At 67.4% G+C, this 56501-nt stretch carries 53 protein-coding genes, 1 tRNA gene, 1 pseudogene and 1 CRISPR repeat array (1 of these 56 running past the window's edge); of the genes and pseudogenes, 28 read left to right on the forward strand and 27 right to left on the reverse strand.

Annotated features, from left to right (window positions below):
* Positions 1-176 precede the first annotated feature (176 nt).
* Together EXE51_RS14460 and EXE51_RS14465 are read left to right on the forward strand one after the other, a co-directional pair.
* A complete protein-coding gene (locus EXE51_RS14460; RefSeq protein WP_137692917.1) occupies positions 177-872 on the forward strand; it encodes a hypothetical protein in 696 nt (231 codons plus the stop codon).
* A gap of 205 nt (positions 873-1077) precedes the next feature.
* Positions 1078-1768, forward strand: a pseudogene (locus EXE51_RS14465) (Cdc6/Cdc18 family protein); the annotation flags it as partial.
* 59 nt (positions 1769-1827) lie between these two features.
* On the opposite strand, the gene EXE51_RS14470 reads toward EXE51_RS14465, so the two are convergent.
* From EXE51_RS14470 to EXE51_RS14490, 5 genes are all read right to left on the reverse strand, one after another.
* The gene (locus EXE51_RS14470; RefSeq protein WP_137692918.1) at positions 1828-2625 is read right to left on the reverse strand and encodes an alpha/beta fold hydrolase; all 798 of its coding nucleotides are present in this window, start codon (positions 2623-2625) and stop codon (positions 1828-1830) included.
* Positions 2626-3104: 479 nt separating this feature from the next.
* Complete coding sequence (locus EXE51_RS14475) at positions 3105-5291, reverse strand: type B DNA-directed DNA polymerase (protein ID WP_137692919.1); 2187 nt, start codon at positions 5289-5291, stop codon at positions 3105-3107.
* A gap of 3 nt (positions 5292-5294) precedes the next feature.
* On the reverse strand, positions 5295-5552 hold the full coding sequence (locus EXE51_RS14480) for a hypothetical protein (RefSeq protein ID WP_137692920.1): 258 nt from the start codon (positions 5550-5552) through the stop codon (positions 5295-5297).
* Positions 5552-6250 carry a hypothetical protein gene (locus EXE51_RS14485; protein WP_137692921.1) on the reverse strand — a complete coding sequence of 233 codons (699 nt, stop codon included), beginning with the start codon at positions 6248-6250 and terminating at the stop codon, positions 5552-5554. Before EXE51_RS14485 ends, EXE51_RS14480 begins: the two co-directional genes overlap by 1 nt.
* Before the next feature lie 286 nt (positions 6251-6536).
* Complete coding sequence (locus EXE51_RS14490; protein ID WP_199234064.1) at positions 6537-7997, reverse strand: hypothetical protein; 1461 nt, start codon at positions 7995-7997, stop codon at positions 6537-6539.
* Positions 7998-8537: 540 nt separating this feature from the next.
* On the opposite strand from EXE51_RS14490, the gene EXE51_RS14495 reads away from it, so the two are divergent.
* Together EXE51_RS14495 and EXE51_RS14500 are read left to right on the forward strand one after the other, a co-directional pair.
* Positions 8538-8930: a hypothetical protein gene (locus EXE51_RS14495; protein ID WP_137692923.1), complete on the forward strand. Its 393-nt coding sequence runs from the start codon at positions 8538-8540 to the stop codon at positions 8928-8930.
* A 67-nt stretch (positions 8931-8997) separates the two neighbouring features.
* Entirely contained in the window at positions 8998-9612 is a 615-nt protein-coding gene (locus EXE51_RS14500) for a hypothetical protein (protein ID WP_137692924.1), read from the forward strand.
* A 542-nt stretch (positions 9613-10154) separates the two neighbouring features.
* Here the strand turns inward: EXE51_RS14500 and EXE51_RS14505 are convergent.
* On the reverse strand, positions 10155-10697 hold the full coding sequence (locus EXE51_RS14505) for a type IV pilin (RefSeq protein ID WP_137692925.1): 543 nt from the start codon (positions 10695-10697) through the stop codon (positions 10155-10157).
* Positions 10698-11570: 873 nt separating this feature from the next.
* A CRISPR array of direct repeats spans positions 11571-13308; the repeat unit is 30 nt; unit sequence GCTTCAAACCCACAAGGGTTCGTCTGAAAC.
* Between the two features lie 147 nt (positions 13309-13455).
* Here EXE51_RS14505 and EXE51_RS14510 point away from each other — a divergent pair.
* The 4 genes from EXE51_RS14510 (at position 13456) to EXE51_RS14525 (ending at position 17750) form a co-directional block, all read left to right on the forward strand.
* Complete coding sequence (locus EXE51_RS14510; protein WP_137692926.1) at positions 13456-14241, forward strand: site-specific integrase; 786 nt, start codon at positions 13456-13458, stop codon at positions 14239-14241.
* Between the two features lie 200 nt (positions 14242-14441).
* A complete protein-coding gene (locus EXE51_RS14515; protein WP_137692927.1) occupies positions 14442-15899 on the forward strand; it encodes a lamin tail domain-containing protein in 1458 nt (485 codons plus the stop codon).
* Entirely contained in the window at positions 15896-16192 is a 297-nt protein-coding gene (locus EXE51_RS14520) for a DUF3006 domain-containing protein (RefSeq protein WP_049930723.1), read from the forward strand. Before EXE51_RS14515 ends, EXE51_RS14520 begins: the two co-directional genes overlap by 4 nt.
* Before the next feature lie 55 nt (positions 16193-16247).
* A complete protein-coding gene (locus EXE51_RS14525; RefSeq protein WP_137692928.1) occupies positions 16248-17750 on the forward strand; it encodes a replication factor C large subunit in 1503 nt (500 codons plus the stop codon).
* A 19-nt stretch (positions 17751-17769) separates the two neighbouring features.
* On the opposite strand, the gene EXE51_RS14530 is transcribed toward EXE51_RS14525, so the two are convergent.
* Positions 17770-18924, reverse strand: coding sequence for a HAMP domain-containing sensor histidine kinase (locus EXE51_RS14530; protein ID WP_137692929.1), 1155 nt, complete (start codon positions 18922-18924; stop codon positions 17770-17772).
* Positions 18925-19070: 146 nt separating this feature from the next.
* On the opposite strand from EXE51_RS14530, the gene EXE51_RS14535 reads away from it, so the two are divergent.
* Entirely contained in the window at positions 19071-20141 is a 1071-nt protein-coding gene (locus tag EXE51_RS14535) for a zinc-dependent alcohol dehydrogenase family protein (protein WP_137692930.1), read from the forward strand.
* Between the two features lie 7 nt (positions 20142-20148).
* On the opposite strand, the gene EXE51_RS14540 is transcribed toward EXE51_RS14535, so the two are convergent.
* The 5 genes from EXE51_RS14540 to EXE51_RS14560 all read right to left on the reverse strand — a co-directional run bounded on the left by EXE51_RS14540 (position 20149) and on the right by EXE51_RS14560 (position 24227).
* Complete coding sequence (locus tag EXE51_RS14540; RefSeq protein WP_086215741.1) at positions 20149-20877, reverse strand: amino acid ABC transporter ATP-binding protein; 729 nt, start codon at positions 20875-20877, stop codon at positions 20149-20151.
* Entirely contained in the window at positions 20874-21710 is an 837-nt protein-coding gene (locus tag EXE51_RS14545; RefSeq protein WP_049930713.1) for an amino acid ABC transporter permease, read from the reverse strand. The genes EXE51_RS14540 and EXE51_RS14545 overlap by 4 nt, the downstream gene beginning before the upstream one ends.
* A 79-nt stretch (positions 21711-21789) precedes the next feature.
* On the reverse strand, positions 21790-22611 hold the full coding sequence (locus EXE51_RS14550) for a basic amino acid ABC transporter substrate-binding protein (RefSeq protein WP_049930712.1): 822 nt from the start codon (positions 22609-22611) through the stop codon (positions 21790-21792).
* Between the two features lie 139 nt (positions 22612-22750).
* Entirely contained in the window at positions 22751-23647 is an 897-nt protein-coding gene (locus EXE51_RS14555) for a COX15/CtaA family protein (protein ID WP_255509923.1), read from the reverse strand.
* A 124-nt stretch (positions 23648-23771) separates the two neighbouring features.
* Entirely contained in the window at positions 23772-24227 is a 456-nt protein-coding gene (locus EXE51_RS14560) for a DUF5814 domain-containing protein (RefSeq protein ID WP_049930709.1), read from the reverse strand.
* 141 nt (positions 24228-24368) lie between these two features.
* Here EXE51_RS14560 and EXE51_RS14565 point away from each other — a divergent pair.
* A tRNA-His gene (locus tag EXE51_RS14565) sits at positions 24369-24441 on the forward strand.
* Between the two features lie 175 nt (positions 24442-24616).
* Here the strand turns inward: EXE51_RS14565 and EXE51_RS14570 are convergent.
* On the reverse strand, positions 24617-25357 hold the full coding sequence (locus EXE51_RS14570) for an MBL fold metallo-hydrolase (protein WP_137692931.1): 741 nt from the start codon (positions 25355-25357) through the stop codon (positions 24617-24619).
* Positions 25358-25978: 621 nt separating this feature from the next.
* Between EXE51_RS14570 and asd the strand changes: the two genes are divergently transcribed.
* From asd to EXE51_RS14585, 3 genes are all read left to right on the forward strand, one after another.
* Positions 25979-27025, forward strand: a complete 1047-nt coding sequence (gene asd, locus EXE51_RS14575; protein ID WP_094494324.1) for an aspartate-semialdehyde dehydrogenase — start codon at positions 25979-25981, stop codon at positions 27023-27025.
* 57 nt (positions 27026-27082) lie between these two features.
* Positions 27083-27295, forward strand: coding sequence for a hypothetical protein (locus EXE51_RS14580; protein WP_049931540.1), 213 nt, complete (start codon positions 27083-27085; stop codon positions 27293-27295).
* Positions 27296-27394: 99 nt separating this feature from the next.
* On the forward strand, positions 27395-28021 hold the full coding sequence (locus EXE51_RS14585; protein ID WP_137692932.1) for a class I SAM-dependent methyltransferase: 627 nt from the start codon (positions 27395-27397) through the stop codon (positions 28019-28021).
* Positions 28022-28036: 15 nt separating this feature from the next.
* On the opposite strand, the gene EXE51_RS14590 is transcribed toward EXE51_RS14585, so the two are convergent.
* Entirely contained in the window at positions 28037-30022 is a 1986-nt protein-coding gene (locus EXE51_RS14590; protein ID WP_089308111.1) for a 3-hydroxyacyl-CoA dehydrogenase/enoyl-CoA hydratase family protein, read from the reverse strand.
* Positions 30023-30391: 369 nt separating this feature from the next.
* Between EXE51_RS14590 and EXE51_RS14595 the strand changes: the two genes are divergently transcribed.
* Positions 30392-30946, forward strand: coding sequence for a DNA-3-methyladenine glycosylase (locus EXE51_RS14595; protein ID WP_049931703.1), 555 nt, complete (start codon positions 30392-30394; stop codon positions 30944-30946).
* A gap of 31 nt (positions 30947-30977) precedes the next feature.
* Here the strand turns inward: EXE51_RS14595 and EXE51_RS14600 are convergent, their stop codons facing one another.
* Both EXE51_RS14600 and EXE51_RS14605 read right to left on the reverse strand, forming a co-directional pair.
* Positions 30978-31430 carry a hypothetical protein gene (locus tag EXE51_RS14600; RefSeq protein ID WP_049931543.1) on the reverse strand — a complete coding sequence of 151 codons (453 nt, stop codon included), beginning with the start codon at positions 31428-31430 and terminating at the stop codon, positions 30978-30980.
* A gap of 78 nt (positions 31431-31508) precedes the next feature.
* Positions 31509-32864 (reverse strand): RimK/LysX family protein, encoded by a 1356-nt coding sequence (locus EXE51_RS14605; protein ID WP_199234065.1) that lies wholly within the window; start codon positions 32862-32864, stop codon positions 31509-31511.
* A gap of 110 nt (positions 32865-32974) precedes the next feature.
* Between EXE51_RS14605 and EXE51_RS14610 the strand changes: the two genes are divergently transcribed.
* The gene (locus tag EXE51_RS14610; RefSeq protein WP_086215751.1) at positions 32975-34018 is read left to right on the forward strand and encodes a succinylglutamate desuccinylase/aspartoacylase family protein; all 1044 of its coding nucleotides are present in this window, start codon (positions 32975-32977) and stop codon (positions 34016-34018) included.
* 71 nt (positions 34019-34089) lie between these two features.
* Here the strand turns inward: EXE51_RS14610 and EXE51_RS14615 are convergent, their stop codons facing one another.
* Positions 34090-34605 carry a hypothetical protein gene (locus EXE51_RS14615; RefSeq protein ID WP_049931545.1) on the reverse strand — a complete coding sequence of 172 codons (516 nt, stop codon included), beginning with the start codon at positions 34603-34605 and terminating at the stop codon, positions 34090-34092.
* 97 nt (positions 34606-34702) lie between these two features.
* Positions 34703-36604 (reverse strand): site-2 protease family protein, encoded by a 1902-nt coding sequence (locus EXE51_RS14620; protein ID WP_049931546.1) that lies wholly within the window; start codon positions 36602-36604, stop codon positions 34703-34705.
* 132 nt (positions 36605-36736) lie between these two features.
* Here EXE51_RS14620 and EXE51_RS14625 point away from each other — a divergent pair, with 132 nt between their 5' ends.
* Both EXE51_RS14625 and EXE51_RS14630 read left to right on the forward strand, forming a co-directional pair.
* Entirely contained in the window at positions 36737-37222 is a 486-nt protein-coding gene (locus tag EXE51_RS14625) for a DoxX family membrane protein (RefSeq protein WP_086219695.1), read from the forward strand.
* Positions 37223-37288: 66 nt separating this feature from the next.
* On the forward strand, positions 37289-37528 hold the full coding sequence (locus EXE51_RS14630; RefSeq protein ID WP_049931548.1) for a hypothetical protein: 240 nt from the start codon (positions 37289-37291) through the stop codon (positions 37526-37528).
* Between the two features lie 77 nt (positions 37529-37605).
* On the opposite strand, the gene EXE51_RS14635 is transcribed toward EXE51_RS14630, so the two are convergent.
* From EXE51_RS14635 to EXE51_RS14645, 3 genes are all read right to left on the reverse strand, one after another.
* Positions 37606-39288 (reverse strand): methyl-accepting chemotaxis protein, encoded by a 1683-nt coding sequence (locus tag EXE51_RS14635; protein ID WP_049931706.1) that lies wholly within the window; start codon positions 39286-39288, stop codon positions 37606-37608.
* A gap of 240 nt (positions 39289-39528) precedes the next feature.
* Entirely contained in the window at positions 39529-40512 is a 984-nt protein-coding gene (locus tag EXE51_RS14640) for a 5,10-methylenetetrahydromethanopterin reductase (RefSeq protein ID WP_137692933.1), read from the reverse strand.
* A 2-nt stretch (positions 40513-40514) separates the two neighbouring features.
* The gene (locus EXE51_RS14645; RefSeq protein WP_049931550.1) at positions 40515-41270 is read right to left on the reverse strand and encodes a coenzyme F420-0:L-glutamate ligase; all 756 of its coding nucleotides are present in this window, start codon (positions 41268-41270) and stop codon (positions 40515-40517) included.
* A 448-nt stretch (positions 41271-41718) separates the two neighbouring features.
* Here EXE51_RS14645 and EXE51_RS14650 point away from each other — a divergent pair, with 448 nt between their 5' ends.
* Both EXE51_RS14650 and EXE51_RS14655 read left to right on the forward strand, forming a co-directional pair.
* Positions 41719-42222, forward strand: a complete 504-nt coding sequence (locus EXE51_RS14650; protein ID WP_094553724.1) for a DUF367 family protein — start codon at positions 41719-41721, stop codon at positions 42220-42222.
* Between the two features lie 97 nt (positions 42223-42319).
* Entirely contained in the window at positions 42320-42793 is a 474-nt protein-coding gene (locus EXE51_RS14655; RefSeq protein ID WP_086216983.1) for a redoxin domain-containing protein, read from the forward strand.
* Between the two features lie 97 nt (positions 42794-42890).
* On the opposite strand, the gene EXE51_RS14660 is transcribed toward EXE51_RS14655, so the two are convergent.
* Positions 42891-43250, reverse strand: coding sequence for a DUF5518 domain-containing protein (locus EXE51_RS14660; protein ID WP_137692934.1), 360 nt, complete (start codon positions 43248-43250; stop codon positions 42891-42893).
* Between the two features lie 139 nt (positions 43251-43389).
* Between EXE51_RS14660 and EXE51_RS14665 the strand changes: the two genes are divergently transcribed.
* The 4 genes from EXE51_RS14665 (at position 43390) to EXE51_RS17805 (ending at position 47597) form a co-directional block, all read left to right on the forward strand.
* Positions 43390-45837: a cation-translocating P-type ATPase gene (locus EXE51_RS14665; protein ID WP_137692935.1), complete on the forward strand. Its 2448-nt coding sequence runs from the start codon at positions 43390-43392 to the stop codon at positions 45835-45837.
* A gap of 63 nt (positions 45838-45900) precedes the next feature.
* The gene (locus tag EXE51_RS14670) at positions 45901-46878 is read left to right on the forward strand and encodes a hypothetical protein (RefSeq protein ID WP_137692936.1); all 978 of its coding nucleotides are present in this window, start codon (positions 45901-45903) and stop codon (positions 46876-46878) included.
* 91 nt (positions 46879-46969) lie between these two features.
* Positions 46970-47269 carry a hypothetical protein gene (locus EXE51_RS14675; protein ID WP_049931556.1) on the forward strand — a complete coding sequence of 100 codons (300 nt, stop codon included), beginning with the start codon at positions 46970-46972 and terminating at the stop codon, positions 47267-47269.
* 151 nt (positions 47270-47420) lie between these two features.
* Entirely contained in the window at positions 47421-47597 is a 177-nt protein-coding gene (locus tag EXE51_RS17805) for a hypothetical protein (RefSeq protein ID WP_199234066.1), read from the forward strand.
* A 46-nt stretch (positions 47598-47643) separates the two neighbouring features.
* Here EXE51_RS17805 and EXE51_RS14680 read toward each other — a convergent pair whose 3' ends face one another.
* Positions 47644-48711 (reverse strand): type II glyceraldehyde-3-phosphate dehydrogenase, encoded by a 1068-nt coding sequence (locus EXE51_RS14680; protein WP_049931557.1) that lies wholly within the window; start codon positions 48709-48711, stop codon positions 47644-47646.
* Positions 48712-48895: 184 nt separating this feature from the next.
* Between EXE51_RS14680 and EXE51_RS14685 the strand changes: the two genes are divergently transcribed.
* Positions 48896-49846 (forward strand): aminopeptidase, encoded by a 951-nt coding sequence (locus tag EXE51_RS14685; RefSeq protein WP_049931558.1) that lies wholly within the window; start codon positions 48896-48898, stop codon positions 49844-49846.
* 386 nt (positions 49847-50232) lie between these two features.
* Here EXE51_RS14685 and EXE51_RS14690 read toward each other — a convergent pair whose 3' ends face one another.
* Positions 50233-51123, reverse strand: a complete 891-nt coding sequence (locus EXE51_RS14690) for a hypothetical protein (protein WP_137692937.1) — start codon at positions 51121-51123, stop codon at positions 50233-50235.
* A gap of 117 nt (positions 51124-51240) precedes the next feature.
* Between EXE51_RS14690 and EXE51_RS14695 the strand changes: the two genes are divergently transcribed.
* The 3 genes from EXE51_RS14695 (at position 51241) to EXE51_RS14700 (ending at position 53825) form a co-directional block, all read left to right on the forward strand.
* Complete coding sequence (locus EXE51_RS14695) at positions 51241-52224, forward strand: nucleoside recognition protein (RefSeq protein WP_049931560.1); 984 nt, start codon at positions 51241-51243, stop codon at positions 52222-52224.
* 58 nt (positions 52225-52282) lie between these two features.
* Positions 52283-52447: a hypothetical protein gene (locus EXE51_RS17810; RefSeq protein WP_167373072.1), complete on the forward strand. Its 165-nt coding sequence runs from the start codon at positions 52283-52285 to the stop codon at positions 52445-52447.
* A gap of 136 nt (positions 52448-52583) precedes the next feature.
* Entirely contained in the window at positions 52584-53825 is a 1242-nt protein-coding gene (locus tag EXE51_RS14700) for a CaiB/BaiF CoA-transferase family protein (RefSeq protein WP_137692938.1), read from the forward strand.
* An 88-nt stretch (positions 53826-53913) separates the two neighbouring features.
* Here EXE51_RS14700 and aceA read toward each other — a convergent pair whose 3' ends face one another.
* The 3 genes from aceA to EXE51_RS14715 are packed head-to-tail and all read right to left on the reverse strand — an operon-like array spanning position 53914 to position 55497.
* A complete protein-coding gene (aceA, locus tag EXE51_RS14705) occupies positions 53914-54951 on the reverse strand; it encodes an isocitrate lyase (RefSeq protein WP_086216767.1) in 1038 nt (345 codons plus the stop codon).
* Positions 54952-54955: 4 nt separating this feature from the next.
* On the reverse strand, positions 54956-55168 hold the full coding sequence (locus EXE51_RS14710) for a hypothetical protein (RefSeq protein ID WP_049931563.1): 213 nt from the start codon (positions 55166-55168) through the stop codon (positions 54956-54958).
* The gene (locus EXE51_RS14715) at positions 55165-55497 is read right to left on the reverse strand and encodes a hypothetical protein (RefSeq protein WP_049931564.1); all 333 of its coding nucleotides are present in this window, start codon (positions 55495-55497) and stop codon (positions 55165-55167) included. The genes EXE51_RS14710 and EXE51_RS14715 overlap by 4 nt, the downstream gene beginning before the upstream one ends.
* A 352-nt stretch (positions 55498-55849) precedes the next feature.
* Here EXE51_RS14715 and thiL point away from each other — a divergent pair, with 352 nt between their 5' ends.
* On the forward strand, positions 55850-56501 hold the 5' portion of the coding sequence (gene thiL / locus EXE51_RS14720) for a thiamine-phosphate kinase (RefSeq protein ID WP_137692939.1). The gene runs 260 nt beyond the window's last position; only the first 652 of its 912 coding nucleotides appear in the window; it begins with the start codon at positions 55850-55852; its stop codon lies off the right edge, out of view.

The raw sequence follows: 56501 nt of genomic DNA on the forward strand, positions 1-56501 counted from the left end.
CCCAGCGCGGAGTTCGATCTCGCTCCACAAACGACAAGTCGATCCACGCGGTACGTTCGCTGAGGCGGTCGAAATCTGTCATAGACACTCAGAACTCGTCCGCCTCATCCTCTAACTTAACGCGACCATATCGGGAACGCATAAGGTTAAGTATCTCTATAGGATTGTCTGATAGGATGAATAAGAAGCGTCGAGTTAGGGCTATCACTATTTCGGCATTAATAGTTCTGTCAGTGATAATTGCCCCCGTAGCAGCACTGACTGATACACATACTGTGGCCGCTCAGGAGAACAACACCACGGCGACACAAACCTCCGATGAGAATAATACGACGGCGACGCAGTCTTCCGAGGAGTGTGTTCCTGACGGAAATGACCCTGCTCTAACACAGTCTAGGCTCTATGCTCCGGAGAAAGTGCTAGAAGGGGGAGAGCCCGGCCAGGTCGCAGGTGGCTTTCAGACAGACGCAACTGCGAACTGTCCCGTTCAGGTTTCTATTACCATGCAGGTCCCGAGCGGAATGCGTATCAGCGGATCGTCCGATATTATGAGTGGGGGCGCCGGAATTGTGAGTGCGGAGTTCACGGTAGACCCCGGTGAGGTCCGGAGCATCCGCGCGTCCGTTTTCAGCGAGGATACGGGTAGTCGAACCGTGACGGCCGATATACAATACTGGCCTGTTGGACATCAGGACATGGCAAAGCAGATTGACGGGATCTCTATGACGTTCGATGTGAGAGAGCCTGTAACAGAAGACAGCGACGATAATAGTGGGTCTGGGATTGGCGGTATTGATTCGACTACAGCACTTGTCGGAGCGATTCTACTCCTCCTGCTCGTTTCAATTGTTGGTCTAGTGGCTCGAAACTAATGGTGCTACCTCAGACTTAGAGAGCTGCCCCTTCTTTCAGTTCCATTCGACAGGGTGGACTCCGTAAGACCCCATCCGGAACCATCCGGAACACCCCGAGTTCACATTATATACCTCAGCAAGAGTCCTCGGTGATGTGATCAGCAACGGATCTGTCTTCGAAGACGACCACCCCCCCGATCCGATTGTCGGCCGGAACAGCCACATGAACGAGGTCACCGACGCCCTCGCGCCGATCGAAGACGGCCAGCGCGCGGAGAACTGCTTCCTCTTCGGTCCCTCCGGCGCCAGGAAGACGACCGTCGCGAGGGCCGCCGTTCGTGAACTCCGCCGCGAGGGCCGCCGTTCGCGAGCTCCGCCGCGAGGTCCTCGATGTCCCGTACGCCTACGTGAACTGCTGGCGAGACTACACCAGAAACGCGGTGCTCGAACGACTCTCCCACAACCTCGTCGGGACGACCGTCCCGCGCTCCGCGTCGACGTCGACGCAACTCGATCGCGTCCATCGCGACTTCAACGACCCGGGCGTCGTCATCCTCGACGAGGTCGACCAGCTGCGCGAGACCGAGCTGCTCTACGACCTCCACGAGTTCCGCGGGCTCTCGTGGGTCGGCATCGCGAACGACGAGGTCGACCTGCTCGCGGACCTCGACGAGCGCGTTCGCTCTCGCGTTTCAGTCGGTTACCGCGTCACGTTCGACCGCTACGGCGAGGACACGATCGCGGAGATCGTCCGGCTCCGGGCTCGCGCCGGACTCGGACCCGGCGCCGCCAGCGACGAGGTCTGCGAGACGGTCGCGCGGCTCGCCGACGGCGACGCACGCATGGGGATCACGACGCTCCGGGCCGCGGCGCGGAAGGCGAGCAGCGAGGGGCTGTCGAACATCCCGGGTAGATCGGCCCTTATGTGATGCTCCGAAGCCCACTGCCCGATGGGAGATTCTTGACGCTCCGCTCAAATTCGTCGGAGGAACGTCTGTAGTTCCGCGTATGCTGCGTCATACTTGTCTTGGAACACGTAGTGTCCAGCGTCCGGGACGTGGACCAATCGACCGCTAGGAAGTGAGTCAGCGGCATCGAGGTCCCTCACCCGTGTCTCAACGTCGGTATCGCGTCGCAGGATAAGCGTTCGACTCGTGATGTCAGGAAAAACATCACCGAGGGGCGACGGATACCCGTTTCGAGCGATCTCAGCCGCTTCTGGCCGGACATCGAGTGAGGCGGTTGCGAGCCGTTTCGCGTGAACCAAATCGATATCTTGGTAGTGTTCTGTGATGATGTCCTCGACGCTCTGGTTAGTGATGTCTTCTATTTTCTCGCGAGCGAGCGCAACCCGCTCGTCAGGGCCTGCGTCGGGAACATCATGTATCCCGACGGGGTCTTCAAGTACCACGCCCCGAGAGAGGTCGGGATACGTCGCAGCAGTCCGTGCGACCGTGACCGCGCCCATCGAGTGACCCAGTAAAACAGGGTCATCGAGGTCGAATTTACGCACGACTGCGCGGAGGTCTGTAATCCGATCTTTGAGTTCGTAGCCCGTCGGAGGGGCATCGGAGCGTCCGTGTCCACGGGCATCGTATGTGACGACTTCGTACTCGTCAGCGAGGTCGTTGGCAAGCGGGACCCAACGGAGCCCGCTGTCGTAGAATCCGTGAGCCAGTACGATCGGCGGTCCAGTACCGGTGCGATAACACTGGAGGTCGGCACCGTCGGCGTGAACGGGTTTTGTCTCCCAGCTATCTGGTAGGTCCATTAATTCGTGGGATGACAGGACGGTGAATAAATACGTCGCAAAGACGGATACTGGTTGAGTACAACGTGTAGCATACGCCCAGACATCCCGACGAACGATTCACCCATAAGGTTGCGAACGGAAAGTGGTTCATTTGCTGAATACACTCTCTGTATCCCGCACGCCGATCTTATCATTTTTTTACTACTCCGATAGAGCCCGGAATATCAATTTCTGTGATCGACCGGTTCAGTCGTTCTGCCGGCTGCCGACAGACCGGCACCACGCGCGGGCGTAATTAATAGGAAAGTGAGGGGGAGGGGGAAAGACATGGCCAAATCGGCCGTGAGAACGAGGTCGAATCTCTGTAGCCGACCGGAAAACGAGTTGCAGGGCGCCGAGCTACTGGTCTGACTTCAATCCGGGAATCGAGCGCCCGCTGGACCGCTTCGGAGCCGAGGAATCGCCGACGTTCATGCCGATAGCGTAGATTCCAGTTCTCAGAAGCTCGCCAGCGTCTCGTCTCTCGTCTCACTGAGGTACTGCCGTATCTCTCCCTCGCGCCAGCCCACCGGCACCAGCACGCTCTCGACGGCGCGCACAGCGGCGTCCTCGTACCACTCGGTGTCGTATCGTGGTATCTCTTCGAACGCCAATTTAACCCGCGACGCGCCTCGTGCGTCAGAATCAACGACCACGTACCGGACGGTCTGTCCCGGGGCGAGCCCTGCGCCCTCGATTTGTGCCCGCTTCAGCGCTGCGACGGTGAGGGTCTCCATCGAGTAGTCGTCTACGTCCTTCGACACGCGATTGTCGACGACGAGCGCGCTCGGGTCCACCGTCTCCGCTCGTAGTTCGTCGAGGCGCCGCCGGAGTACGTCGCACACCGCTTCGGGGGAGCGCGTCTCGTCGAACACGCGAAGCGCCTCGCTCTGGACCTCTTCGACCCATTCCGGCGTCGAGCGCTGTCGCCCCTCGATACCGCGCGTTTTGACCGCGTCGCCGAGCCCCGTCTCGGGATACTCCTCACCGCGGCGCTTTCCGAAGTACCGAGTGAGCGCCCCCGAATCGCCGTTTCGCGTCGGACAGAACGCGACCCAGTCGAACGCGCATTCGTACTCCAACTCGATGCCCGCCTCCTCGCTGATCTCGGCGGCGACCTCCTCCAGGGGGCGCTGCTCGCGACCGTCGGCGGGGGTCACCCAGATAGAGTCGACGATGCCGTGGACCACGCGCCAGCCGGCCGCTTCGAGTGCGGTCTTGGCGTCGAGGAGGAGCTCGCGAGCGTAGGCGTTGATCGCCTCGTGGCACTCGATGCGGCCGAACTTGGCGTTCGAGAAGCCCTGATACCCGAAGCAGGACACGAGGATCCACTTGATTGCTGAGGAGGCGGCCTCCAGCCGCTCCCGTTCGTCGCCGGCGGCGTCGGGGATCTCTTCTTTGATCTCGCTCCGGGCGTCGATCAGCGGGCCGAGGACCTCCGGCAGGTAGCCGTCCCGATCGCAGACGGAGTAGCCGAGTCCCGGCACGTCATCGGTGTCACAACACCCGCAGCGGACGGTCTCGGGCGAGATGTTCCGGGTTCGGATGATGTTGGGATACAGGGATGCGAAGTCGAGCTCGTGAACGTCCTCGTGGACGCCGACGTCGGGGGCGAACGTCGTTCCGCCGCGGTCGGCGTCGTCGAGCGTCGACGCTCGCTTGAACAGTTCCGGGCGCCACGCGCGCCACGGCACGAGCACGTCGCGGTCTCTCGCTTCTCGGATCTGCATCGCCGTCAGGACGCGCCCGATGGACGCCCAACCGAGTTCCTGGAGCGGGAGCCCGGAGCGCTCGACGAGGTCGAGACAGCCCTCCAGCCCGGACTCGTGATAGAAGAACGAGTTGGACTCGTCGACGATGACGCGGCCGGGGACCGCGTACCGGGCGGGCGAGTGCCCCACGTTTCCGTACGAGGTGTACGTCGACTCGCCGGCGAGCTTCGTGTAGCCCTCCCGCCGACCGAGCTCGAGGTCGACGCCGTACGCGTCGGCCGCCTCGAACAGCAGCGGGACGAGGTCCGCCGTCGAGACGACCAGGACATCGGGGTCGCGTTCGTCGAGGCGGCGCTGAACGCCGGCGACGGTCTCGCCGGGCGACGTGCCGACTCGGTCACCGTCGACGGCGAGCTGCGGCAGTGACTCCATGCCCGACTCGTGAGCCGGAAAGTCGAGGCGTAGCGTCCGGAGATCACGAACGGAGCGGTCCGGAGCGGCGGGCGTGTCCGTTTCGAGGCAGAACCGCAGTTGCCGGGTAAAATCGACGTTGTAGCAGGTGTAGGTGTCGGGCTGTCCGAACTGCTGGACTCGGCTCGCGACCCTCCGGACCGCGTCGATCGAGGCGGCGTCGACGCGGAGCAGCGGCCGGGCGTCGGTCCGGAACGTCTGCCGGTGGGCCTCGACGCTGAGCCGCTCGACGGCCTCCTGTCCGTCGAGGAAGGACCAGAGGTCTCGGAGCGCGTCGGAGAGCCCGTCCCGAGACGGCGGCGTCGGGTCCGGGCCGCCCGAGCGACCGTAGAGGTCGCCCGCGGAGTCACCGACGAAGAGCGTCGGGTGGTGGTTCCCGTGTACCTCGCGAGCGGCGCCGTCCGGGGAGAGCGTCCATCGGGCGACGCGGCCGTCGCCGAGGTACTCCAGCGTGAGCGTCACGGGCTACGGCTCGGTGAGCGTCTCTATCTGCTCTTCCAGTTCGGCGATCCGGCGCTCCTGTTCGAGCGCGATCGCCATCCACACCGGTGCCAGCGGGTCGGCGGGGTTGAGGTTCCCCGCGGCGTCGGCGTGGTCGCGAGCGTACACGAACAGCCGGTCGAAGCGGGGCTTGTCCTGCCGGCGGAGGACGCGGCGGAACGGGCGCCAGTCGTCTTCGATCGCGCTCAACTGGTCCCGGTACGTCGGGTTCGTCCGCCCCATTACTGGATGCCCGGCGTGGCCGCGGCGCGGTCGACGGTCGCTCCCTCGTACATCCGGGCGCGGTGTTCGAGGACCTCCCGCCAGTACGCGAGCGTCGTCTGGAGCCAGCCGTCGTCAGTGTGGTAGACGAGCGTCTCGGTGTCGCCGTCGGCGTCCTCGAAGCGCGGGCCGAAGGGCGTCTTCCGGCACTGGAGGTGCGTCTCCGCAGCCCGGCGGAGCGGCGTCGAGAACTCGTCGTCGCGGCACCGCGTCACGATGACCGGAACGTCGTGGACGCGGGCGACGCGAGCGACCGACGCGATCGCGCGGATGAACAGCTGCTCGGCGGTGTCGCCGTCGACGTCGGCGGCGCGGTACATGCCGTCGAGTCCGGTCGCGACCACGACCGAGGGCGACTCCCGGTCGGAGAGCCGGCCGGTCAATCGGTCGAGCAGCGAGGTGTGCTGGTGCGCCGTGAACCCGCGAGCGACCTCGATGCGGTCGAGGACGCGATCGGCCGGGGCGAGTTCGCGGAGGCGGCTCGTGTTCGCTCTGTTCGCGCCGTCGACCCAGAACGCGGGGCCGTCGGCGCCGAGGACGCGGTCGAGCAGGAGCGCCTGGACGGGCGTGACTCCGAGTTCGTCGTCGACGTCGACGAGCGTGACGCCCGGCGCGAGCTCCGGGAGGTCGGCGGTCGGCCGTCTGGAGCGAGTTGGCATGGTAGGGCCGACGAGAAATTAGGTAAAAGGGGTGAGCCATGGACGGGCGGTGAAAGTGGAAGTGACGACGGCGCCGAAGTCGTCACGCTGTAATCACGGGATCTGCGCTACCGCCGCGGTCGAAATCACAGTATCAAGCCAGCATTCGATCAGCCGATTGTCGACAATCGCGGCGCGAAACAAAAACCGGAGCGACGGGGGGTGGCCTGATCAGCGCGCACTGGTTGATAACTGAGGCAGCGCCTCAAAACCGGAGCTGAGTAAACATGTTAGAGAGTACATCACTCTACGAGAAGCGCGGTCCGGGCATGAGAGGATGCCTTTCGCTGTTCTCTGCTAAGAACTCTGAAAAAAGTATTGACAAATCGTCGGTATCACTATTCGTGAGTTCCGGACTCTCGGCAACACAGTTTACTGTAACTCCATTCGACTCAAGTGACTCTACATCTGATTCTGGTGGTGACTCCCATGTCCATACTTCGCCTTTGACCACCCGCTCCGAACCGAACCGGCCCATCTTGCGCAATAGCTGCTGGCGTATTTTGTGTACCCCAGTGGTGGTCAAGTCCACCTTACACTCGATTACGCGAATAGATTCACTATGCTCAACCCAGACATCAATTTCTTCTCCGTCTTGTTTGTCACTCCAGTGTACTCGGGCGTCAGGATACCGCTCGGCTACTACGTACGCAGTAAGCAATTCGACGAGTACCCCACGTCCAGCCTCAATTGCGTTCATCATTCGGGAACTTTCCCGAGTTTGTTTGACATAGTCGTCAGAGAGCCGACCAGCGACAGAATCGATGAAATCTGATCGGTCCACCTCCACCGTTGTTTGTACAACCTGATTCTCTGGAATCCGATCAAGAAGCGACTCAATTCGCTTGACTCTGTGTTCACCATCCACCTCAAAGTCTGCGGCTACATTGTTGAATATCAACCACCCTGATGGGTCGCCGAAGCTCCTCGGAGGCACACGTTGTAAGATAGCATATGAAACCAGATTTCCTCCCTCCGTAGGGTGGTTGAATCGGGTAACATGAATCGGGACTTCCTCCTCAAACTGTCTGTATGTGTCTGTCAACCCCCTCAAAACCGTTTCAATGAGTGGAAGTCTACTGAAACTCTCTTCGCCAATCCACTCTGCCTGTCTGAACCATATTAGACCGTAGGCGACTCTTGCGGCCGGTTCCAGATCATCTAAGGACGGCGCTACGCCCTCCGTGGTGAGCGGGCTAATATATTCCTTGACAGGCTCTCCTGTCCAGTGAAAAAGATCTCCTGCTTCTAAGGAAAGAGTCGTAATCTCTTCCGGATATCGTGCGTCCAGAGGGTCAACAATTGTCTCCTTGACTTGTGTGCGGTACGAACTCAGCGGATTTTCGTCTCTCTGTTCGATATCATCTTCTTCCAGTTCCCATACATCGCGAGTCGTGTAGCGGTCGCTGTGTCCAAGATCTGGAATTCCTGCTTCAACGTACTCTGTCGGTTCGAGAAGTGTTGACCACAGATACTGGAGGGTGACAGCGTATCCCTTTATAAAGCCTTCTCTGAGATCTCCCCCCAACCAGCTAGTAAGATTCGATGGCCCGTATCCGTCTGGTCGATTATTTCTAGTCTGCTGGAAAGCGGTATAGAGACTCAATGTAACCGCGTCACGTCGTACCTTATCAGGACTCACACCAACATCGACAACGGACAGATCCTGATCAAGCTGCCTTCGAATCTTGAGCAGTGGTTCGATCACGTCTGTGATCTCGGAAACGAGTTGCTTGGGATCCGATGAAGTACACCCTCGAATGTCCGACTGAATCTGTTTACAATTCCGATACAGATTCAATGTCTCTGACGAGTGTGGTATCTCTGAGAGTGGTGGAAGCTGTGCTAGGGCCCGACGAGTGATATAATCGTCTCCTAGGTTCAGATCTTGATTGTATCGGCACAGAGATAGAAGATGGCGGACCCCAGTTTCAATGAAAACCGGGTATCCTGAGCAGAATGTCTCACCAGAGATCTCTGTCTCAGCAAGCCACTCAGCAACTTCATCAGGCTGAGTGGCGATATCCAAAATTTCTAGAGTTGACCAAATATCACCCACCCGAGGCGCAATATCGTCAGTAGTAGTCATTTACTTAACAACCATTGTAGCAGTTCACTTGTATGACTAATGGCTTTGTTGGAGCTACGCTGATCCAGATTAAGATGCTGGCTACACATCTACTTTCCAGTTTCAGTTTCGCCCCGGGTCTGGCGTACTGACTTTACACGGCCTCACGTGAGTTGGGGTATGTCGCAGACAGGCAGCACGACCGAAGAGTCGCTGGAGGAACTCGTGCGCAACCCCGACGGCACGATTCCGGACCCGGTCGGCTTCGAGCCGTCCGAGAGAGTCACGATCGAGACCCGGTACGTAGAGAAAACGATGAACGCGCTCGAATTCCCGCTCACCCATATCTACTGCCTGTACGAATCGGACTGGCCCGTCGAGATGAACCCTGACCTAGGCGTGAGGGAGTTAGTCGTCACGAGCCACGAGACGTGGGAGGAACACCGGTTTCGGGTGTCGATGCCCGACGAGGTGACTGACGAGTTCTACGACCGGCTGGAGACGTACGAGAAGGTGAGTCCGGAGCAGCTCGACGTTGAACGGGTTGACCGACGAAGCGATCGAGACCGTTGAAGCGGTATCGTAGTAATTTCACTCAATATTCATAAAATTGAAATGGGTTTTGTCAGTATCGTAAGTTGTGAAGATTAAGAAGTTGATTACGGAGTACGAGACTCAGATCTCCGTTTTATCCACTATCGTCATAGTAAGCTATTTTGCCGCACGCTGGATACAAAATAGCTATTTTCTCCTAGAATACCTTGCTGTGATACTCATATTTGGTATTATTTACGAGGCATGGGACAGTTTTCAGCCTGATGATAGTAAGCGCGAATTCATCCGAGCAGTTGGACTAGAGTCCCCAACCGGAATGCAAGTCGCCTTACTCTGGTTTGTCGGCTCTACAGTATTCGCATCGATTCAACTTCGAGCTCTCGTAGAGGGAGCTTTTGGACCATTATCGGTGGTTCAGATGCTAGGTGTAATCGTTGTGTTGAGTCGGATCTACGTGAACGCTTACGTGAGAGAGGAAATTGTAGGTGTTTTTGATGGGGAACCAAGCACCTTCACCGCCTACTCATCCGGTATTATTGCGTTCTTCTTATCGCTACAGTTGAGAACGTACTATCCAGTTACTTCATTCAGACATAACCTCGTTGTTCTCTGTGTCTCGATCGTTCTTCCATATCTTGTTTTCTATGAGACTGGTGTACGTCATTACCTTCCAGACATGCGAGAATCGCCCTCTGAGTGAATTCGGATTTGCGCGGCTCTGTTGAAATCCTCAGTGGCTGATACAAACGGCCTGCTGTACAGCGCACAAGTACCGCACAATCAACGTGTTTTTGCCTAGATCACGGTAATTAGGAGGTGATTTTGTTCCCTAGTAGATAGCTTGGTATCATCACGAGCAGAGACATCCCAAACCCGATGGCAGATGTAAATCCGAGAAAGAACACAGTCGTGGGCACATCAATTATACCCGTAAGAGACATGAGCGCTACATAAATCGGGAGCCCGAGGGTCATAGTCAAAACGATAGTTGCGATCTTCCGCTTGTCTTGCTTAGTTAAATCCTGAGTAAGAGACGATAGGAGGGCCATATTACTCAGTTCGTCCTTACGGTGTATAGTTCTTATTCGACTGTTGAAATTATATCGTGAGGGCTTGAGAACCGGCTTGAATCTATTCAATGTCTCTATATTCGGCACGACCACGAAAACACGTCACTCTATGAGGATTTCAACAGAGCCGTTGACTACAAACACGATAAAAGTCTGAGTTGTTGGAGTCCGACTATGTCACAGTCAGTGGTTGCTCAATTACGACCGAGTTTGTCGGCATATGAACGACGCGAACTGTAATACTTTCTCCACTATTAAGTTCACATTCGGAACTCGCCAATCTGAATGTGATCGTTTCGCCTGCCTGCCACTGACCGTCTGCTTCACCAATCGGCCCACTCACTGAATTATATGAGTTATCGAAAATATCGTCACCTCGAACGTACTCGCTCGTCGGTACCGGGTCGCCTCCACTCGCTGGTAAGTTTACTAATCGACCGGATTTCTCACAGGCTTCCTGTGCATTGACAGCTATCTCAAGGTTAGAAGCAGATAGAGTGTCCCCCGCGATGTGTGTGATACTCACTTTCCCGCCATCATTCCCATCTTGTGTTACAAGTTCTCCACTCGATTGACCGACAATAGGGGCGGGTCGAATGGTTTCGTCGGCAAACCCAAGCGCGAAGACAGAGATCGTTGCGGCCAGTACCACTACTATGGCGACCATCAAAATGGTAGCTATGACTGATGAAACAGCTCGCAACGAAGAGACCATCCTTTCAAAAATATTGAGCGACCGGGGTATTAGTAAATTCGTATTATTCTGGGGGTGCTACATACGCGCTCTGTATCTCGCACGTCGATTCTATCACTTCTTATGGATTTCAACAAAGCCATTTGCGCACATAAATAGAATATATGCCACTTGACGAAAGGTGGTGAAGTCATCGGCGTTTCGGCGGCTATTCGAGTGATATGGAGAACACATCATGTTTGGAGTACCTGAGAGCCAATTTTCAACACATACGGGTGTGATAGGCAAATCAGCATGAGCGGTAGCGACGATGTGATTGACTGGATTCTATCGGCCGATAAGTCAGCAGTGATCCGGTATCTGTTCCTAGTTATCGCGGCTTCGGCGATAATGTGGATTGCGGCAACAGGCGTCCAACGGGTCTACGGGGTAGAATGGTTTCCGGCCCTCAATGCGACAGGTTCGGTCGCTCTAACGGCCATACTGGCGACTCTCTATTTTCGACAGTCCAAAGTTTTAGAGTCCCAGCAGGAGCTTCTCACTGCGGAGTTAAACCGTGGAGTTCGGGAGAAGCACACAGAGATACTTCGGGAGAGGGTTCAAGAGTGGCACGGGAATATTGAAATGGAATTGACTGAAGAGGATCCGTTGGACGCACCATCCGATAACCTCCCCTCGGTTGGTCGAGCATCGTTCAAATCTGCGGATCCCAGCCTCTCTCTTACTGATTCGGGAGAAGCATTCACCGCCGTTCCTTCTCAGCTCAAGGATGATCGGTACTTCCGTGATCTCATCGAGAACCACGCTACTGAGTTACGAACGAAAGCACGAAGAATAGAAGTCCTTCAGTCAGAGTTTGAGAAAGTAAAATCTGAATTCACAGAAGAGTTCGACGCTTCAAAGCCCTAAGGGTTCGTCTGAAACCACCCCCACGGCTGCGGGCCTTTCGAGCGCGTCACGCTTCAAACCCACAAGGGTTCGTCTGAAACGGCTGATAACCTTCGGGATCACACCGAGTATCCGGTGCTTCAAACCCACAAGGGTTCGTCTGAAACGCGAGCTGACGCCGGAGATCGAGGGGGCCGAGTTGTGCTTCAAACCCACAAGGGTTCGTCTGAAACACTTCATCTGGGAGCTCCGGCGTGCGGCGCCGGACGCGCTTCAAACCCACAAGGGTTCGTCTGAAACGCTTTCCCTCACGAGGCGGACAATTCCCATGAAGCTTCAAACCCACAAGGGTTCGTCTGAAACTGCGTCGTGAGCGACGACGTCGACGCCGATCACGTCGCTTCAAACCCACAAGGGTTCGTCTGAAACTGCGTCGTGAGCGACGACGTCGACGCCGATCACGTCGCTTCAAACCCACAAGGGTTCGTCTGAAACGTGTTGCGAGGATGCGTGACGAGGTGATCGTCACCGCTTCAAACCCACAAGGGTTCGTCTGAAACCGTCGACGACGCGGTGAGCGGGGTACAGGATACGGTGCTTCAAACCCACAAGGGTTCGTCTGAAACGAGCGTGGCGCGCGCGTTCTGGACCGCCTCAAAGTTGCTTCAAACCCACAAGGGTTCGTCTGAAACGATGAGCGACGGCATCCCCGACTCGTTTTACGATCAGCTTCAAACCCACAAGGGTTCGTCTGAAACTCGCCGCCGTCGCCTTTCGTGAGGTAGGCGTAGCGGCTTCAAACCCACAAGGGTTCGTCTGAAACCCCCGTCGTGCGGCCCGGGAGCCATGAGATGAGATAGCTTCAAACCCACAAGGGTTCGTCTGAAACTAACCGTCGCCACTACAACGAGTACGTCAACTTCACGCTTCAAACCCACAAGGGTTCGTCTGAAACTGACCTTATCTTTGGCCTAATTGACGACCAAGATGCTTCAAACCCACAAGGGTTCGTCTGAAACCCGGCTTCCAGCGATTCCTCGCCGGAGGCCTCGGTGCTTCAAACCCACAAGGGTTCGTCTGAAACGTGGTCAGGGCTACAGCGGGATGCGCATCAGCACGGAGCTTCAAACCCACAAGGGTTCGTCTGAAACCTTTGTGCCGGAGCAAAGTTTGGCGGAGGATATATCAGCTTCAAACCCACAAGGGTTCGTCTGAAACTTAAGGCTATTTAAAGCATTATCAAGGCGAGTGTCTGCTTCAAACCCACAAGGGTTCGTCTGAAACCGATCGTCTCACTCGCCGGGCCGGCGACCTCCTCGTCGCTTCAAACCCACAAGGGTTCGTCTGAAACCGGTCGACGATGCCGCCTACGAGTGCTACTACGTGCTTCAAACCCACAAGGGTTCGTCTGAAACGCGCGAGACGGAGTACGCGCCGTCGACGCTGTGGGAGCTTCAAACCCACAAGGGTTCGTCTGAAACCTCGTGGGGGGACTGGACCGAGGTTCAAGAGGTCGCTTCAAACCCACAAGGGTTCGTCTGAAACCAGCGATTCGGTCGAGTCCGTGGTGGTCGTGTAGACGCTTCAAACCCACAAGGGTTCGTCTGAAACTGTTCGGGGAGGATCATACCAGTCTCTCCGACCGGGAGCTTCAAACCCACAAGGGTTCGTCTGAAACCCTGCTCGAAGATCCGAGCAACCAGTTCGATCCGGAGCTTCAAACCCACAAGGGTTCGTCTGAAACAACGATAAAGGCCGCGACGGCCGGACGCTACAGGAGTACCTCGCGCATCGGCAGGAGTCGTGTAACAAGACGACGCTGAACAACGAGTTCGGGACGCTCAAGAAGTTCTTCGAGTTCCTGGTCGCGATCGAAGCGACCGAGCCGGAGATGCCGGACAAGGTCCAACTGCTCAAGCCGGCGGCGACGGCCGACGAGCAGACCAACACCGAGAAGATCGCGCCGGACCGGGCTCGGGAGATTCTCGCGCATCTGGAGCGCTTCGAGTACGCGAGCCGCGACCACGTCGTCATGCTCCTGATGTGGCGCTTCGCGTTCCGGTACAGCGACCTCCGAGCGATCGACCTCCGCGACCTCTCGCTCGACGGCGATCTCGACGAGGAGCGGCTGCGGGAGATCGGCGAGGAGCCGGAGAACCTTCCGGACGAGATCGGCCCGCACCTGTACATGGTGAGCCGCCCCGAGTCGGGAACGCGGCTCAAGAACCACTTGAAGAGCCAGCGCGTCGTCTCGCTCACCGCTGAGGAGGTCGAGGTACTCCGCGACTACATTGAAACGAAGCGGGTTGACAAGACCGACGACGCGGGCCGCGAGCCGCTCATCACGACGGTTCAGGGGCGCCCGACGGACGCGAGCGTTCGCCGGTGGATGTACCGGATGACGCAGCCCTGCCTGATTGGCGACTGTCCGCACGACCGCGATCCGGACGACTGTGAGTTCTTGGAACACGGCCACGAGAGCAGTTGTCCGTCAACTCACTCGCCCCACCGCATCCGGACGGGAGCGATCTCAAACATGCGGGAGCAGGGGATCTCGGTCGAAGACGTGGCCGAACGCGTCGACGCGACGCCGGAGACCGTGCGGCAGCACTACGACTTCAGTGCGGAGATGAAACGCTTAGAGAACCGACGCACACAGTTCGAGGATTTACAATGATAAACGACGCAATAAGAGAAGCGTATAGCCCGTATAGCGGCCGCTCAGCGGTCCCATACGGAATTCTACGCGGACCGTCCGGATGCGGCTAGCGCGACCGCTGTCGCTCTTCGCGGACGGTGCGACGCGATCCGGGACAGTACACGTGCGGGTCGGTAACGGATGCGTACCTCTTTGCCCGTGTAGAATATCAACGAAACATGAAACGAACGGGCGGTGCGTTCCGGATCCTCCTGCTCGCGGGGATCATCTTCCTCGCGGGCTGTGCCGGCGCGGTACCCGGCGATCAGGCGCCGACGGGACCGGACGCGGGCGACGAGACGGCGGCCGAGGCGGCGAACGGCACCGTCGAGGTCCACTTCATCAACGTCGGGCAGTCGGTCAGCACGCTCGTCGTCGGGCCGGAGGGAGCGACCATGCTCGTCGACACGGGTCACTACAACGACGACGGCGAGTACGTGCTGGAGTACCTCCGGCGGCACGACATCACGCGGATCGACCACCTCGTCACCTCGCACAACGACGCGGACCACATCGGCGGCAACGCGGCGATCATCGAGCACTACGAGACGGAGGCCGACGGGATCGGTGCCGTCTACGACCCCGGCATCGCCGCGAGCACGCAGACCTACGCCGAGTACCTCGACGCGGTCGAGGAGCACGACGTGACGCTGTACGAGACGCGCGAGGGCGACGCGATCTCGTTCGGCGCGGTCGGCGTCGACGTGCTCGGGCCGCCCGAGCCGTACCTCGAAGGCGAAGCGCGCAACGAGAACAGCGTCGTGCTCAGGCTCACCCACGGCGAGACGAGCTTCCTGCTGTCCGGCGACGCCGAAGACGATCAAGAAGCGTACCTGATCGACGCGTACGGGTCGGAACTGGAGTCGACCGTGCTGAAGGCCGGCCACCACGGCTCGTCGAGCTCGTCGAGCGGCCCGTTCCTCGACGCGGTGGGACCGCGGGCGGTCGTCGTGTCGAGCGCGTACGACTCCCAGTACGGTCACCCGACAGAGGAGGTCCTCCGGCGGTTCGCGGACCGGTCGCTCCCGACCTACTGGACCGCGACGCACGGGACCGTCGTCCTCGTGAGCGACGGGAACGGCGTCTCCGTGCGGACGCAGCGCGACGCGCCCACCGACCCGCTCGCGGTGCGCGACGGCGAGCCGATCGAACCCGGGGCAGGCGGCGAGGTCGTCGAACGCGCTCGGCTCGGCGGCGACCCGGTCGACGGCGGTTCCGGAGGCGGAGCCGACGACGACAGCGACGCCGACGACGACGGCGGCGACACTGACGGAGGGGACGAGACGGCGTCGACCGATCCGGCCGCAGCCTTGGAAGTCGCGGCGATCAACGCGGACGCCGAGGGCGACGACGGCGAGAACCTGAACGACGAGTACGTGGTCTTCGAGAACGCGGGCGACGAGCCGATCGACCTGTCCGGGTGGACGGTCGCGGACGAGGCGGCGCACAGCTACGCGTTCCCGGAGGGATACACGCTCGACGCGGGCGCGACGGTGACGCTCCGGACGGGGAGCGGCGCAGACACCGACGCCGAACTGTACTGGGGGGCGGGGTCGCCGGTCTGGAACAACGCCGGCGACACGGTGATACTCTCGAACGCCGCCGGGGAACGCGTGCTTGCGGTGAGCTACGAATGACCGGTATCGATCTCCCCGACGGCGAGTACACCGCGGTCGTGGACGGCGTCGAGGACGGGCTTGCGACCGTGTTCTTCGAGCGCGACGGCGACGAGGTGGGGGACGCGGTGCTGGACGCCTCACGGCTTCCGCCGGACGGAGGGCATGCCGACGCGGTCCTGTCGGTGACGCTCGACGGCGGGCGTATCGAGGCCGCCTCGTACGAGCCCGAGGAGACGGAGCGCCGCGCCGAGGCGGCGCAGGACCGGTTCGATCGGCTCTCGGAGCGACCGCCGTCCGACGAGGGGGCGTAAGGGCGGCGCCGGTCGCTCCGCAACCACTAAACGCGGCTCGCTCCTTGCTTCGGTAATGGCCGACTGGACGGAGAAGTACCGCCCGAGCACGCTCTCGGAGGTGCGCGGCAACGACAAGGCCCGCGACGCGTTCGCGGAGTGGGCCCGCTCGTGGGACGACCATCACGAGGCGGTCGTCCTCCACGGCAGCCCCGGCGTCGGGAAGACGAGCGCGGCGCACGCGCTCGCGAACGACATGGGGTGGGAGACGGTGGAGCTGAACGCCTCCGACCAGCGCACCGCCGACGTCATCGAGCGGTTCGCGGGCCGGGCCGCGCGGAACGCCACCCTCAGCGGGAGCGCGGCCGGCGGCGGCGCGGCCGGCGGCGACACCGCCTCGCGACAGCTCGTCATCGTCGACGAGGCGGACAACATCCACGGCAACTACGACCGCGGCGGCGCCTCGGCGATCACGAAGCTGGTCAAGGAGTCCGGCCAGCCTATCGTGCTCATCGCCAACGACTACTACGACATGTCGCGGGGGCTCCGGAACGCGACCCAGGAGATCGAGTTCCGCGATGTCTCCGCGCGCTCCATCGTCCCCGTCCTCCGCGACGTCTGCCGCAAGGAGGGAATCGAGTTCGACTCCGACGCCCTCCAGCGGATCGCGGAGGGGAACCGCGGCGACCTCCGAGGCGCGGTCAACGACCTCCAAGCCGCGACGCAGGGGCGCGACTCGATCACAGTCGAGGACGTGGTCACCGGCGACCGCGACAAGGCGCTGGGGCTGTTCCCGTTCCTCGACGCCGTGTTGAAAGAGGAGTCCGCCGAGGAGGCGCTCCGGTCGGCGTACGCCGTCGACGAGACCCCGGACGACCTGACGGCGTGGATCGAGAACAACGTCCTCGACGTGTACGAGCCGGCGGCGGCGGTTCGCGCGTACGACTTCCTCGCGAACGCCGACGTGTGGCTCGGCCGCGTCCGCGCCACGCAGAACTACTCCTACTGGCGGTACGCGACCGACAACGCGGCGGCGGGCGTCGCGTCCGCCCGCGACGGCGAGAAGGGGGGCTGGACCCGGTACGGCCGCCCGCAGTTCTGGTCGTCGTCGGACGCGACCGCCGACGAGGTCGTCGGCAAGATTGCGGCCGCGAGCGGCTGTAGCGTCGCGACCGCCAGACGCGAGGTACTCCCGTTCCTCGAGACCGTCACGCACCACTGTAAGCCCCGCGAGCTGACCGTCGCGATGGCGGCCGCATACGACCTCGACGAGGCGGGCGTCGCCTTCGTTACCGGCTCCGGCGAGTCGACGAACAAGGTCGCGTCGATCGTTGAGGACGCGCAGGCCCGCCGCGAGGAACTGATCGAGGAGCACGCGGACGGTGCCTTCGCGCACGCCGCGGCCGACCGGCGAGACGACGAGAGCGACTCGGGCGCGCCCGACGGCCCGGACCGCGACGGCTCCGAGGCGACCGCCGACGGGAGCGACCAGCGCGACTCGGCGGACGGCGCGGCCGCTGACGAAGCGGCCGACGAGGAGGAAGACGACGATCAGGCCGGGCTGACCGACTTCATGTGAGCCGGTCTCGGGGGGTAGTTCACCGGTTCCCGCTGCCGCTGAGGGGGGACGAACTCGGCCCCGAACCGCCGTCGCTCACGCCCGCAGGCTCGATCGCATCCACGCGGCAGAACTCGAACCGCGCGCCGCCCTCCCGGCCCTCCGTCACCGAGACGGTCCACCCGTGCGCCTCGGCGATTCGCTCGACGATGGCGAGCCCGAAGCCCGTCCCGTCCTTCGCGGTGGTGTGTCCAGCATCGAAGACGGCGTCTCGCTGGTCGGGGTCGATCCCGGGCCCGTCGTCAGCGACGTAGAACCCCTCGCGCGTCCGCCCGACCCGGACGCGGACCGCGGCCTCGTCGGGGTCCGAGGGAGTGCCGTCGGCCTGCGACCCCGCTCCCGAGGCGAACGTCCTCGGCGCGCCGCGCTCGTCTGGGTCCGACTCGTCGCCGCCGGTGCCGGCCGAGCCGGGTTCGTCCGGGGTCCCGTGTTCGATCGCGTTGCGGAAGAGGTTCTCGAGCGCCTGTCGGAGTCGGTCCGCGTCCGACCGGATCGTCGGGAGCGGTGCGTCGACGACGAGCGCGGCGTCGGCCGGTCGGCCCGTCGTCCGCCACGCGCTCTCGACGACCGACCGCAGGTCGGTCGGCTCGGTCGCCTGAACCGTTTTCCCCTCGCGCGCCAGCGTCAGGACGTCGCCGATGAGGTGGTCCATGCGGTCGAGGGCGTCGAGGGCGCGGTCCAGCTGCTCCGTCGACGCGTCGCCGTCGAGGTCGTCGGCCAGTTCGATGTTTCCGACCGCGACGGAGAGGGGGTTCCGGAGGTCGTGGCTCACAACGCTCGCGAACTCCTCCAGCCGCTCGCGCTGTCGTTCCAGCCGTTTGCGGCGCTCGACGCGCTCGTCGGCGGGGAAGAGGTACCCCGCCACGTCGCCGCGTTCGGTCGCCCGGCCACGCTCGTGGACCCACTGCGGCTCACTGTCGGACGCGACGCGGTACACCACGTCGACGGGGTCGGTCTCGAGCGCCTCCCGGAGACGGTCGCGGTCCTCGTCGGCCACGCAGTCGAGCCAACCGCCGTCCGGCCGCTCCGGGACGTGGACCCGCGGATCGTCTCCCGCCTCGATCACGAACCGAGAGGGGTCCCCCTCGGGTCGGCGGTAGGCGATCCCGGGCCGTCGCTTCATCGGTCGTGACACGTGTCAACCAGATTACTCGGTCCACATAAACATTACTCAACTATCACTTGTCATACACTGAGATCAAGTCAAAATAACACGAAAAAATCGATCGCGGAAGCGGAACCGCCGAGAGACCTTTGTCGCGTCCGCCGATTGATCGCCGTATGCGCGCTGCGATCCTTCGAGACCACGGGGAGCCGCTCGCGGTTCGCGAGCTTCCCGACCCCGAACCGGAGCCCGACGGCGCCGTCGTCCGCGTGGAGGCCTGCGGCGTCTGCCGCAGCGACTGGCACGCGTGGGCCGGTCACGGGGAGTGGGCGGACGACCGCGTCCCGCGCGGCCAAGTGCTCGGCCACGAGCCGGCCGGCGAGGTCGTCGCGGTCGGCGACGAGGTCGACCGGTTCCGCCCGGGCGACCGCGTGGTCGTCCCCTTCTCGCTCGGCGACGGGACGTGCCCCCACTGCCGCCGCGGGGCCGGCAACGTCTGCGAGGACGGCCGCGCGCTGGGGTTCGAGGCCGCCGCCCCGGGCGCGTTCGCGGAGCGAGTGGCGGTGCCGGCCGCCGACTACAACCTCGTCGGGCGCCCCGCCTGGCTCGGCGCGACCGCGGCCGCGGCGCTCGGCTGTCGGTACATGACGGCGTACCACGCGCTCGCCGAGCGCGCGAACGTCAGCGGCGGCGACGCGGTCGCCGTCCACGGCTGCGGGGGCGTCGGCCTCTCCGCGGTCCAGATCGCCGCGGCGCTCGGCGCGCGCGTGATCGCGGTCGACATCGACGACGCGGCCCTCTCGCTCGCTCGCGAGCTCGGCGCCGACGAGAGCGTGAGTCCGGGGTCGCTGCCGGAGGAAAGTTCGGTCCCCGAGCAAATCCGCGACCTCACCGACGGCGGCGCCGACGTCTCGCTCGACGCTCTGGGGATCGCCGAGACCTGTCGGAACTCCGTCCGGTCGCTGCGTCCCCGAGGCACCCACGTCCAAGTCGGGCTCACGACGGACGCCGAACGCGGCGAGGTGTCGCTCCCGACCGACTGGATGACCCGGTGGGAGATCTCGTTCCTCGGCTCGCGCGGGATGCCGCCGACGAGCTACCCGGACCTGTTCGCGCTGATCGAGTCGACGGGGATCGACCCCGGCGCCCTGGTCGCTCGCGAACTGTCACTGCCGGAGGTGTCGGGCCGGCTCGCGGCGATGGACGAGTACGAGGTGGCGGGCGTGGAGGTCGTTACCGAGTTCTGAGCGCGGCCTACAGCAGTCGCGAGAGGAACTGTTGACCGCGGTCCGTCGACGGCTCGTCGAAGAAGGACCGCGTCTCGGTCCGCTCAACGACTCGGCCGTCGGCCATCAAGACGATCCGGTCGCCGACCTCGCGGGCGAAGCCCATCTCGTGGGTGACGAGGACCATCGTCATCCCGTCGGCCGCGAGCCCCTCGATCACGTCGAGCACCTCGCCGACGAGCTCGGGGTCCAACGCGCTCGTCACCTCGTCGAACAGCATCACCCGCGGCTCCATCGCGAGCGCGCGGGCGATGGCGACGCGCTGCTGCTGGCCGCCCGAGAGCGCGCCCGGGTGCGACTCGGCCTGATCGGCGAGCCCGACCCGGTCGAGGAGGTCGGACGCGGCCCGCTTCGCCTCGCCCTCCGGCTCGCCTTTCACCTTCTCCGGGGCGAGCGCGACGTTCTCCAGCGCGGTCTTGTGCGGGAAGAGGTTGAACGACTGGAACACCATCCCGATCTGCTGTCGGATCTCGTTGACGTCCGTCTCGATCACTGACCGGCCGTCGAGCCGGATGTCGCCGCCCTGAATCTCCTCTAGCCGGTTCGCACACCGGAGCAGCGTCGACTTCCCGGACCCGGACGGTCCGATGACGACGACGACCTCTCCCTCGTCGACGTCGACGTCGACGTCGTACAGCACCTGCGTGTCGCCGAACGACTTGTCGACGCCGTCAAACTCGACGAGCGGACCGGTCACGCCTCCTCACCCCCGTCGTCGTCGCCGGAGCCGAGCCCCGACAGCCGACCGAACATCCGGCTGTCGGACCCCCAGTCCGACCGGCGCTCCAGTCCGTTGACGAGCTGGCTCATCGACATCGTGATCGCGAGGTAGAGCACGCACACCCACACGAGCGGGGTCCACGGGTCCAGTTGGTTGCTGTTGATGTTTCGGAACACGCTCATGATCTCCGGGACGGCGATGACGGTCAGCAGCGAGGTGTCCTTCACGAGGATGATCTGGTCGTTGCCGATGGCCGCGAGCGCGTTGCGCCACGCCTGCGGGAGGACGACCTGCCGCAGCGCCATCACGCGGGACATCCCGAGCGACCGGGCCGCCTCCATCTGGCCGTTCGGGACGGCGTCGATCCCGCCGCGGATCGCCTCGCCGACGTACGCGCCGTGGTTCAGCGTGAGCCCGATGATCGCGGCCGGGATCGCCCAGTCCGTGAAGGGGAACTCGCCGGTGGCCCAGAGCCGCGGCACGCCGAAGTAGATGACGAACAGCTGGAACAGCAGGGGCGTGCCGCGGAAGAACTCGACGTACCCCTTCGCGATCCGTCCGGTGACGTTCGACGTCGAGATCCGGCCGAGCCCCACGAGGACGCCGAGCGACACGGAGAGGAGACTCGAGATCACGACGATCTGGATGACGAGGAAGAACGCCTCCGCGAACCGCCGCGCGATGAGCGGCGAGGCGAGCAGGCTGTAGTCGACCTGCGTCGAAAGGATCCAGGCCAACAGTCCCCCGATGGCCAGCACGAACCCCCCGGCGGCCACCTCGCCGACCCGCTTCACCAGCCGGTCGCGCATCAGTACGCCGCCGCCGCTCGACTCCGATTCTGTCTGTGTTGCCATGTGATATCAGGTAGAGACGGCGAGGTCCGGAGACTCAGCCGTCGAAGTACTCGTTGTAGATCTCCTCGTACGTCCCGTTCTCGCGGATCGTCGCGAGGGCCCCGTTGACCTCCTCTCGGAAGTCGTCGTCGTCCTGCCGGAACGCGATCCCGTACTCCTCGATCGTCAGCGTGAGGTACGGCGGCGCGTCGTCGCGGTCGGCCGCGACCCCGTCTCCCTCGAGGAAGACGACCTCCTCGTTCTCCGCGGCGAACGAGGCGCTTACGGTGTTGTCGTTGATGACCGCGTCCACCTGATTGTTGAGCAGCGCGTCGAACGCGCCGTTGATCTGGTCGTAGCTCTCGATCTGGAGGTCGCCGCCGAACTCCTCTTGGAGGTCCTCGGCGGCGGCCTCGCCGGTCGTCCCGCGCTGGACGCCGACGGACGTGCCCTGGAGGTCCTCGCGGGAGCCGATGTCGCTGCCCTCCAAGAGGAGGACGGTCTGGTACGCGGTGAAGTACGGGTCCGAGAAGTCGACCCGCTCGGCGCGCGACTCGTTGATCGTCATCGCGCTCATGATGACGCGGAAGTTCGCGTTGTTCAGCGACGCGATGATCCCGTCGAAGGAGGTCTCCTGGAACTCGTAGTCCATGTCGAGCTGCTCGCCGAACACGGCCTCGGCGATCTCGACGTCGAATCCGATGAGGTCGCCCGCCTCGTTGCGGTACTCGAAGGGCGCGTATGGGATGTCGGAGCCGATGGTGATCGTCTCACCGCCCCCGCCGCCGCCGCCGATACAGCCGGCGGTGGCCGCCAGTCCGCTCGCGCCGACCGCGGTCAGGTACTGTCGCCGGTTCACAGAACGGTTTTCGTCCATACACCGTTTCTCGGTTGATCACGATTTCAACGTTTCGGCCGCGAGATAGCAATATTTGCCGAACTGCGGGGGTTCGACAGGGTCGTTCAGGAGAGACGCCGCTCCGTTCGGGGCCGCGACCCGACGGCGAGCGGCCCGATCAGTCGCCGCCGATCGGGACGCTCCCGTCGCGCATCTCGTCGGCGCCGCGGAGGGTCCACGCCGCGCCCGCGGCGAGCGCGACGGCGACGGCCAAGACGGCGAGGTTGATCTGCTGCCACGTCGCGGTGTACAACACGAGGTCCCGGCCGAGCAGCAGCGTGCCCACGAGCGCGGCCAACGACCCGGCCGCCAACGCGCGAACGGTGTTGGCCGTCCCGGCGTCGAGCTCGTCGTACCCGCCCCGGACCGCCTCCGTCGCGTACGCGACGGCCGCGACGAGCCCGAGGTGTCCGGCGAGTCCGGTGATGTAGAAGGCGGCCTGCGCGGGCGGCGCGTAGGTGAGGAACGGGACTGCCCGCGAGAAGACCGCGCTGGCGACGATACCGGCGACGGCGATTCCCGCGGCCGCCCGGAGCAGTCGCGCGTTCCCGCGCCCGCCGCCCCAGATCGTCGCCAGCCCGAGCAGCGTGAAGATGATCAGCGCCACGGACAGGTGCGCCGCGTGCGTGGACACCGTGTACCCGCCCGGGATGAGCCCGCTGAGGGTGACGGTGATCGCGCCGACGGTGATCTGGAGCGGTAAGATAGCAACCGCCAGCGTCGCCGCCAGCTTGGTCCGGCGCTCGAACCCGGACCCGAGCCACGTCCACCCGGCGACGCCGACGATGAGGAAGCCGGTGACCATCGCCCACGCCCGGTGGAACCACTCGATGAAGTCGGGGTTAATCGTCAGCGCCGGGATGAGCTGGTCGGAACACAGCGGCCACTGGGCCTGACACGCCAGCCCGGAGCCGGTCGCCGCGGTGTAGACGCCGAGCGAGAAGAGGACGAGCGTCATCCCCGTCGTCGCCGCCGCGTATCGCCTGAACGTTAGCCACGCGGGCCGAAGACTCATTAGCCGATTTCGGGCGCGCGCGCACTTAGACCGTTCGGCCGCTCCTCGCGATCGAGAAGGGCGCACGGGTCGACAGGCGGCGACGGACGGTCGAGGCGGTCGAGCGTCCCCCGGTACGCGACCGCTACCCGGACAGCTCTCGCTTCGCCCGCCGCGCCCGCTCGGACATCTCTTCGTCGCCGTCGACGTCCGCGAGCGTCTCGATCGCCTCCAACTTCCGGACGGAGTCGTCGAGGAACGAGAGCACGTCGCCGGTGTACGCGTACACCATGTAATCGTCGGTCATCACGTCGACGATGGCCTGCGGGCCGAGCCCCTCGGCGCGCAGTTCGAGGACATAGCGCATGAACTTCTCCTCGGGGCAGCCGCAGTACGGGTTCGAATCGCAGTCGCAGTCGAGGAAGTCCTCGGCGAAGTCGAGGACGCGGTCGCGGGTCGTCTCGTCGAGCTTCGAGAGGCCGTCGCCGGTGAACAGCAGGTCGAGGGTGGCGCCGGCGAACGCCCCCTTCGGAATGTTCGCCTCCAGCTGGGAGGCGAGCTGCCGGTGGTTCTTCACGTAGATCTTGTCGGTAAAGGCCACAGTTAGCGATTCGTACGCCCGCAGCCCTCAAAAGCGACGCGGTGATCGAGAGACCGTCGGCGGTTCGAACGACATCGCGTCACACGCCCGTCCGGGAGTCGTAACCGTTATTTATCGAAGCGGGGTATTTGACGACGCGTGTCCGGGTTAGGGTAGTGGACTATCCTTCAGCCTTGTGGAGGCTGAGACGCGGGTTCGATTCTCGCACCCGGACCTTTTCCGACGAACGGAGTGAGGAGCGAAAAGTCCGGAAGGCGAGATTGAATCATGCGAGACGAGCGGAGCGCGTCTCGCCCGGGTTCAATTCTCGCACCTGGACCTTCTCGCGGCGAGCAGTATCGCGAGCTGCGAGGCTCCGTAGCGAATTGAAGCGGTGATCGAGGCGCCGGTCAGAACTCGATCCGCTCGCCGCCTTCCGGGATCAGCACGTCCGCCGTCTCCGCCCGGAGTTCCTCGCGCGAGAGCAGGCAGTGGTTGATCGCCTCCATGTGGACCACGGCGACCGGGGCGTCGGTGGCCTCGCGCACGGCCGCGACGTCCTCGACGCCCATCGTGATCGGTTCGCCGTGGTTGAACCGCGCCGCGCCGCCGTTGAGCACGACGGCGTCGGGGTCGAACTCCGCCAGCGTCTCCGCGACCGGGTCGTACCAGACCGTGTCGCCGGCGAGGTACAGCGTCTCGTCGCCGTCAAGCAGGAACCCGGAGACCGGACCCATCTGCTCGGCAAGTTCCCCGTGTCCGTGACGGCCCGGGGTTCGGCGGAGCGCGACGCCGTCGAACGACGCCGTCTCCTCGACCGGTCGCACGTCGGTGAAGCCGTCCTCGACGAACGCGTCCGCCTCCGCAGGCTGACAGAACAGCGGCACGTCGGCGTCGAGTCGCTCCGCGGCCGCGTCGTCGAAGTGATCCGGGTGGCGGTGGGTGACGATCACCGCGTCGTGCGACAGGTCGACGTCGGGAAGCGGGACGAGCGGGTTGCGCCGGTCGTTCGGGGTGTTGTCGATCGGCGGAAGCGTGCCTTCGGACGCGAACAGCGGATCGACGAGGAACGTCGTCCCGTCCACGGTCGCGAGCGCCGTGGCGTTGCGGACGAGAGTGACGGCGGGGCCGGCGCCGCGGGTGTTCGACATGTCGGGCCTTCGGCGCGCGAGGGGTTGTGCGTTGCGGCGCCGCTGTCGAGCGTCGGAATGTCGCCCGCGACACTAACGACCGGTCTCATCTCCGGCGGCGTGCCGCGTCGACCGGGAAACCCTCGTGGCGGGCGGTCGCCTGCGCGGCGACGGGCGGGTCGCGTTCGCGACCGGTGTCACGCGCCTGGGTTCTCCGCGCTGTCATCGCTCCCATCGGGGAGTACTCGGGCGGGGACTAGGGGCGCGCACGTTCGGGTAGCCGTCGCGCGCGGTTAAACGGTCGGGTGAGAGGCTCACGACTTCCGGCCGGATGCCGAAGGAGAGCGAGCGGGCCGTCTCGTGGGTGACGCTCGCCAGCGTGGCGGCGGACAGGGTCGGGACGAGCAAGAACCCGTCGAACTTGGGCGTGCTTCGAACGCACCTGACGCCCAGAACGGAACGTTCCTGCCGGATCGGCGAATATCTCCCGGACCGCGCCGGTCGGCGACGGTTCGTTGGGAACGCGCCGCGGTCGCCGACGCATCATAGTCGGACCGACCGTCAGGCCGAATCGCCGGCCGCGTTCGGCGGTATCGACGGCTATCCGAACGCACTTACGTCCCTGTCACGGACCCACGCGCAATGTCAGTACGAGTCGGCATCCTCGGTGCCACCGGCGCGGTCGGCCAGCGGTTCATCCAGTTGCTCGACGACCACCCGACCTTCGAGCTCGCCGCGGTCACCGCGAGCGCGGAGAGCGCGGGCAAGACCTATCGCGAGGCGGCCAAGTGGCGCGTCGACACCCCGATTCCGGAGGGCGTCGCCGAGATGGAGGTCGCCGAGACGAGCCCCGCAGGGGTCGCGGACGACGACGTCGACCTCCTCTTTTCCTCGCTCCCGTCGGGCGTCGCGGCCGAGGTCGAGCCCGAGTTCCTCGATGCCGGATACGTCGTCTCCTCGAACTCCTCGAACGACCGCATGGCGGCGGACGTCCCGCTCACGATCCCCGAGATCAACCCCGACCACCTCGGGCTCATCGAGGTCCAGCGCGACGAGCGGGGCTGGGACGGCGCCCTCGTGAAGAACCCGAACTGCTCGACGATCACGATGGTGCCGACGCTCGCGGCGATCGACGAGTTCGGCCTCGAAAGCGTCCGGGTCTCGACGCTTCAGGCGGTCTCCGGCGCCGGCTACTCCGGCGTCACTTCGATGGAGATCCTCGACAACGCCATCCCCCACATCGGCGGCGAGGAGGACAAGATGGAGACGGAGTCGCGCAAGCTGCTCGGCGAGTTCGACGGCGCCGAGGTCTCCCTCCACGACGCCGACGTGGCCGCCTCGTGTAACCGGATCCCCACGCTCGACGGCCACCTGGAGAACGTCTTCGCCGAGTTCGCCGAGGACCCCGCGCCGGCGGACCTCCGCGAGGCGATGCGCTCGTTCGAGGGCGTCGGCGACCTCCCAAGCTCGCCCGAACAGCTCATCAAGGTGTTCGGCGACGACGAGCGCGAGCGTCCGCAGCCCCGCCTCGACCGCACGTACGCCGACGGGATGGGCATCGTCGCCGGCGGCGTCCAGACCACCGACGCCGGCGCGAAGTACAACTGCCTCGCGCACAACACGATCCGCGGCGCGGCGGGCGCCTCGCTGCTCAACGGCGAGCTGCTCGTCGAGGAAGGGTACGTCTAAGCGCGCCGGCCGCCGACCGATAACCACTTTATTCTCCGCGTTCCGTCGGCCGACGCCATGGCAGAGCCATCCGCGAAACGGTCCGTCCGCCGGGGCGTCGCGGTCCTCCTCCTCCCGGTGTCCGGGGCGACGACGCTCCCCGCGTTCGTCGAGGCCGCGCTCCCCGGCGTGTCGAGTGTGGTCGGTGTCGTCCTCTTCGTCGCCGCGGTCGCGTACCTCGTCGGCAGCGTCAGTAGACAGGTGGCCGCGGCGGCCGACACGCCGCTGTGATCGGTCCCGGACGGGCACCGGACGGCACCGAATACTCCGGGGGGCCACGAGACCGCGCCGACCGAAGCGTTCAACAGCCCGTCGCGAATGTCCCCGCACATGGTCGACAGGAACGTCGTCCGCCGGGGGTACGACGAACTCGCGACGGCGTACGCGGCCGACCGCGTCGAGGACGGCCGCGGACGAGCGGTCCTCGACCGCTTCCGTGAGTCGCTGCCGCCGGACGCGCGGGTCCTCGACGCCGGCTGCGGGCAGGGCACGCCCGTGCTCCGAGCGCTGAACGACTCCGGGACCGCCGTCGGAGCGGACATCTCGCGCACCCAACTGGCGCTGGCCGCCGAGAACGTCTCCGGAGCGCCGCTCGCGCAGGGTGACCTCGTCGCGCTCCCGTTCCGCGACGGCGCCTTCGACGCGGTGACGGCGTACCACTCGCTAATCCACGTTCCGGAGGGGCGTCACCAGGCCGTCGTCAACGAGTTCGCCCGCGTCCTCGGCGACGGCGGACGGCTCCTCTGTTCCGAGGGACCGGAGCCGTGGAACGGCGAGAACCCGGACTGGCTCGACACCGGCGTCGAGATGCAGTGGCACATCGCGGGCGCGGAGGCGACTCGGCGGCAGCTCCGGAACGCCGGCTTCGTAATCGAGCGGGAATCGACCGTCGACGACTCGCTCGCCGACGGCGCCGACGCGCGCTGGACGTTCTTCGCCGCGCGGCTCACCGAGTGAGCAGCCGAGCCCTCGTTACTTCCCTTCGAACTCGGGTTCGCCGTCGCCCATGAACGCCGTGACGCCCTCGATGAGGTCGTCGGTGTTCATGACGTGGCCGAAGCCCATCGCCTCGACTTCGAGGCCGGCCTCGTTGTCGGTGCGTCCGGCGTGGATCGCGCGCTTCGTGTACTTCTGCGCGATCGGCGGGCCGCCCGCGAGCTGCGCTGCCAGCTCCCGCGCCCGGTCGTCGAGCTCGTCGCCCGGCACGACCTCGTTGACGAAGCCGTAGTCGGCCATCGTCTCGGCGTCGTAGCGGTCGGCGGTGAGGATGATCTCCTTCGCGCGCCCCTCGCCGACGACGCGCGCGAGCCGCTGCGTGCCGCCCCAACCCGGGAGCAGGCCGAGGTCGAGTTCGGGCTGGCCGAGCTCGGAGCGCTCGGAGGCGATCCGCATGTCTGCCGCGGTCGCGAGCTCCATCCCGCCGCCGAGGCAGTAGCCGTCGATGGCGGCGATGACGGGCTTGTCCGACTCCTCGAGCTTGCCGAACGTCTGTTGACCCTGCCGAGAGAGCTCGACGGCGTGGATCGGGTCCGCGCCGCCCGCGGCCATACTTTGGACGTCCGCGCCGGCGGAGAAGGCGCGGTCGCCCGCGCCGGAGAGGAGGATCGCCCGCACGTCGTCGTCGCCGTCGAGCAGGTCGATCGCGTCGGCGAGCTCGTCGAGCACGTCGCCGCTGATCGTGTTCATCCGGTGCGGGCGGTCGATCTCGACGTGCCCGACCCGCGCGTCGGCGTCGACGTCGACGTTCAGCACGTCGAACGCCGGGCCGCTCTCCGCGTCGCCGTCGGCTCCGTCGCCGCGGAAGCCGCCCGACTCGGCCGCCTCGCGCAGGTAGTCGGTCGCCTCGTAGCGCTCCTCGCCGGTCTCCTCCGCGAGGGCGTCGAGCGTCTCGACCAGCGCGTCGAGCCCCTCTTCGTCAGCGAGCTTTGCCGGGCCGTCGGGGAAGCCCGCGCCGAGCTTGACCGCCTCGTCGATGTCGTCGGCGTCGGCCACGTCGTTGCCGATCAGGCCGGCCGTCTCGTTGGCCATCACCGCGAGCAGGCGGCGGCGCACGTCGTCGTCGAGCGCGTCGCTCGGGATCTGCGCGCCGTCGCCGTCCTCGTAGTCGTAGAATCCCTTGCCGGTCTTCTTGCCGAGGTCCTCCGCCTCGACCTTCTCGCCGAGCAGCGGGCAGGGGCGGTAGGCGTCGCCGAGGACCTCGTGCATGTACTCCAGCACGTGGTAGCCCACGTCGATGCCGACCTGGTCGGCGAGCTCGAACGACCCCATCGGGAGGCCCATGTCGAACTTCGTCGTGGAGTCGACCGCCTCCATCGTCGCGTCGCCGGACTCGACGATCCACGCCGCCTCGTTCATCAGGGGGACGAGGATGCGGTTGACGATGAACCCGGGGCTGTCCTTCCGGACCCGGACGGGCGTCTTCCCCATCGACTCGGCGAGCCCCTCGATCAGGTCGAGCGTCTCCTCGCTCGAGTGCTCCCCGGAGATGACCTCGACCAAGTCCATCCGCACCGGCGGGTTGAAGAAGTGCATCCCGCAGAAGCGCTCGGGGCGGTCCGTCACCTCCGACAGCTCGGTGATAGAGAGGCTGGAGGTGTTGGTGACGAAGACGGCCTCGTCGGGCGCGTACTCGACCACGTCGTCGTACACGTCCTTCTTGATGGCCATCTTCTCGGGGACGACCTCGACGACGACGTCGGCGCCGTCGAGCGCGTCCTCGAGGTCGACGAACGCGTCGACGCGGTCGAGCGCGGCGTCCGCCTCGTCGTCGCCGATTCGGTCCTTCTCCGCGAGCTTGCCGAGCGACCACTCGATCTGGTCGTACCCGTTCTGGACGAGCTCATCGTTGATGTCGCGGAGCGACACGTCGTAGCCGGCGAGGGCGGCCACTTCAGCGATACCGTGGCCCATGTTCCCGGCGCCGAGCACCGTCACGCGCTGGACGTCTTCGAGCTGCATACCTGAGAGTCGGAACCGTCATGGTTGAACGTTTTCATCTTCCAAACGTAAAACAAACTGTAAGTTTATTCGGGTGGGTTGGCGGCGGCTCGACGCGAGGTTCGAGAGACTGAGACGAGCACGAACGGTCGACGCGGGGTGCGAGGGACTGAGACGAGCACGAGCGCTCGACGCGGGGTGTGAGAGGCCGCGCGGACCGGTCCGGAACCGAACGTACTCCTCCGTGCGGTCCCTCGCTTCGGTATGGACGACGGCGTCGACGGAACGATCGACCCGGCCGCGGACGCTGACGGGCCAGCGGCGAAGAGTGGCGGTCCGGCCGCGGACGTAGACGACCCGGTGATCGAGGTCCTCCGCGAGGACCCGACGATGGCGACGCTCGTCGACCGACACGGGCCCCTCGACGTCGCGCCCGCGGACGACGAGTTCGCGCGGCTCTGTACCTCGATCGTGAACCAGCAGCTCTCGACCGCCTCTGCGGCGGCCATCCACGAGCGGTTCGTGGAAGTCGTGGGCGGCGACCCGACCCCGGAGCGCGTCCTCGCGGCCGACGAGGCGGCCCTGCGCGAGGCCGGGCTCAGCGGCACGAAGGTCGACTACCTGCGCAACGCCGCCGCCGCGTTTCGCGACGACGAGCGCGACCTCACGCGCGAGGAGTTGGCGGGCGTAAGCGACGAGGCGGTCGTCGACCGGCTCACCGAGATCACGGGCGTCGGCGAGTGGACCGCGAGGATGTACCTCGTCTTCGCGCTCGGGCGCGAGGACGTGCTCCCGCTCGGCGACCTGGCGGTTCGGAAAGGGATCGAGCTGGTGTACAACGGTGGGGAATCGCTGTCGCGCGCGGAGATGCGCGAGATCGCCGAGGCGTGGCGCCCGTACCGGAGCTACGGGACGCGATACATCTGGGCCGAGTACGAGTCCTGACCGCGCTCTCGTGGAGGAACGACGGGCCGAGCTATCGGGTCCGGGTCGACTGCTCCGGTTCGGGCTCGGGGTCGCCGGCCGGGGCTCGGTCACCGCTCGCCGCGTCCTCGCGGTACAGCCGGAGGATCTCCTCTAAGAGGACCGCGTGCCGATCACCGGGGACGTACTGGTGGTCGATGAAGTCCTCGGCGTCGCTGAACTTCTCCCGGAGCGCGAGCTTCCGCACGAACGCGACGGACTCGAAGAACGGGGGGCCGTCGGTCTCCTCGTCCGCGCCCAGCGTCCGGTCCGCGTCCGGGATCACCTCGGACTCGATCGCCTCGTAGTCGATCGTCTCCGGGTCGTACTCGTCGAGGGTCCGGGAGAGCACGTAGTCGGCCGAGAAGCGGTAGAACTCCGACTTGCTCTCGAACTGCCCCTCGTCGACGAGCGATTCGATCTCCTCGACCACCGACTCGGGAAACCGGACCGTGCTCTTCACCATGTGTCGTGTCCTCGACAGCCTCGGTCTTATACTTTTGTCAGACGCGCGTGAGCCAGATTTCGGCGGCGCCGGACGGGTCTACTCCTCCTCTTCGAGGATTTCGCCCGCCTCGTCGCGCTCGGCCTCGTCTCTGTCGGCGCGCCGCCGTACGTCGACCCGGTAGTCGGTGAGGATGTCGCGGCCGAGCAGCAGCGGGTACTCCATGTGCTCGCGGTCCTCGACGCTCGCGGTGACGGTGTGCTGGTTGCCGCCGATACCGATGACGAGGTCGACGACCGGCCGGGCCTTCCCGCCCTTCACGCTGCCCGACTTGACCCGGGTCATGCTCTTGATCGGACCCGCACCGATCTCGGCGGCCAACTGGGTGTCGATGCTCGTCCGGGTCGCGCCCGTGTCCGACTTCGCGAGCGCCTGCGTCGAGCCGGAGGTGCCCGTGACGACGACCTCCTCGATGTAGCCGATGTCGGGCTGCTCGGAGGGGGTCGGCTTCGGCGCGGGCGCGCAGGACGGCCGCGAGTCGTCGAGGGTCGCGGCGACGCGCTCGACCGCCTCGTCCTCGACCTCGCCGCCGACCGTCTCGATCGCCAGCTTCGCGATGTGCGGGGCCGGGCTGGTGCCGGTCGCCTCGAACAGCCCCTTGAACCCGGCCGTGGGGTTCACTTCGAGGACGTACCAGCCGTCGTACCCCTCGACGAGGTCGACGCCGGCGTAGTCGAGCCCCATCACCTCGGCCGCGTAGAGGGCGGTGTCGGCGGCCTCCTGCGGCATGTCGTCGGTGGCGTCCTCCACCGCGCCGCCCAGCGCGACGTTGGTGCGCCAGTCGCCCTCGGGCGCGTAGCGGTACATCGACCCGACGATCTCGTCGCCGACGACGTACACCCGCAGGTCGCGGTGCTTCTCGTCGTCGCGGTCGATGAGCCGCTGGAGGAACGCCTGCCGGTTGCCGACCTTCGGGTTCACGCGCTCGGTCAGGTCGACCTTCCACGTCCCGCCGCCGTGGGTGCCGATCGCGGTCTTATACACGCCCACGTCGCCGAACCGCTCGCGGCCCTCGTTGAGGCGCTCGTTCGACAGCGCGAGCAGCGCGTCGGGCACGCGGATGTTCCAGTCGGCGAGCGTCGCCGCCGTCGCGAACTTGTGGATCGACGCCAGCACCGCGTTCGGCTCGTTCAGCATTGGCCGGATGCGCTCGAACGTCGCCGCCAGCCCGAGCAGCTCCGCGGGCTGGTCGGTGTTCGATAAGAGCAGGCGGTTCGCGATCACGTCGACCGCGGGCTCGACCGCCACCTCGCCGTCCTCGACGCTCACCGCGGCGTTCTCCTCGCGGAGCCACACCGGCTCGTGGCCGAGGTCCTCGACGGCGTTACAGATCGCCTTCGTCTCCTTGCTGTTGTGCAGCGACAACACTCCCACCCGAACCGAGTCCGAACTCATACCTCTCACTGCGCGGGCCGACGTAAAAGACGCCCCGATCGTTTCGGCCGGACGAGATCCGGAGTCTCCGGGTCGCCATATATATACCCGACGCCGCGCTCCGGTCTGCCATGAGCGAGGACCGGGCGTTCACGTACAACGGCGGGGCGGTGCCGCCCGGCGAAACGCAGAACATCCGCTACGGCATCAGCGAGACGTACCTCGGCGACCCCGTCCGTATCCCGGTCACGATCGTCAACGGGGAGCGCGACGGGCCGACCGCCTTCCTGACCGCGGCCGCCCACGGCGACGAACTCAACGGAATCGAGGTCGTCCGCGAGGTCGCCCACGAGTGGGACCTCTCGGCGCTTTCGGGCACGCTCGTCTGTCTTCCCGTCCTCAACGTGCCCGGCTTCCTCGCCCAGCAGCGGTACCTCCCCGTCTACGACCGCGACCTGAACCGGTCGTTCCCCGGGAAGCCCGGGTCGACCAGCTCGAAGCGGATGGCCCACCGGATCTACGAGAACTTCATCGCGCCGTGCGACTTCGGGCTCGACTTCCACACCTCCACCCGCGGCCGGACGAACATGCTCCACGTCCGCGCAGACATGACCGACGAGTCGGTGTACCGGCTCGCGATGGCGTTCGGCTCGAAGGTGATCATCGACAGCGACGGGCCGAGCGGCACGCTCCGCGGCGAGGCGACCGACGCCGACATCCCCACGATCACGATCGAGATGGGGGAGGCCCACCGGTTCCAGCGCCCGCTCATCGACGACGCGCTCGACGGCGTCAAATCCGTCTTCGCGGAGTACGGACTCCTGGAGACCGACACGGTTCGCTGGCCCGGCTGGCGCACCGTTGTCGCCGGGGCGGGCGAGAAGACGTGGCTGCGCGCCGACTCCGGCGGCATCGTCGACACCCACTTCGAGAGCGGCTCGCTCGTCCGCGAGGGCGAGCGCATCGCGACGATCACCAACCCGTTCAAGGAGGACGCGGTCGCGGTGGAGGCCCCGTTCACCGGGCTCCTGATCGGCCTGCTGGAGAACCCGGTCGTCTACCCCGGGAACCCCCTGTGTCACCTCGTCGAGATCGGTGAGTCGACCCGTCGGGCGATCGAGGCCGGCAGCGCGCCGAAGCCCGTCGGCCAACCGACGCCGACGGCCGGGAAGTGAGGTCGCCCTCTGTGGTCGACGGGTCGCGCTCTGGGTTCGTACGTCGCCGTCGTGGCCGTGACACCGACCCGTCACCCCTCGCCGAGCCGCTCCCGTAGCCCGACCGCGGCCCCGGCGACAACCGCGAGGAAGCCGCCGAGGAACGCCACCGGCTGGAGGACGACCCGCTGGGCGACGACCGCGCCCGGCTCGCGCTCGACGGTCCGGGTCCAGAACTCGTACCGCTCGCCGTCGAGCTCGACGATCAGCAGTCCGTCGCCGAGCGTCGGGTCGGTCGGGTACGACAGCGAGTCGACGCGCTCGTCGGGGCTCTCGACGCCGAACGCGCCCTCGGGGGCGTCGCGGGCGCGGTCGAACGCCGCGCGGGCGGCGGGGTCAAGGTCGGCGTACGCGACGACGGCGTTCGAGTCGTCGAGACCTTCGTCGGTCGGAGCGTCGAGACCCACCGACGACCCGGCGGTCACCGACCGAACGGTGTGGGTGTAGGCCGGGTCGGCCTCGCCGACCGAGACCGGGAGGAACAGCGGGTTCGCCATCAGGAGGACGCCGAGCGCGACGAGCGCGGCGGCCGCGAGCGGGGCGCGCATACGCTGCTTTCGGCGGGCCGGGAGTTGAGCCTTTCCGAGCCGCGCGGCCGGCCGCAGCCGAACAGCTCCGCCATCGGCCGAGACGTGGCGCCGGGCCTCAGATCAGCCCGAGCGCCGTGAGGATCTGGTTGCCGAAGATCATCGCGATCAGTCCGGTCAGCATGACGAGGCCGGACGAGACCGTGATCGTCCGCACCGCGGCGTGCCGGTCGCTGATCGGGACCCGGCTGATCACCGCCTCGGCGACCATCCGGAGGATGCGGCCGCCGTCGAGCGGGAACGCCGGCAGGCAGTTGAACAGCGCCAGCTGGATGTTGATCCACCCCGACCAGAACAGGAGGTTTGCGAGCAGGAACGTCCCGCCGCCGAGCACCGCGAGCGGCCCCTCGACAACGAAAAAGTTGGTCAGGTCGCCGGTGAACCCCGCGAAGTTGAACGGGAGCCCGAACAGGCTGCCGAGCGGCAGGATGAGCGCGACGAACACCAAGCCGAGCGGCGAGTCGGTGACCCCGCCGAGCGGGACGCCGCCGGCGGTCCCCTCGCCCCCGTCGCCGCCGAGCAGTTCGAGGTACGCGCCGGCGGGGTACTCGGTGACGCCCACGTCGTCGAGCGCGAGCCCGCTCGTCCCGGGGAAGACGCTGACGCCGACGAAGCCGCCGTCGCGGTTCGGGTGGGCGTCGAGTTCGACCTCGTACGTGTCGCGTTCGCCGTCAGCGTCGTAGACGGTGACGGGGACGGTCTCCCCCGGCTCGCGCTCGCCGAGGACCGCGGAGAGCGCCCCGTTGTCGACGACGCGCTCGCCGTCGACCGAGACGATCGTCAGCGGCTCGCCGAGGGCGGCGCCCGCGTCGTGGATCGGCCCGTCCTCCTGAACCCCGACGACGTACGCGCCGATCGGCACGTCCGGGACGGTGACGGCGGCCTCGCCGTCGGCCGTTTCGACGCCCGAGGCGTCCTCGGCGCCGGGCGCGTCGCGGACCTGGTCGACGACGGTCGCGTTGCCGGTCACCGTCAGCGCGGCGCGCTCGTCGTCGCCGACCGCGGCGAAGAGGTCCGACTCGGTCGCGACCGGCTCGCCGTTCACCGCCGCGATCGTCACCGGTGCGCCCTCGATCCTCACACCGAGGGGGTTGCCGCCGGCGGACCCGACCACCTGTAGCTCGCGGTCGACCCGCACCGTCTCCCGCGCGTCGCCGTCGTCGACCGTGAGCGCAACCGAGTCGCCGGCGTCGGCGATCGCCGACTCGAACTCGGCGCTCGTCTCGATCGGCGTTCCGGCGACCTCGACGACCCGGTCGCCCTGCGAGATGTCGGCCGCGGCCGCCGGGGAGCCGGGGTTGACCTCGCCGACCGCGTAGCCCGCCGCGGGCGAGATGGCGCCGACCACGGGGCCGAAGAGGAGCGCGAAGACGACGATCGTGAGGACGGTGTTCGCGGTGACGCCGGCAGCGAACATCCGTGCGCGCGCGCCGCGAGACGCCTCCTGCGTCGCCTCCTCGTCCGGTTCGACGAACGCGCCCACCGGGAGCAGCGCGAAGAAGACGAGCCCCATCGAGTCGATGTCGATGCCCTCGACCCGGCAGAGGAGCCCGTGTGCCCCCTCGTGGATCACCATCGCGGCCCCGAGCCCGGCGACGATCTCCGGCGCGACCGACAGGGGAAGGAAGTCGTTGACGCCGGGGATGATGAGGAAGTTCTGCGGCTGCTGGATCGCGGCGGGCTGTGCGTTCGTGAACGCCGACATCGCCGACGAGAGGATGAGCGCGAACGACGCCACCATCGCCACCAAGGCCCCGCCGAGGCCGAGGTTGGCGACCGCGCGCCAGAACCGCTTCGGCGCCGCCAGTCGGCCGAGGAAGGCGCGCCCGCGGAGGGTCCGGAGCGTCAACACCGGTCCGGAGATCCTGACCGCGTCCGGGAGGATCCCCTCGTTCCGCAGCCACATCGCGACCGCGGAGTACGCGAGGACCCCCGTCAGCACCCAGAACAACGTGTTCATTACCACGCCGTTGGGCTCGCCCGCTCGTAAGGGGTTCGGTTCCCGGAACCCTCGGCCGCACCGCGCGCACCGATACGGCCCGCCGCGGCCGTCGGGGAGGACTGATACGCGTCCGGTGCGTGCGTCGGACCGATGGCCGACGCCGACCGGTCCCACGCCGCAGACGCACAGCCCGCGCGCCGACGGCCCGATCCCGTCGAGTCGGACGCCGCCGAACGCTCGCTCGCGCCCCTCATGGGCGCGGCGTACGTTACCGCCGGGGTCGCCCACTTCCTGATCCCGGATCGGTTCGCGGAGGCGATCCCGCCGTCGTTCCCCCGGCCCGTCGGGCTGGTGTACCTCTCCGGGATCGCCGAGATACTCCTCGGGGTCGGCGTCGCGATACCGCGGACGCGGCGCCCGTCCGCGTGGGGGATCGTCGCCCTCCTCCTCGCCGTGTTTCCGGCGAACGTCCACCTCGCCCGGCGCGACACCCTCGACGACCTCCTCCCGGACCGACTCGTCGCTCCGGCGCGGCTCGCGGCGCTGGCCCGCCTGCCGTTTCAGGGCGTCCTGATCGCCTGGGCGCTGCGGTACGCGCGCGACGACGACCCGTCGGAGCCGTGTTCGGAAGCGTAGTTCCGGAGCGATCGAGGTCCCGCCGCGAACTCAACACCCAAGTACCCCCCGGTACAAGCGTGACTCATGATGGCGCTCATCGACTTCGTCTCCCGGCTGGTCGGCGACGTCGGGCGGTTCGTCGACATCTTCCTGAACGACCTCATCCTCGGCGCCGGCGACCCGCTGTCGGCGCTGCTCGTCCTCGTCGGACAGGTCCTGATTATCGCTTCCGTCGGCGCGCTGGGCTACGCCGCCGTCGGCGCGCTGCTCGGTGAGATTGGCGTGAACCTGCCCTCGCTCGGCGGACGCGGGCGCTCGGAGTAGTCGGCGGCGCCGGTCGCCGACCTCGTCGCGCCCAGACCGTCCTCAGTCGTCGTCAGCACTGATCGCCGACCGCGTCCTCAGTCGTCGTCGGCGCCCGTCGCCGACCGCACCTCGGCGCCGGCCCCCGGACCGTCGACGGTTTCGGCACCGTCGCCCCCGTCGGGAACCTCGAACTCGTTCAGCCGCGCCAACAGGTCGTCGGACCGGTCCGAGAGCGTGTGGACCCGGCCGGTCACCTCGGAGACGGTCGCGGTCTGCTCCTCGGCCGCGGCCGCGACGGTCTCCGCCTCGGTCGCGGTCTGTCGGCTCACGGAGGCGACGCCGTCGACCATGTCGACGACCTCCTGCGTGGTGCGCGCCTGGTCGTCGGTCGCGTCGCTGATCTCTTGGACCGTCTCGTCGACGCTCGTCACATCCTCGACGACGCCCTCGAACTCCCGCAGCGTCGACTCGATCGTCTCGACCCCCTCGGCTACCTGGGCCTCCATCGCCTCGGCGTCGGCGGCGGTCTCCGCCGACGCGGTCTGGACCTCCTCGATCCGCCCGGAGATCTCCCCCGCCGACTCGCGCGTCTCCTCGGCGAGCGACTTCACCTCGTCGGCGACGACCGCGAACCCGTCGCCGGAGCCGTCGGCGCGCGCCGCCTCGATGGAGGCGTTCAGCGCGAGCAGGTTGGTCTCCTCCGCGATTTCGTCTATCACGGCCGCGATCTCGTCGATCTCGCCGACCCGGTCCGCGAGGTCCGTGACCGCGGCCGCCGTCTCGCCGATCCGCGTCTCCAGCGTCTCAAGCTCCGCGATCGCCTCGGCCGCCTCCTCGCGGCCGGAGCGACCACGTTCGGCGGCGTCGCGCGCGGTCTCGGCCGCGTCGTCGGCGCTCGCCGCAATCTCCTCGACGGTCGCCGACAGCGTGTTCATCTCGCTCGCGATCGCCTCCAGCTCGTCCGTCTGCTCGGCCGCGCCGTCGGAGATCTCCTGGACCGAGCGCGCGACCTCGCCGCTCGCGTCGTCGACCTCGTCCATGCTCGCGCGCACCTCGTCCGCGGCCCCGGCCACGTCGGCGGTGAACCCGCCGACCTCGCCGACCGTCTCGCCGAGCGTCGCGACGAGCCGGTTGTAGTTGTCGACGATCTCGACGTACCGGCCCTCGTCGGTCGCCAGCGCGTCCCCGTCGATGGTCGCCGTCAGGTCGCCGTCCTGCGCGCGCTCGGCGGCATCGCCGAAGGCGTCGACGAGCGCCTCCAGCTCGGTGGTGTAGGCCGCGAGGTTCTCGGCCATCTCGTCGAGCGACGCCCCGAAGGCGCCCGGGACCTCCTCGTCGAGCGCGGGGTCGTCGAACTCTTGATCGGCGAGGGCCTCCGCCTGCGCGGAGACGGTCGTGAGATACCCGTGGACCTCGCCGAAGGCGCCGACGAGGCTCCCGATCTCGTCGGGTTGGGTCGGGTCGAGGGCGCCCGCGGCGTCGCCGCCCGACGACCCGGTCGCGTCGGGCTCACGCGCGTCGTCGATATTCCCCGCGGCGATCGCCTCCGCCTGACGCTCCAGCGCGCGTATCGGGCCGACGAAGTCCTGTCGAACGATGAGCAGCGTGTTGTAGATGGCGACGACCGCGCCGAGGAACAGCGCCCCCGAGACGACGTACGCGGCGGTCCCCGAGATCAGAAACTGAGTGAGAAAGATGCCGACCGTGACGAGAAACTGGATGCCGACCGCCGTGACGACCTTGCGCTCTATCGATTCGGTGACGCCGAGCGCGTCCATCGTCCGCCACAGGAGGGCCTCGTACCGCCCGCGGACACCCGGGCGGCGCTGTCGTGTCGTGGACATACTTCGCCCTCGACGAGAACGGGTTATGAACCTCCCGCCGGCGTTATCAGCAGCGATTCTCGATTGTCAGCGGGCGAGAATCCGCCGCCAGCGTGCGTGAAAGCAGTGCGGGCGCCGCCGACGCGGCCCGGAACCGCCGCCGCCGACGCGCCTCGGGAACCCAGTCGACGAACCTCAGAACAGCCCGTCGACCGCCTCGGCCGCGAGGTCGACGGCGGCCTCGAGGTCCGGCCCGAGCGGCGAGCCGACGACGAGGCCGTCGGCGTGCTCGGCGACGGCGGCGGCGCGCTCGCGGACGGTCTCGGGGGTGCCCGCCATACAGAAGGCGTCGACCATCTCGGGGGTCACGCGCTCGAAGGCGGCGGAGAACTCGCCGGCCGAGACGCGGTCACCGATCTCGCTCGCGGCGTCGGGGTCGATCCCGTGGCGCTTCAGGACGGGCGGGGCCGCGCCCGCGGCAATGAACGCGACCGGCGGCCGGGCGGCCTCGCGGGCGGCGGCCCCGTCCTCGGCGACCGACACCGCGGCGTAGGCGATCAGGTCGAACTCGCCCCGGCTATCGGGCCTGTCGTCGAGGCCGTCGTCGACCTGCTCGCGGGCCCACGCGAGGTCTTTCGGATGCGAGCCGTTGTACAGGAGGCCGTCGGCGTGCTTCGCGGCCATCCGACACATGTGCGGCCCCTCGCCGCCGACGTGGACCGGGATGTCCGCGCCCTGCGGCGGCTCGTAGTTGAGCCCGGCGTCCGCGGCGTCGAAGGTGCCCTCGTGGTCGACGCGCTCTCCGGCCCAGAGCCGCTGTGCGGTCTTGAACGCCTCCAGCACCGAGCGGAGCCCGCGCTCGCCTTCGAGGCCGAGGTTGGCGAGCGTCGAGGGGTCGCCCGGGCCGAGCCCGAAGACGGCGCGCCCCTCGGAGGCCTCGTCGAGGGTCGCGACCTTCGACGCGAGCGTCACCGGGTGGGTCTCGTAGGGGTTGGCGACCCCCGGACCGAGCCGGACCGAGTCGGTGGCGGCCGCGAGCCGCGAGAGGAACGCCCACGGGTCGCGGTTGTTGTAGTGACACGTCGAGTAGACGGCGTCGTAGCCGGCCTCCTCGGCGCGGACGCCGAGGTCGACGAGGCGAGACAGCTCGTGTTCTGGGGTGAGTTCGATTCCGAGCATGGTTACTCCTGAAAGGTCCACTCCCGCAGGGCCTGCCGGACGAAGTCGCCCTCGACCTCGCGGAAGTGATTGTCCGAGCCGTCGTGGTCGCCGAACTCCCAGTCCCGGACGACGACGACCGGGGTGCCGCCCGCGCCCTCGCCGGCGACGAGGTTGGCGGCGGCGGCGAGCTCGTCGATCACGTTCTGGACGGTGACGCCCATCTCGCGGCCGTCGCGGTCGCGTTCTCCGCGCCAGTCGCGGCTGGCGGGTAGCCCGGCCCAGCCGATCGCGACCCCGCGCTGGCCGTGCCGGAAGGGACGACCGGAGGTGTCGCTGACGACGACGCGGTCGGCCGCGAGTCCGTCGCGGATGCGCTCCGCGCTCTCGGTGGGGCGCTCCGGGAGCAGCAGCAGGTCGCCGTCCGGGACGTTCGAGCGGTCGATGCCGGCGTTGACGCCGACGTGCCCGAAGCGCGTCGCGGTGAGGAGGAACGGCGCCTCCATGACCAGCTCCGTCGACTCCTCGATGACCGCCTGCGCGAAGCGCGGATCCTTCTCCTCGTCCGCTATCTCGGCGAGCCGGTCGGCGACCTCGCGGGCCCGGGGGCCGGCCGGGAAGTCGTCGAGGTCGAAGACGCGTCCCTCGGCCTTCGAGACGACCGTGCTGGCGACGACGACCACGTCGTCCTCGCGGAGGTCGACGCGCTCGCCGATCATGGCCGCGAGGTCGTCTCCCTCCCGGATCTCCGGGAGGTCCGGAACCGCGAACAGCTCCATACGATCACCTGCGCGGCGACGAGGAAAAATCCCGCCGGTACCGGGCCGGTTTGACGGTATCGGGACGAAGCGGCGGAGTCCGATTCGCGGCGGACTGGCGAATAACTGGCGCGTTTGATCAGGCACAAAAATAGTATTTGCTAAAACATTCGTTGGTATAAATACCAAAAAACCATGTTTATATAAGGACAAAGGGCGGATAATAGGTATTTCAGCCAAAATTTTTTACACACCGAGTAAATACTGTAAAACGCGATGAAGGAACTGACAACCGAAGGCGAATCGGCTCCGATCGGGACGCGGACGCGCGTCCCCGAAGAGGCCGACGACGGCGAACCGATCGTGACGCAGACCCGCGCCCCGTGACGGCGCGCGGGCGTCGACCACCCGCATTTTTTCTGCCGACGGCGTCCGTACGGCTTATACGCGACTCCGTCGAACGCCGAGTGTGGACCTCCACGTCCGGTACGAGGGCGACGACGACCCCGACAAGTGTACGGCCCGGAAGCTCGCGCGCTTCGACCTCGCCGAGCTCCACCGCTCGGACCGAGCCACGCCGTACGGGGTCGTCCTCAACCCCCACGCCGAGCGCGCGCTCTCGCCCGTCGACGCCGAGCGGGCCGCCGAGACCGCGCTCGTCGCGCTCGACTGCTCGTGGGAGTCGGCGGGCGAGAAGATGTTCTCGCTCCCCGGCGAGCACCGCGCGCTGCCCTACCTCGTCGCCGCCAACCCCGTGAACTTCGGCCGTCCGATGCGGCTCACCACCGTCGAGGCGTTCGCCGCGGCGCTGGTGATTCTCGGCGAGCGCGACCGCGCCGAGCGCGCCCTGTCGAAGTTCACGTGGGGCGAGACGTTCCTCGAACTCAACGCGGAGCCGCTCCGCCGGTACGCCGACTGCGAGAACTCCGGCGAGATCGTCGACATCCAACAGGAGTACCTCGACCGCGAGTGACTCGGTGCGGGTTCGGCCCGAGACGGTAGCGGGCCAATACCGGCACCGAACGAGGTCGCGACAAGGCTTTTGCGTGAATCAGCCGTATCGAGAGTCGATGGTATCCACAGGCGACGACGCACCCGCGTTCACCGCGACGGTCGGCACGAGCGATCACGAGCCGTTCGACCTCGACGAGGAGATCGGCGACGGGCCGGTCGTGCTCGCGTTCTTCCCCGGCGCGTTCACGCCGCCGTGTACGAACGAGATGATCGCCTTCCAAGAGCGCGCCGACGCCTTCGCGGAGGCCGGCGCGACTCTCTTCGGGATCAGCGCCGACTCGCCGTTCTCGCAGGGCGCGTTCCGCGAGGAGCACGGGATCGAGTTCGACCTCGTGAGCGACATGGCCGGCGACGCGATCCGCGCGTACGACCTCGAGATCGACATCGCCGAACTCGGCCTCCACGGCATCGCGAACCGCGCCGTGTTCGTGATCGACGACGACGGCGAGGTCGTCTTCGACTGGGTCGCCGACGACCCGACCAACGAGCCGGACTACGAGGCGGTCCTCGACGCCGTCGAGAGCGCGTGAATTCCGGTCGCGGGGCGGCCGGTCCCGTCGCGTCCGCGGTTCTATTGTAATAAGATACCGGAGCCCCGCAGCGACGGACCGCTTCGAGCCGATCCCGCTATCCGAGGACGCCGCCGATAGCACCCGCAAGCGCCGAGTCGACCGCGAACAGCAGCGTCAGGAACAGTCCGACGACGAGGACCCCCGCGCCACCGAGCAGGCTTCCGAGTGGGCCACCGGCCAGTCCGACGAGGCCGCCGAACGCGGCGAGCAGGAGCGTGACGGCCACGCCACTCACCGAGCCCGCGAGCAGGCCGTGCCAGAAGCCGGAGAGCAGCCCGCCGGCGGCGACGTAGCCGGCGACGAACCCGCCGATGAGTCCCGCGCCGACGTGGCCCACGACGGGGACGAGCGTGGCCAGCAGCCCGGCGATCAGCATCACGACGAAGCCGGAGCCGACGGCGCGCCAGTCTGTCATACCCGCGGGTAGCCGGCTCGGAGGTAAATACTTCCTCGTCGAATTTGTTTACTTCGAATCTATTTTTATTAATCTCTTATAAAATAATGCCTCTATGTGGTAGCTAGATTAATAACGCTCCGGGAGCGACGTTCAGCTAATGAGCGAATCGAACCCGACAGCCGATCCCGACGAGTCGGACGGGAGCGCGCCGACGGGAGCGCAGCTCCGGCTCGCGGTGCCGGACATGGACTGCTCGTCGTGCGCGGGGAAAGTCGAGGGCGCGCTCGATCGGGAGGGCGTCCGCTCGGTCGACACTCGGCCCACGACGGGCGTCGTCGTCCTCACGTACGATCCGGAGGCGACGGACGTGGAGGCGCTGACGGCCGCCGTCGAGGGCGCGGGGTACGCGGTCGCGGATGCGGAGTCCGACGGCGTCGCCGACGGCCTGTTCACGAGCCCCCGCGCGATCGCCACCGCGGTCGGCGGGGCCTTCCTCGCGGTCGGGCTCGCCCTCGAGTGGCTGCTCCCCGGGCTCGACCCGACGTTCGCGACGATCGGCGGCGTCGGCTTCCTCGGGCCGTGGGCCGTCACGGGCGCCTCGGTCGCGTACCTGCTGGCGGTCGGGGTCGCCGGGCCGCCGATCCTCCGGAACGGGTTCTACTCGCTGCGGGGGGTGAGCCTCGACATCGACCTGCTGATGAGCGTCGGGGTCGTCGCCGCGCTGCTCGTCGACCTCCCGTTCGAGGCGGCGACGCTCGCGGTGCTGTTCTCGGTCGCCGAGCTGCTCGAACGCTACTCGATCGACCGGGCGCGCACCTCCCTCCGCGAGCTGATGGAGCTGTCCCCCGACGAGGCGGTCGTGATCCGGGACGGCGAGGAGGAGACGGTCCCCGCCGAGGCCGTCGCGACGGGCGAGCGGCTCGCGGTGCGACCCGGCGATCGCGTCCCGCTCGACGGGGTGGTCCGCGAGGGCTCCGGCGCGGTCGACGAGTCGCCGATCACCGGCGAGTCGGTCCCGGCGGAGAAGGAGCCCGGCGACGAGGTGTACGCCGGCTCGATCAACGAGGCCGGCTACCTCGAGGTTGAGGCCACCGCGCCCGCCGAGGAGTCGACCATCGCGAGGGTCGTCGACCTCGTCGAGGCCGCCAACGGCGAGGAGACGCGCGCCGAGCGGTTCGTCGACCACTTCGCAGGCGTCTACACCCCGATCGTCGTGGTCGGCGCGGTCGCGACCGCCGCGCTCGGCCCCGTCCTCGTCGGCGGCGGCGCGGAGACGTGGTTCGTCCGCGGACTCACCCTGCTCGTCGTCGCGTGCCCCTGCGCGTTCGTCATCTCGACGCCCGTCAGCGTCGTTTCCGGCGTGACCGCGGCCGCCCGGAACGGCGTCCTGATCAAGGGCGGCGAACACCTGGAGGCGGCCGGCGACGTCGACGTCGTCGCGCTCGACAAGACCGGGACGCTCACGCGCGGCGAGCTGTCGGTGACCGACGTGGTCCCCCTCGGCGACCGCGAGGCCGACGACGTGCTCGCGTGCGCGACCGCCATCGAGCGACGGAGCGAACACCCGGTGGCGGAGGCGATAGTGGTGCGGGGCACTGACGCCGCCGGTTCCGAGGCCGCCGGTACCGGGTCCAGCGACGAGACCGAGGTCACCGACTTCGAGACGCTCACGGGCGAAGGCGTCCTCGCTGATATCGACGGCGAGACCCACTACGCCGGCAAGCCCTCGCTGTTCGAGGACCTCGGTTTCGACCTGAGCCACGCCCACGTCCGCCCTGACGGAGGGGTGGTTCGGGAGCGCGACGACGCCGACGACGCTGGCGGAGACGGAGCGCGCGGGAGCGAGGCGAGCGCCGCCGCGGAGCCCGAGCCCTGCGACCACGGGCAGTACCTCGACCTAGCGAGCGAGACGATTCCGCGGCTTCAGGCCGAGGGGAAGACGGTCGTCCTCGTCGGGACCGAGGCGGAACTGGAGGGCGTCGTGGCGGTCGCGGACACAGTCCGTCCGGAGGCGGCGTGGGTCGTCGACCGCCTCCACGAACTCGGCGTCGACCGGGTCGCGATGCTCACCGGCGACAACGAGCGGACCGCGCGGGCGACCGGCGACCGCGTCGGCGTCGACGAGGTGCGCGCGGATCTGCTCCCCGACGAAAAGGTCGCGGCGGTGCGTGAACTCGCCGCCGAGACCGACAGCGGCGTCGCGATGGTCGGGGACGGGATCAACGACGCCCCGGCGCTCGCGGCGGCGGACGTGGGGGTCGCGATGGGCGCCGCCGGCACCGACACCGCCATCGAGACCGCGGACGTGGCGCTGATGGCCGACGACCTGACCAGGCTCCCGTACGTCGCCGACCTCGCCTCGCGCGCGAGCTCGACGATCCGAACCAATATCGGGGCCTCCCTCGCCGTGAAGGCGCTACTCGCCGCGGGCGCTCCCCTCGGCTACGTGAGCGTCGCGATGGCCGTCGTCGTCGGCGACATGGGTATGAGCCTCGGCGTCACCGGGAACGCGCTCCGGCTCGGCAACGTCGAGCCCGCGGAGCCCTCCGGGGCGGCGACGGACGCGGCCGGGCCGAACGCGGACGCCGCCGCGTCGGAGCAGTAGCCGGTCAGTCGACCCGGAAGCCGGCCTCACGCTTTTTATTACCGCGGCGGTAACTGCGCTCGTATGCCCTCCGAGCGCGGGACGCCCTCCACCTCCGAGGAGGCGATGGACCGCACGGAGTCCGCGGAGGTCCGGCCCGACCCCCACGGCGACCGGAGCGTCTCCGAGACGGTCGCCGAACCCGACCCGATCGAGTGGGGGCCGGTCCGCCACGAGCGACTGCGCTCGCTCGCGATCGGGGTGTCAGTCGGAATCGCCGGCGCGGTCCTCGTCGTCTTCGGCACCGTCGCCGCCGGGGGGATCGCGGGTATCGCGTCCGGCGACCTCGCGGTCCCGAGCGTCGGGGCCGAGGCGATCGCCGTCGGGGTCGCGCTCTTGCTCGCGCTTCTGCTCGGTACCGTGCCGGTGCTGTACGCCGTGTACCGCGAGAGTTCGGTCGGGGAGCCGTCCGTCGCCCGACTGCGCGAGGCCGCAGAGACGCTTCGGCCCGGCTGGACGCTGGCCGGGCTCGGCGCGGTCGTCGCGGCGGCGCTGGCGCTGCCGACTGACTTCCTGCCGGCCCTCTGGCCGCTGTTCTGGGTCGTCTGGTTCGTGCCGGCGGTCGCCGAGTCGTCGGGGGTCGCCGTTCGGCTCGACCCGGCCGAGCGGGCGATCGCGCGGACGTATCCGGCGCGCGACCGAACTCGGAGCGACGACCTCGGGGCGGTCGTCAGGACGCGCCGGATCGACCTCCCGTGGACGACGGTGTTCCTGCTCGCGTACCGGGGGAACGCGTGGTTCCGGTCGACGCCGTGGCTGTTCGTCCCCCGCGACCGGGCGGACGCGGTCGAGTCCGCGCTCGGCGCGGTGCTGGCGGAGAGCGACGGGCCGGACCGGGCGAGCGTCCCGGAGCGGCTCACCCTCGCGACGCTGGGATCGTCCTCGCTCGTAGTCGGCCTCCTCATGGCCGTTGCGGCCGGCGAGGGAGCGGGCGGACTGGCGCTGGCGCTGCTCACGGCCCCGTTCTCGCTGCTGTTCCTCGCGCTCGCGGCGCGGTTGTGAGTCGCCCGCGGAGTCGACGCAACCCCGTCGCGACACCGGACCTGACACCCCCTACCACGCGACTCATATACCTGCGCACCCAAACTCGTTCATGGACAGACAGCGTCTGGAACGCGCGCTCGAAGACGAGTTCGGCGGGACCGAGGCCGAGCGGCGGGCCGTCTCGCGGGCGGCCCGCGACCTCGTCGACTCCGGACGGCCCTCCGAGGACCGCGGCCACGGCCTGACCGTGACGGGGGTGATCGGACACATGGAGGACGCGCCGGACGACTCCTCGCTGGTGGAGCGGTGGAACTGGTGGATGGGCGCGCTCGATGCTGCCTACGGCGGCTACGACTACTTCACGGTGCGGTTCGTCGAGGACGACGAGGCGACCGGCCTCCGGCGGTAGGGCGACAGCGGACCGCCGAGAGGGACGACAGCGGACCGCCGGCGGCGAGCCCGACTGTCCGAATCACCGGCGAGCGGCAGCGGATCGTCCACTTTCACTTTCACTCCGCGGATGGCTCGGTTATAGGAGCGTTCCGGGCCGAACTAGGTGTATGAGCGCAGTCACCGCCGACCGACCCCGGTACGCGACGCCCACGGGCGTGGACATCACCGACTGTCGAACCGACCGCCTCCCGGACCGAGTCCGCGTGAACCGCGTCGACGGGAGCGAGGTCCACCTCGAACGCCGCGGCGGCCGGACGTTCCTCGTCACGCGACCGACCGAGTGACGGCGGCTTCCGGACGGTAGCGACCGAAAAGACCGCGACTACGGCGTCAGTCGTCGGCCGTCAGTTCCGCGCGCGCCGGCCCGTCGTTCCCGAGCCGACTTTCGAGACCCACGCCGAGCGTCTCGTTCGTCCGCGCCACCGACTCGGCCGCGTCGACGTCGGTCGTCATCGCGCGGATCGCGTCGACGTTCTCCGGGACCACGTCGGCCTCTTGGTGGACGTTCTGGAAGAGGTACAGGTCTCGCCCGGTGACGCTGATCGACTCCTCCCAGACGCAGTTCTCCCAGAGGTCGCCGCGGGGCCGCCCCGCGTCGGCGGCGTACTCCTTCAGCGCGCCCGCGCCGTCGATGCCCGCGGCCTCCGGGACGAGGAAGATCCGGTCCTCGTCGGCGAGGAGGTCGCGGACGGCCCCCGAGTCGGGGTCGCTCTCCAGCGTGACGTTGACGCTGTGGGTGTGCATCCCCGTGACCGGCGCCTTCAGCGCCGCGGTGTCGACCGGCAGGTCGGGAAGAATCTCGTTCACGTCCGGACCGTGATGAGAGGGGACCGCCGCGGGGTCGGGAACGATGTCGTTTATCGGGCCGCGGTCCGTCTCGCTCGGATCGCCGCCGCGGCGCACGAGCGTGACGCGCGCCTTCTCGACGCCGTAGGTCTCGTCGAGCGGCGCGAGCAGCCGCGAGAGCGCGGTCGTGTTACAGGAGACGACGCGGACCGCGTCCGCGCCGCGGGCCGCCTCGAACCGACCGCGGGCGTTGAAGGAGGCCTCGGCGACGGCGGCGTCCTCGCCGCCTTGGAAGATCGCCGGCGTGTCGTGGGCCTCGTAGACGGGCGCGTTGCGCTCGCCGACGCCGGAGGGCGCGCAGTCGACGACGACGTCGACGGCGTCGAGCAGGTCGCCGAGGATCCCGGACAGGTCGACGCCGGCGGCCGCGAAGTCTTCGACGCGGTCCTCGACCGCCGCGTACAGGTCGTAGCCGCGCCGCGCCGCGGCCTCGACGCCGTAGTCGGGCGACGCCTTCGTCACGCCGACAAGTGTCATGTCCGGCTGGGCCGCGACGGCGTCCGCGACCCGTTTCCCGATCGTGCCGTAGCCGTTGACGCCCACGCGTATCATATCTGTCCCTCGCTCGGGAATCGGTATAATCTTTTCGAGGTGGGTGAAATGAAATTAACTACCCCACGAGTAATCGATCGGTTAATTCGACGCCGATCGGCACCGGACGTAAATAATTCAATTACGGAATAGAGTAAACTCAGCGATGACAAGGCCTAACGCCCGGCCGAACGGAGACGCTGGCATGGCAGCCGACCTCTCCGACGCCGCGACGACCGCGGTCGAACAGTGTCTGAACGTCGCTCCCGACGAATCGGTCGCGGTCGTCACCGACGACGAGCGCGAGCCGATCGGCGAGGCGCTGTACGCGGCCGCGAGCGCCGTCACCGACGACGCGACGCTCCTCCGGTACCCCCCGACCGAACAGCACGGGACGGAGCCGCCGGCACCGGTCGCGGCCGCGATGGCGGAGGCCGACGCCTTCCTCGCGCCGACGACGAAGAGCCTGAGCCACACCCGCGCCCGCGGCGCGGCCTGCGACGCCGGCGCGCGCGGCGCGACGCTGCCCGGGATCACCGAGGACGTGTTCACGACGGGGCTCGACGCCGACTACGCCGCCATCGAGGCCGCCTGCGACGACGTGCTGGGGCAGATCGGCGACGCCAGCGAGGTCCGCGTCACCGCGCCCGCCGGCACGGACATCACCTTCGAGGTCGGCGACCGCGAGTGGCTCGCCGACACCGGCATGGTCCGCGACCCGGGCGACTTCTCGAACCTCCCCGCCGGCGAGGTGTTCGTCGCGCCCGCGAGCGCGACCGGGACCTTCGTCGTCGACGGGACGATGATGCCCCACGGACTGCTCGACGACGGGCGGGAGCTGGCGTTCGAGGTGGAGGACGGGTTCGTGACCGAGATCGCCGACGACGCGATCCGCGCCGACGTCGAGGCCGCCGCCGACGAGGTCGGCGACGCGGCGTACAACCTCGCGGAACTCGGCATCGGCACCAACGGCGGCGTTGCGGAACTCGTCGGGTCAGTCCTCTTAGACGAGAAGGCGGGCGGGACCGTCCACATCGCGATCGGCGACAACGTCGGGATCGGCGGCGAGACGGACGCGCCGCTCCACCTCGACGGGATCATCCGGGACCCGACGGTCTACGCCGACGGGGACGAGATCGACCTGCCGAGCGCGTGAAACGTCCGTGAGAGAAAATATGCCCCACTTACAAACTATCGAGGCGCTGGCGCGTGCCGACGAGCGGCCGCCATCGGCGGCCGCGAGACAGCACCGCGCGAGGGAGTCGGTGGGTCGGAGCGAAGCGGAGAGCCACCGACGAGGCTGGGGAGGCGTGAGGTGCGGTGCGGGGCGGGACTCAAACGGGCAGGCGCGAATCGGGCGCAGGCGAAGTAATGACCGCAGAGAGCGAGCGAAGCGAGCGACTGAGGACCACAGCGAGCGTGCGCCCGATTCGCGGCTGGGGCTTTGGGAGTATTCACCGCCGACCTGCTGAATCCCGTTTATAATCCGACGGGGAATTTGGAGGGAGCTCCCACCGAGCCGTCAACATCGACGTACTCTGCCTATTCTACGACCGCGAGCGCCACGCCCGCCACGTCGCGAACGCCGACCACCTGGTGTCGCCACCCGTCGCCGGCGTCGACGCAGAGCGTTCCCGCGTCCGTCACCCCGACCGAGACGCCGGGGCCGTAGCCGAGCGCGACGGGCGTCTCGTCCACGGGCAGGTCCGCGGGCGTCCACGTCTCCTCGCCCCACTCGCCGGCCCCGTCCGAGTGAACGAGCAGGTCACCGCCGACGACCGCCATCGCGTGCCCGTCGCCGTCGGACGCGACCGCCTCCGCGACCGCCTCCCGGGCCGTCATCCAACCGTTGCCAAGCCAGTAGAGCCCCGCACCGGTCGCCGCAAGCGGCATCCCGGCGCCGGCCACGTCGCGCGCGTCGTCGAGGCCGACGTCGGTGATGCCGCGCTCACCGACCCGGTACACCGCCTTCCCGCCCGCGACGAGACCGTCGTCGACCGCGCGCGGGTCGGTGACGGTTCCGATCCGCGTCGTCGACGAGACCGTCGCCTCGTCGCCCTCCCCGACGTTGATGCGCTCGATCGCCCCGTCCTCGCGGGCGACAAGGAGCGCGTCGTCACGGTCCCTCGCCGCGCCGACCGCGACCGCCGGCTCGTCGTCGACCGACTCGAACGCCGGGTCGTCGCCGACCGCGGCGACCGAGAGCCCGGCGGGCGTGGCCGCGACGGCGAGGTCGGGGCCGCCGCCGCGAGCGAGGACGGTGACATCGCGGGCGGGGTCGCGGGCGACCATGTCGAACGCGCCGACCTTGTCGGCCGACAGCGAGACGCGGACGATCCCCGTCCCCGTCGCGACGTAGGCGTCGGTGCGGCCGGCGCTGCCCGCGTACACGCGCTTTTCATCGATCGAGATGTCATCCTCGGCGGGAGCCATCGGAGGGCCGTTCTCCGCGGCGGGACATAAGCCCCGCGCGGCGGCGCGCGTTCCGACCCTCCGGGGACGCCCGCCCGTTCCGACGGCCATTTGAGCGCCCCTCGCGTACGCTGATTCGTGCAATCGGTCGCCGCCGAGTTCTCGACGCTGCTCGCGGAGGTGGCCCCCCGACTTGCCCGGATCACGGCGTTCATCGCGGGGGGCGTCTTCGCCGCCAACGTCGCCGTCGCGTTCGGGCTGGTCCGGTACGTCGCCGGGCTCGCGGGGTGGCTCACCCGACCGGCGAACCTCCCGGACGAGGTCGGCACGGCGATCCTCACGACCGCGGCGTCGACGACCGCGGGCTACGCGACGCTCGCGGAGTTCCGCGAGTCGGGCCTGCTCGACGACCGGGCGACGCTCGTCGCGGTGACGATGAACACGTTCTTCGGCTTCGTCCAGCACGTGTTCACCTACTACGTCCCGGTGTTGATCCCGATCCTCGGCGTCACCACCGGCGCCGTCTACGTCGGCGCGCGCGCCGGCATCGCGCTTTTGATCACCGTCACCGGCGTCGTCGCGGGCGGGTTCCTCCTCTCCGAGTCGAACGTCGACCGCGCCGCGCTCGCCGATGTCGAGGCGACCGGGCCCGAGGACGACGACCGTACCGACCGGGAGCGCGTGCGCGACGCGGCCGGGAAGTCGTGGCGGACCCTCCGGCGGATCGTCCCGCGGCTCGCGGTCGTGTACACGCTGGTCATCTGGCTCGTCACGACCTACGACGTGGCGGCCCTGACGAGCGTGGCGGAGCCGATCACGAGCGTGCTGGGCCTGCCGGGTGCCGCGGTGCCGGTCATCGCGGTGTTCACGCTCGACACGACCGCGGGCGCGGCGACCCTCGCCGGGACGGAGGCCGGGATCTTCACGACGCGGACCGCGGTCGCGTCGCTGCTCATCGGGAGCATCCTCTCGTTCGCCGTCTCCACGTTCCGGCGCTCGATCCCGTTCCAGTACGGGATCTGGGGGCCTTCGTTCGGGACGAAGGTGATCGCCGTCAACACCGCGCTCAAGCTCGTCTTCATCTCGGCGACGGTCGCGCTGCTGCTCGCGCCGGTGTGGTGACAGGGCCGGTGGAGCCCGAATCAGTAGGTTCAACACCGGCCCGGATCGATCGGCGCACATGGCGCTCGAAAAGGACGTGGACTGTCCCGACTGCGGCGGGTCTCGTTCGTTCTACCGGACCGCGGCGATGACGCTCCACCTCGGCGAGAAGACGAAGTGGCGCTGTCCCGACTGCGGCTACGGCTACGTCGAGATCGACGGCATCGACACGCTTCCGGCCTGACGAAACCGTTCGCCGGCGCCGCCTCCTCGCCGGCCCCGGGTTTCCGTCCGCGGCGCCGCCGCAACACTCAGTACCCCCGGGACTGACCCGGGACACATGAACCGAATTCGGCGACGGTCCGCGGGGGTGAACGCGCGTGGTCGGTGAGGCGCGCGATCCCGACGGCGACACCGGACCGCTGGATGGCGTCACCGTGCTGGACCTCTCTCGCGTGCTCGTCGGCCCGTTCTGTACCATGCAGCTCGGCGACCTCGGCGCCGAAGTGCTCAAGATCGAGCGGCCCGGACAGGGCGACCAGACGCGGACATGGGTCCCGCCAGCGTTCGGCGAGGGCGAGGGCGAAGAGAGCGCCTACTACGTCAGCGTTAACCGGAACAAGCGGTCGATCCAGTTGGACCTGACGACCGAGTCGGGGCGCGCGGTCGCGCGGGACCTCGCCCGCGAGGCCGACGTGCTCGTCGAGAACTTCCGGGTCGGTAAGACCGCCGAGTGGGGCCTCGACTACGGCGACCTCGTCGACGAGAACCCCGGGCTGATCTACTGCGGCATTTCCGGCTACGGCGAGTGGGGCCCCGACCGCGACAAGCCCGCCTACGACATCATGATGCAGGCGCGGGGCGGGTTCATGTCGTTCACGGGCGTCGAGGACGGCCCGCCGGTCCGGATCGGCGTCGCGCTCGCCGACGTCGGCGCGGGGATGTACGCGACGCAGGCGATCCTCGCGGCCCTCCTCGAGCGCGAACTCGGCGACGGCCGCGGCCAGAAGATCGACGTGAGCCTGCTGGACGGGCAGGCCGCCTGGACCAGCTACATGGCGACGAACTACTTCGCCAGCGGCGAGCCGCCGGGACGGATGGGGAGCAAACACCCGAACATCGTCCCGTATCAGGCGTTCGAGACGAGCGACGGGTACGTCGTCGTCGCCTGCTCGTCGGACCCGTTCTGGCCGCCGCTGTGCCGCGCGATCGACCGCCCGGACCTGCTCGCGGACGAGCGGTTCGAGACCAACGAGGGCCGCGTCCGCCACCGGGAGGAGCTCGACCGCGAGCTGAGCGAGACGTTCGCGTCCATGACGACCGCCGAGGCGACCGCGGTCCTGGAGGAACACGACGTGCCCGCGAGCCGCGTCCGCGACGTGAGCGAGGTGTTCGCCGACCCCCAAATCGAGGCGCGCGGGATGGTCGCCGAGACGGAACACCCGACCGCGGGCACCGTCACGTTCCCCGGCTCGCCCATGCACTTCTCCCGGACGCCGACGACCGTCCGGCGCCACCCGCCGGCGCTCGGCGAACACACGGAGTCAGTTCTCGACGAGTACGGCTACGGCGACGGCGACATCGCGGAGCTGAAAGAACGGGGAGCGATTCCGGACGGCTGACGGCGACGGGACGCTCGGTGGCCGGGTTCCGTCGAGCGCTCCGCCGTCGGTCGCCGCCGAGCGCTCGGTCACCGGTTTTCCCGGGCGCTCAGTCGTCGTTTTCGGCCGTGATCGGGTCGCTCTCGTCTTCGGTGAACCCCGCCGACTCCTCCTGCCGCTCGCGGGCCTCGGGGTCGAACTCGGCCTCGATGTCCTGATACCGCGGGACGAAGGAGAGCTCGTGGTGACTCTCCGTCTCGTGGCCGATGTACCGCTCTTCGAGGTCGAACTGCGCCTCCTCGTCGTTCTGCGCGATGTTCTCGAAGTCCTCGTAGGCCGCGTGGGCGCCCGAGTGGAGACCGTACAGCGTGATGAAGATGTACTGGTAGCCCAGGTCGCCGAGCTCCTCGAAGGTGAGCGGGTCCTCCTCGGCGCCCCACTCGAACGAGGAGGAGTAGTTGAAGGCCAGATCGAGGTCGGGGTGGGTCTCGTGGATCGTCTCGGCGTACTCGACCGCGTCCTCGCGGGACGGGTCGGGCATCTCGGGCCAGACGAGGTCGACGCCGGCGTCGGCGTAGATCCGGCCGCGTTCGAGGTGCTCCTCCCAGTCGCCGTTGGCGGAGCCGTACGCGTCGGTGCGGGCGATGATGACGGTGTCCTCGCTCTGCTTGGCGTCGACGGCGGCCTCGAAGCGCGAGCGGGCCTGCTCGCGGGAGACGATCTGCTTGCCGGCGATGTGGCCACAGCGCTTCGGCGAGGTCTGGTCCTCGATGTGGACGGCGGCGACGCCGGCCTTCTCGTACTCGCGGACCGCGCGCCGGACGTTGTGGACGCCGCCATAGCCGGTGTCGCAGTCGGCGATGACGGGGAGGTTCGTCGCCTCGACCATGCGCTTCGCGTTCTCGACCATCTCGGACATGGTGACCATCTCCAGGTCGGGGAAGCCGAACTGGCCGAGGACGGTCGAGTAGCCGCTCATGTAGGCCGCGTCGAGGCCCGCCATCTCCGCGAGGCGGGCGTCGAGGGCGTGGTAGATCCCCGGCGCGAACGTGTACTCCTGCTCCTCGAACAGCTCGCGGAGCCGGCGGCCGGCCGGGTTGTCGATATCTCTGGTGAAGACGTCGTCGTCGAGTTCGTTGGGATTCATCGGGTTACTGCGTGGTGTCGTCGTCTGCGGTGTGGTTCGGCGCGGTGCGCCGGCCTGATCGGCGTTTGTCGGCGGGGCGAGCGGTCGGCGCGAACGTCGTCGGGTCCGGGCGCGGTCCGTCGCCGGTCCCCGCCATTGGGACGGTGCTGCGGGACGCGTCCTCGCCGGTCGACCGGGCCGAGCGCTCGCGGGAGCGGCGCGTCGCGTTCGCCGTCATCGCGAACCCCCGTCGGTCCGCGTCCGCGAGGCGGGACGCAGGTCGGGGACCATGGGCGCGTCGCGCTCGTCGTCGGCCGGCGGACGGGTCGGGCGACGGGTGTCGGCCCGCGGCGGCGACCCGGGCGAGCGCGTCCCCGTGGTCCGGCGCGTCGTGATCGTCGGGACCAGCGGCGCGCCGGCCTCCTCGGTGGGCGGGATGCGGCCGGGGATCGGCTGCGGAGAAGCAGTCCGGTCGGAGCGCTCCGCGGGCTCCGAGCCGGTCGTGCGGTCGGTCGTGCGATCGGTGCGTCGAGTCGTGTCGTCGGGCGTGTCGTCAGGTGTCGTCATCGGGTCGTGTGGGGGGTTGCGGCGGTCGTCTGGTGATCGGGTCGGTGCCTCGGGTCGCTGCGTGTCCGCGTACGGATACTGCCATTGCGACCGGAGCAAATCGGAGGAAGACAATAAACATAATGATTGATAATGATAATATTCGTTATGTTGTTTTATTCGGTTAAATGTTCCATGACAACACGGCCCATACAAACGAAGACATCCGGGGCTGCGCGCCCCTCGCCGCCGGTGACAGCGTCCACAACACTGTCGGTGACGCCGCCGAGCGACATCGGCGGCGTCGGACCGGGCCAGACCGAGCCGGGCCGGACCGATCGCTTATTGACCCCGCCGCGCGGAGCGTAGGGTAGTGAACGAGCGCGACGCTCTCCGGGCTCTCGCGGCCGACCTCCCGCACGCGGGCGACGACGCCGCCATCGTCGACGGAACGGTCATCACGACGGACATGCTCCACGAGCGGACCGACTTCCCGGCCGGCACAACGCGGTACACAGCCGGCTGGCGCGCAGTCGGCGCGTCGCTGTCGGACGTGGCGGCGATGGGCGCGACCGCCCGGGCCGCGGTCGCCGTCTACGCCAACGAGGCGTTCGACCGCGACGAGCTGACCCGGTTCGTCGCGGGCGCGGTCGACGTCTGCGAGGCGGTCGACGCCGAGTACGTCGGCGGCGACCTCGACGAACACGTCGAGTTCACGACCGCGACCACCGCGGTCGGCCGGATCACCGACGCCGGGGCCGTCACGCGTGACGGGGCGCAACCGGGCGACGCGCTCTGCGTCACCGGCGAGTGGGGCCGGTCCGCAGCGGCGCTGCGGATTTTCAAAAACGACGGCGAGGGCGAGACCGAGCGCGCCAACGAGCTGTTCCGGTTCACGCCGCGCGTGGCCGACGGGCTGGCGCTGGCGCCGCACGCGACCGCGATGATGGACTCCTCGGACGGGCTGGCGCGGTCGTGTCACCAGCTGGCCGAGGCGAGCGAGGTCGGGATCGAGATCGAGCGGG

This window comes from Halorubrum sp. CGM5_25_10-8B (assembly GCF_005435095.1).
Lineage (GTDB): Archaea > Halobacteriota > Halobacteria > Halobacteriales > Haloferacaceae > Halorubrum > Halorubrum ezzemoulense.

Excerpts from the sequence above, each read along its gene's own strand:
- EXE51_RS14460 (WP_137692917.1), top strand. The coding sequence starts at position 177 with ATGAATAAGAAGCGTCGAGTTAGGGCTATCACTATTTCGGCATTAATA.
- EXE51_RS14470 (WP_137692918.1), bottom strand. The coding sequence starts at position 2,625 with ATGGACCTACCAGATAGCTGGGAGACAAAACCCGTTCACGCCGACGGT.
- EXE51_RS14480 (WP_137692920.1), bottom strand. The coding sequence starts at position 5,552 with ATGGGGCGGACGAACCCGACGTACCGGGACCAGTTGAGCGCGATCGAA.
- EXE51_RS14485 (WP_137692921.1), bottom strand. The coding sequence starts at position 6,250 with ATGCCAACTCGCTCCAGACGGCCGACCGCCGACCTCCCGGAGCTCGCG.
- EXE51_RS14495 (WP_137692923.1), top strand. The coding sequence starts at position 8,538 with ATGTCGCAGACAGGCAGCACGACCGAAGAGTCGCTGGAGGAACTCGTG.
- EXE51_RS14505 (WP_137692925.1), bottom strand. The coding sequence starts at position 10,697 with ATGGTCTCTTCGTTGCGAGCTGTTTCATCAGTCATAGCTACCATTTTG.
- EXE51_RS14510 (WP_137692926.1), top strand. The coding sequence starts at position 13,456 with ATGCCGGACAAGGTCCAACTGCTCAAGCCGGCGGCGACGGCCGACGAG.
- EXE51_RS14515 (WP_137692927.1), top strand. The coding sequence starts at position 14,442 with ATGAAACGAACGGGCGGTGCGTTCCGGATCCTCCTGCTCGCGGGGATC.
- EXE51_RS14520 (WP_049930723.1), top strand. The coding sequence starts at position 15,896 with ATGACCGGTATCGATCTCCCCGACGGCGAGTACACCGCGGTCGTGGAC.
- EXE51_RS14525 (WP_137692928.1), top strand. The coding sequence starts at position 16,248 with ATGGCCGACTGGACGGAGAAGTACCGCCCGAGCACGCTCTCGGAGGTG.
- EXE51_RS14535 (WP_137692930.1), top strand. The coding sequence starts at position 19,071 with ATGCGCGCTGCGATCCTTCGAGACCACGGGGAGCCGCTCGCGGTTCGC.
- EXE51_RS14545 (WP_049930713.1), bottom strand. The coding sequence starts at position 21,710 with ATGCGCGACCGGCTGGTGAAGCGGGTCGGCGAGGTGGCCGCCGGGGGG.
- EXE51_RS14550 (WP_049930712.1), bottom strand. The coding sequence starts at position 22,611 with ATGGACGAAAACCGTTCTGTGAACCGGCGACAGTACCTGACCGCGGTC.
- EXE51_RS14555 (WP_255509923.1), bottom strand. The coding sequence starts at position 23,647 with ATGAGTCTTCGGCCCGCGTGGCTAACGTTCAGGCGATACGCGGCGGCG.
- EXE51_RS14570 (WP_137692931.1), bottom strand. The coding sequence starts at position 25,357 with ATGTCGAACACCCGCGGCGCCGGCCCCGCCGTCACTCTCGTCCGCAAC.
- asd (WP_094494324.1), top strand. The coding sequence starts at position 25,979 with ATGTCAGTACGAGTCGGCATCCTCGGTGCCACCGGCGCGGTCGGCCAG.
- EXE51_RS14580 (WP_049931540.1), top strand. The coding sequence starts at position 27,083 with ATGGCAGAGCCATCCGCGAAACGGTCCGTCCGCCGGGGCGTCGCGGTC.
- EXE51_RS14585 (WP_137692932.1), top strand. The coding sequence starts at position 27,395 with ATGGTCGACAGGAACGTCGTCCGCCGGGGGTACGACGAACTCGCGACG.
- EXE51_RS14590 (WP_089308111.1), bottom strand. The coding sequence starts at position 30,022 with ATGCAGCTCGAAGACGTCCAGCGCGTGACGGTGCTCGGCGCCGGGAAC.
- EXE51_RS14595 (WP_049931703.1), top strand. The coding sequence starts at position 30,392 with ATGGCGACGCTCGTCGACCGACACGGGCCCCTCGACGTCGCGCCCGCG.
- EXE51_RS14600 (WP_049931543.1), bottom strand. The coding sequence starts at position 31,430 with ATGGTGAAGAGCACGGTCCGGTTTCCCGAGTCGGTGGTCGAGGAGATC.
- EXE51_RS14605 (WP_199234065.1), bottom strand. The coding sequence starts at position 32,864 with ATGAGTTCGGACTCGGTTCGGGTGGGAGTGTTGTCGCTGCACAACAGC.
- EXE51_RS14610 (WP_086215751.1), top strand. The coding sequence starts at position 32,975 with ATGAGCGAGGACCGGGCGTTCACGTACAACGGCGGGGCGGTGCCGCCC.
- EXE51_RS14615 (WP_049931545.1), bottom strand. The coding sequence starts at position 34,605 with ATGCGCGCCCCGCTCGCGGCCGCCGCGCTCGTCGCGCTCGGCGTCCTC.
- EXE51_RS14620 (WP_049931546.1), bottom strand. The coding sequence starts at position 36,604 with ATGAACACGTTGTTCTGGGTGCTGACGGGGGTCCTCGCGTACTCCGCG.
- EXE51_RS14625 (WP_086219695.1), top strand. The coding sequence starts at position 36,737 with ATGGCCGACGCCGACCGGTCCCACGCCGCAGACGCACAGCCCGCGCGC.
- EXE51_RS14630 (WP_049931548.1), top strand. The coding sequence starts at position 37,289 with ATGATGGCGCTCATCGACTTCGTCTCCCGGCTGGTCGGCGACGTCGGG.
- EXE51_RS14635 (WP_049931706.1), bottom strand. The coding sequence starts at position 39,288 with ATGGACGCGCTCGGCGTCACCGAATCGATAGAGCGCAAGGTCGTCACG.
- EXE51_RS14640 (WP_137692933.1), bottom strand. The coding sequence starts at position 40,512 with ATGCTCGGAATCGAACTCACCCCAGAACACGAGCTGTCTCGCCTCGTC.
- EXE51_RS14645 (WP_049931550.1), bottom strand. The coding sequence starts at position 41,270 with ATGGAGCTGTTCGCGGTTCCGGACCTCCCGGAGATCCGGGAGGGAGAC.
- EXE51_RS14655 (WP_086216983.1), top strand. The coding sequence starts at position 42,320 with ATGGTATCCACAGGCGACGACGCACCCGCGTTCACCGCGACGGTCGGC.
- EXE51_RS14660 (WP_137692934.1), bottom strand. The coding sequence starts at position 43,250 with ATGACAGACTGGCGCGCCGTCGGCTCCGGCTTCGTCGTGATGCTGATC.
- EXE51_RS14665 (WP_137692935.1), top strand. The coding sequence starts at position 43,390 with ATGAGCGAATCGAACCCGACAGCCGATCCCGACGAGTCGGACGGGAGC.
- EXE51_RS14670 (WP_137692936.1), top strand. The coding sequence starts at position 45,901 with ATGCCCTCCGAGCGCGGGACGCCCTCCACCTCCGAGGAGGCGATGGAC.
- EXE51_RS14675 (WP_049931556.1), top strand. The coding sequence starts at position 46,970 with ATGGACAGACAGCGTCTGGAACGCGCGCTCGAAGACGAGTTCGGCGGG.
- EXE51_RS17805 (WP_199234066.1), top strand. The coding sequence starts at position 47,421 with ATGAGCGCAGTCACCGCCGACCGACCCCGGTACGCGACGCCCACGGGC.
- EXE51_RS14680 (WP_049931557.1), bottom strand. The coding sequence starts at position 48,711 with ATGATACGCGTGGGCGTCAACGGCTACGGCACGATCGGGAAACGGGTC.
- EXE51_RS14685 (WP_049931558.1), top strand. The coding sequence starts at position 48,896 with ATGGCAGCCGACCTCTCCGACGCCGCGACGACCGCGGTCGAACAGTGT.
- EXE51_RS14690 (WP_137692937.1), bottom strand. The coding sequence starts at position 51,123 with ATGGCTCCCGCCGAGGATGACATCTCGATCGATGAAAAGCGCGTGTAC.
- EXE51_RS17810 (WP_167373072.1), top strand. The coding sequence starts at position 52,283 with ATGGCGCTCGAAAAGGACGTGGACTGTCCCGACTGCGGCGGGTCTCGT.
- aceA (WP_086216767.1), bottom strand. The coding sequence starts at position 54,951 with ATGAATCCCAACGAACTCGACGACGACGTCTTCACCAGAGATATCGAC.
- EXE51_RS14710 (WP_049931563.1), bottom strand. The coding sequence starts at position 55,168 with ATGACGGCGAACGCGACGCGCCGCTCCCGCGAGCGCTCGGCCCGGTCG.
- EXE51_RS14715 (WP_049931564.1), bottom strand. The coding sequence starts at position 55,497 with ATGACGACACCTGACGACACGCCCGACGACACGACTCGACGCACCGAT.